This window comes from Winogradskyella aurantiaca, from assembly GCF_003362725.1.
GTDB classification, from domain to species: Bacteria; Bacteroidota; Bacteroidia; order Flavobacteriales; family Flavobacteriaceae; genus Winogradskyella_A; species Winogradskyella_A aurantiaca.
In genome coordinates this window covers 115,344-173,014 of record NZ_QKTV01000008.1, presented here as the reverse complement: position 1 = coordinate 173,014, position 57,671 = coordinate 115,344, and the positions used below count along the sequence as shown (strand labels likewise).

At 37.4% G+C, this 57,671-nt stretch carries 61 protein-coding genes and 2 tRNA genes (2 of these 63 cut by a window edge); 19 read left to right on the top strand and 44 right to left on the bottom strand.

From position 1 onward, the window contains the following. Positions 1-676, bottom strand: the beginning of a protein-coding gene (locus DN064_RS13215; RefSeq protein ID WP_115463140.1) for a RecQ family ATP-dependent DNA helicase. 1,220 nt of this gene lie to the left of the window's left edge; the window shows 676 of its 1,896 coding nt (coding positions 1-676); the start codon lies at positions 674-676; its stop codon lies off the left edge, out of view. Between the two features lies 1 nt (position 677). Then, complete coding sequence (locus tag DN064_RS13210; protein ID WP_115463139.1) at positions 678-1,214, bottom strand: AAA family ATPase; 537 nt, start codon at positions 1,212-1,214, stop codon at positions 678-680. A gap of 89 nt (positions 1,215-1,303) precedes the next feature. Between DN064_RS13210 and DN064_RS13205 the strand changes: the two genes are divergently transcribed. From DN064_RS13205 to murA, 3 genes are all read left to right on the top strand, one after another. Beyond that, on the top strand, positions 1,304-1,597 hold the full coding sequence (locus tag DN064_RS13205) for a DUF493 family protein (RefSeq protein ID WP_115463138.1): 294 nt from the start codon (positions 1,304-1,306) through the stop codon (positions 1,595-1,597). 81 nt (positions 1,598-1,678) lie between these two features. Continuing rightward, positions 1,679-2,329: a DUF4290 domain-containing protein gene (locus tag DN064_RS13200; protein WP_115463137.1), complete on the top strand. Its 651-nt coding sequence runs from the start codon at positions 1,679-1,681 to the stop codon at positions 2,327-2,329. 5 nt (positions 2,330-2,334) lie between these two features. Continuing rightward, complete coding sequence (murA, locus tag DN064_RS13195) at positions 2,335-3,651, top strand: UDP-N-acetylglucosamine 1-carboxyvinyltransferase (RefSeq protein ID WP_115463136.1); 1,317 nt, start codon at positions 2,335-2,337, stop codon at positions 3,649-3,651. 334 nt (positions 3,652-3,985) lie between these two features. On the opposite strand, the gene DN064_RS13190 is transcribed toward murA, so the two are convergent. The 18 genes from DN064_RS13190 to DN064_RS13105 all read right to left on the bottom strand — a co-directional run bounded on the left by DN064_RS13190 (position 3,986) and on the right by DN064_RS13105 (position 17,839). Further along, entirely contained in the window at positions 3,986-5,287 is a 1,302-nt protein-coding gene (locus DN064_RS13190; RefSeq protein WP_115463135.1) for a cryptochrome/photolyase family protein, read from the bottom strand. A gap of 9 nt (positions 5,288-5,296) precedes the next feature. Further along, complete coding sequence (locus DN064_RS13185) at positions 5,297-5,758, bottom strand: SRPBCC family protein (RefSeq protein ID WP_115463134.1); 462 nt, start codon at positions 5,756-5,758, stop codon at positions 5,297-5,299. 1 nt (position 5,759) lies between these two features. Next, on the bottom strand, positions 5,760-6,224 hold the full coding sequence (locus DN064_RS13180; RefSeq protein ID WP_115463133.1) for a TspO/MBR family protein: 465 nt from the start codon (positions 6,222-6,224) through the stop codon (positions 5,760-5,762). Positions 6,225-6,227: 3 nt separating this feature from the next. Further along, on the bottom strand, positions 6,228-6,395 hold the full coding sequence (locus DN064_RS13175) for a Lacal_2735 family protein (protein WP_115463132.1): 168 nt from the start codon (positions 6,393-6,395) through the stop codon (positions 6,228-6,230). 4 nt (positions 6,396-6,399) lie between these two features. Further along, positions 6,400-6,939 (bottom strand): glutathione peroxidase, encoded by a 540-nt coding sequence (locus DN064_RS13170; protein ID WP_115463131.1) that lies wholly within the window; start codon positions 6,937-6,939, stop codon positions 6,400-6,402. Positions 6,940-6,942: 3 nt separating this feature from the next. Further along, on the bottom strand, positions 6,943-7,626 hold the full coding sequence (locus tag DN064_RS13165) for an SDR family NAD(P)-dependent oxidoreductase (RefSeq protein WP_115463130.1): 684 nt from the start codon (positions 7,624-7,626) through the stop codon (positions 6,943-6,945). Positions 7,627-7,629: 3 nt separating this feature from the next. Next, positions 7,630-7,857 carry a hypothetical protein gene (locus DN064_RS13160; RefSeq protein WP_115463129.1) on the bottom strand — a complete coding sequence of 76 codons (228 nt, stop codon included), beginning with the start codon at positions 7,855-7,857 and terminating at the stop codon, positions 7,630-7,632. A 3-nt stretch (positions 7,858-7,860) separates the two neighbouring features. After that, complete coding sequence (gene folE, locus DN064_RS13155) at positions 7,861-8,553, bottom strand: GTP cyclohydrolase I FolE (RefSeq protein ID WP_115463128.1); 693 nt, start codon at positions 8,551-8,553, stop codon at positions 7,861-7,863. A 56-nt stretch (positions 8,554-8,609) separates the two neighbouring features. Continuing rightward, a complete protein-coding gene (locus DN064_RS13150) occupies positions 8,610-8,876 on the bottom strand; it encodes a TIGR03643 family protein (protein ID WP_198659448.1) in 267 nt (88 codons plus the stop codon). 2 nt (positions 8,877-8,878) lie between these two features. Then, entirely contained in the window at positions 8,879-9,310 is a 432-nt protein-coding gene (locus DN064_RS13145) for a hypothetical protein (RefSeq protein WP_115463126.1), read from the bottom strand. A 101-nt stretch (positions 9,311-9,411) separates the two neighbouring features. After that, a complete protein-coding gene (locus tag DN064_RS13140; protein WP_115463125.1) occupies positions 9,412-10,902 on the bottom strand; it encodes a cryptochrome/deoxyribodipyrimidine photo-lyase family protein in 1,491 nt (496 codons plus the stop codon). After that, on the bottom strand, positions 10,899-12,374 hold the full coding sequence (locus DN064_RS13135) for a cryptochrome/photolyase family protein (protein WP_115463124.1): 1,476 nt from the start codon (positions 12,372-12,374) through the stop codon (positions 10,899-10,901). The genes DN064_RS13140 and DN064_RS13135 overlap by 4 nt, the downstream gene beginning before the upstream one ends. Before the next feature lie 8 nt (positions 12,375-12,382). Beyond that, positions 12,383-13,693: a DASH family cryptochrome gene (locus DN064_RS13130; RefSeq protein ID WP_115463123.1), complete on the bottom strand. Its 1,311-nt coding sequence runs from the start codon at positions 13,691-13,693 to the stop codon at positions 12,383-12,385. After that, entirely contained in the window at positions 13,675-13,812 is a 138-nt protein-coding gene (locus tag DN064_RS13125) for a DUF2256 domain-containing protein (protein WP_115463122.1), read from the bottom strand. Before DN064_RS13125 ends, DN064_RS13130 begins: the two co-directional genes overlap by 19 nt. After that, a complete protein-coding gene (locus tag DN064_RS13120; protein WP_115463121.1) occupies positions 13,809-15,230 on the bottom strand; it encodes an SDR family oxidoreductase in 1,422 nt (473 codons plus the stop codon). The genes DN064_RS13125 and DN064_RS13120 overlap by 4 nt, the downstream gene beginning before the upstream one ends. Beyond that, complete coding sequence (locus tag DN064_RS13115; RefSeq protein ID WP_115463120.1) at positions 15,230-15,868, bottom strand: flavin reductase family protein; 639 nt, start codon at positions 15,866-15,868, stop codon at positions 15,230-15,232. Before DN064_RS13115 ends, DN064_RS13120 begins: the two co-directional genes overlap by 1 nt. Then, the gene (locus DN064_RS13110; protein ID WP_115463119.1) at positions 15,868-17,178 is read right to left on the bottom strand and encodes an ABC1 kinase family protein; all 1,311 of its coding nucleotides are present in this window, start codon (positions 17,176-17,178) and stop codon (positions 15,868-15,870) included. The genes DN064_RS13115 and DN064_RS13110 overlap by 1 nt, the downstream gene beginning before the upstream one ends. Before the next feature lie 4 nt (positions 17,179-17,182). Beyond that, entirely contained in the window at positions 17,183-17,839 is a 657-nt protein-coding gene (locus DN064_RS13105) for a TetR family transcriptional regulator C-terminal domain-containing protein (protein WP_115463118.1), read from the bottom strand. 207 nt (positions 17,840-18,046) lie between these two features. Here DN064_RS13105 and DN064_RS13100 point away from each other — a divergent pair, with 207 nt between their 5' ends. Beyond that, on the top strand, positions 18,047-18,364 hold the full coding sequence (locus DN064_RS13100) for a hypothetical protein (RefSeq protein ID WP_115463117.1): 318 nt from the start codon (positions 18,047-18,049) through the stop codon (positions 18,362-18,364). 29 nt (positions 18,365-18,393) lie between these two features. Here the strand turns inward: DN064_RS13100 and DN064_RS13095 are convergent, their stop codons facing one another. Genes DN064_RS13095 through DN064_RS13080 form a run of 4 tightly spaced genes read right to left on the bottom strand, consistent with a single transcriptional unit; the run spans position 18,394 to position 20,895 of the window. Further along, entirely contained in the window at positions 18,394-19,002 is a 609-nt protein-coding gene (locus tag DN064_RS13095) for an arsenate-mycothiol transferase ArsC (protein ID WP_115463116.1), read from the bottom strand. A gap of 3 nt (positions 19,003-19,005) precedes the next feature. Further along, positions 19,006-20,064 carry an ACR3 family arsenite efflux transporter gene (gene arsB, locus DN064_RS13090; RefSeq protein WP_115463115.1) on the bottom strand — a complete coding sequence of 353 codons (1,059 nt, stop codon included), beginning with the start codon at positions 20,062-20,064 and terminating at the stop codon, positions 19,006-19,008. An 18-nt stretch (positions 20,065-20,082) separates the two neighbouring features. Next, positions 20,083-20,550, bottom strand: coding sequence for a DUF6428 family protein (locus tag DN064_RS13085; RefSeq protein WP_115463114.1), 468 nt, complete (start codon positions 20,548-20,550; stop codon positions 20,083-20,085). Positions 20,551-20,565: 15 nt separating this feature from the next. Further along, entirely contained in the window at positions 20,566-20,895 is a 330-nt protein-coding gene (locus DN064_RS13080) for an ArsR/SmtB family transcription factor (protein WP_115463113.1), read from the bottom strand. A gap of 182 nt (positions 20,896-21,077) precedes the next feature. Here DN064_RS13080 and DN064_RS13075 point away from each other — a divergent pair, with 182 nt between their 5' ends. After that, positions 21,078-21,926, top strand: coding sequence for a DUF2911 domain-containing protein (locus DN064_RS13075; RefSeq protein WP_115463112.1), 849 nt, complete (start codon positions 21,078-21,080; stop codon positions 21,924-21,926). A gap of 57 nt (positions 21,927-21,983) precedes the next feature. Here the strand turns inward: DN064_RS13075 and DN064_RS13070 are convergent, their stop codons facing one another. The 9 genes from DN064_RS13070 to DN064_RS13030 form a co-directional block, all read right to left on the bottom strand. Further along, positions 21,984-22,949 carry a Gfo/Idh/MocA family protein gene (locus tag DN064_RS13070; RefSeq protein WP_115463111.1) on the bottom strand — a complete coding sequence of 322 codons (966 nt, stop codon included), beginning with the start codon at positions 22,947-22,949 and terminating at the stop codon, positions 21,984-21,986. 5 nt (positions 22,950-22,954) lie between these two features. Beyond that, complete coding sequence (locus DN064_RS13065; protein ID WP_115463110.1) at positions 22,955-24,661, bottom strand: sodium:solute symporter family transporter; 1,707 nt, start codon at positions 24,659-24,661, stop codon at positions 22,955-22,957. Between the two features lie 121 nt (positions 24,662-24,782). Further along, on the bottom strand, positions 24,783-27,311 hold the full coding sequence (locus DN064_RS13060; protein ID WP_115463109.1) for a PIG-L family deacetylase: 2,529 nt from the start codon (positions 27,309-27,311) through the stop codon (positions 24,783-24,785). 106 nt (positions 27,312-27,417) lie between these two features. Next, positions 27,418-28,359 (bottom strand): septum formation inhibitor Maf, encoded by a 942-nt coding sequence (locus DN064_RS13055; RefSeq protein WP_232827497.1) that lies wholly within the window; start codon positions 28,357-28,359, stop codon positions 27,418-27,420. A gap of 32 nt (positions 28,360-28,391) precedes the next feature. Further along, entirely contained in the window at positions 28,392-28,982 is a 591-nt protein-coding gene (locus DN064_RS13050) for a Maf-like protein (RefSeq protein ID WP_115463108.1), read from the bottom strand. A 1-nt stretch (position 28,983) separates the two neighbouring features. Beyond that, the gene (locus DN064_RS13045; RefSeq protein ID WP_115463107.1) at positions 28,984-29,907 is read right to left on the bottom strand and encodes a geranylgeranylglycerol-phosphate geranylgeranyltransferase; all 924 of its coding nucleotides are present in this window, start codon (positions 29,905-29,907) and stop codon (positions 28,984-28,986) included. A gap of 9 nt (positions 29,908-29,916) precedes the next feature. Then, entirely contained in the window at positions 29,917-30,198 is a 282-nt protein-coding gene (locus DN064_RS13040) for a hypothetical protein (RefSeq protein WP_115463106.1), read from the bottom strand. Between the two features lie 45 nt (positions 30,199-30,243). Next, positions 30,244-30,777, bottom strand: a complete 534-nt coding sequence (locus tag DN064_RS13035; protein ID WP_115463105.1) for a KdsC family phosphatase — start codon at positions 30,775-30,777, stop codon at positions 30,244-30,246. Next, positions 30,764-31,525, bottom strand: coding sequence for a Rossmann-like and DUF2520 domain-containing protein (locus DN064_RS13030; RefSeq protein WP_115463104.1), 762 nt, complete (start codon positions 31,523-31,525; stop codon positions 30,764-30,766). Before DN064_RS13030 ends, DN064_RS13035 begins: the two co-directional genes overlap by 14 nt. 207 nt (positions 31,526-31,732) lie before the next feature. On the opposite strand from DN064_RS13030, the gene ccsA reads away from it, so the two are divergent. The 7 genes from ccsA to DN064_RS12995 all read left to right on the top strand — a co-directional run bounded on the left by ccsA (position 31,733) and on the right by DN064_RS12995 (position 39,277). Then, positions 31,733-34,939: a cytochrome c biogenesis protein CcsA gene (gene ccsA / locus DN064_RS13025; RefSeq protein ID WP_115463103.1), complete on the top strand. Its 3,207-nt coding sequence runs from the start codon at positions 31,733-31,735 to the stop codon at positions 34,937-34,939. Positions 34,940-35,004: 65 nt separating this feature from the next. Further along, a complete protein-coding gene (locus DN064_RS13020) occupies positions 35,005-35,193 on the top strand; it encodes a hypothetical protein (RefSeq protein ID WP_115463102.1) in 189 nt (62 codons plus the stop codon). A gap of 173 nt (positions 35,194-35,366) precedes the next feature. Beyond that, complete coding sequence (locus tag DN064_RS13015) at positions 35,367-35,750, top strand: alkyl hydroperoxide reductase (protein WP_115463101.1); 384 nt, start codon at positions 35,367-35,369, stop codon at positions 35,748-35,750. After that, positions 35,735-36,112 carry a DoxX family protein gene (locus DN064_RS13010; protein ID WP_115463100.1) on the top strand — a complete coding sequence of 126 codons (378 nt, stop codon included), beginning with the start codon at positions 35,735-35,737 and terminating at the stop codon, positions 36,110-36,112. Before DN064_RS13015 ends, DN064_RS13010 begins: the two co-directional genes overlap by 16 nt. 4 nt (positions 36,113-36,116) lie before the next feature. Beyond that, the gene (locus tag DN064_RS13005) at positions 36,117-36,527 is read left to right on the top strand and encodes a hypothetical protein (RefSeq protein ID WP_115463099.1); all 411 of its coding nucleotides are present in this window, start codon (positions 36,117-36,119) and stop codon (positions 36,525-36,527) included. Between the two features lie 126 nt (positions 36,528-36,653). Next, the gene (locus tag DN064_RS13000; RefSeq protein ID WP_115463098.1) at positions 36,654-38,054 is read left to right on the top strand and encodes an MATE family efflux transporter; all 1,401 of its coding nucleotides are present in this window, start codon (positions 36,654-36,656) and stop codon (positions 38,052-38,054) included. A 47-nt stretch (positions 38,055-38,101) separates the two neighbouring features. Next, complete coding sequence (locus DN064_RS12995; RefSeq protein ID WP_115463097.1) at positions 38,102-39,277, top strand: trans-sulfuration enzyme family protein; 1,176 nt, start codon at positions 38,102-38,104, stop codon at positions 39,275-39,277. A 46-nt stretch (positions 39,278-39,323) separates the two neighbouring features. Here the strand turns inward: DN064_RS12995 and pckA are convergent, their stop codons facing one another. Together pckA and DN064_RS12985 are read right to left on the bottom strand one after the other, a co-directional pair. Further along, positions 39,324-40,955 (bottom strand): phosphoenolpyruvate carboxykinase (ATP), encoded by a 1,632-nt coding sequence (gene pckA, locus DN064_RS12990; protein ID WP_394347484.1) that lies wholly within the window; start codon positions 40,953-40,955, stop codon positions 39,324-39,326. Positions 40,956-40,982: 27 nt separating this feature from the next. Next, on the bottom strand, positions 40,983-42,812 hold the full coding sequence (locus DN064_RS12985) for an SLC13 family permease (RefSeq protein ID WP_262509180.1): 1,830 nt from the start codon (positions 42,810-42,812) through the stop codon (positions 40,983-40,985). Positions 42,813-43,046: 234 nt separating this feature from the next. Between DN064_RS12985 and bshB1 the strand changes: the two genes are divergently transcribed. Continuing rightward, on the top strand, positions 43,047-43,769 hold the full coding sequence (gene bshB1 / locus DN064_RS12980; protein WP_115463094.1) for a bacillithiol biosynthesis deacetylase BshB1: 723 nt from the start codon (positions 43,047-43,049) through the stop codon (positions 43,767-43,769). Here the strand turns inward: bshB1 and DN064_RS12975 are convergent, their stop codons facing one another. Further along, positions 43,770-44,534 carry a T9SS type A sorting domain-containing protein gene (locus DN064_RS12975; RefSeq protein WP_115463093.1) on the bottom strand — a complete coding sequence of 255 codons (765 nt, stop codon included), beginning with the start codon at positions 44,532-44,534 and terminating at the stop codon, positions 43,770-43,772. 245 nt (positions 44,535-44,779) lie between these two features. Here DN064_RS12975 and DN064_RS12970 point away from each other — a divergent pair. Then, a tRNA-His gene (locus DN064_RS12970) sits at positions 44,780-44,855 on the top strand. A 98-nt stretch (positions 44,856-44,953) separates the two neighbouring features. Here the strand turns inward: DN064_RS12970 and DN064_RS12965 are convergent. The 3 genes from DN064_RS12965 to DN064_RS12955 form a co-directional block, all read right to left on the bottom strand. Then, a complete protein-coding gene (locus DN064_RS12965) occupies positions 44,954-46,552 on the bottom strand; it encodes a M28 family peptidase (protein WP_115463092.1) in 1,599 nt (532 codons plus the stop codon). Positions 46,553-46,648: 96 nt separating this feature from the next. Then, positions 46,649-47,680, bottom strand: a complete 1,032-nt coding sequence (locus DN064_RS12960) for a M28 family metallopeptidase (RefSeq protein ID WP_115463091.1) — start codon at positions 47,678-47,680, stop codon at positions 46,649-46,651. Positions 47,681-47,769: 89 nt separating this feature from the next. Continuing rightward, the gene (locus DN064_RS12955; RefSeq protein ID WP_115463090.1) at positions 47,770-48,075 is read right to left on the bottom strand and encodes a hypothetical protein; all 306 of its coding nucleotides are present in this window, start codon (positions 48,073-48,075) and stop codon (positions 47,770-47,772) included. A gap of 172 nt (positions 48,076-48,247) precedes the next feature. Between DN064_RS12955 and DN064_RS12950 the strand changes: the two genes are divergently transcribed. Further along, positions 48,248-48,332: transfer RNA gene (locus DN064_RS12950), tRNA-Ser, on the top strand. A 175-nt stretch (positions 48,333-48,507) separates the two neighbouring features. Here the strand turns inward: DN064_RS12950 and DN064_RS12945 are convergent. The 3 genes from DN064_RS12945 to DN064_RS12935 form a co-directional block, all read right to left on the bottom strand. After that, positions 48,508-49,362: a T9SS type A sorting domain-containing protein gene (locus DN064_RS12945; protein ID WP_115463089.1), complete on the bottom strand. Its 855-nt coding sequence runs from the start codon at positions 49,360-49,362 to the stop codon at positions 48,508-48,510. A 468-nt stretch (positions 49,363-49,830) separates the two neighbouring features. After that, on the bottom strand, positions 49,831-50,601 hold the full coding sequence (locus tag DN064_RS12940; protein WP_115463088.1) for a LytR/AlgR family response regulator transcription factor: 771 nt from the start codon (positions 50,599-50,601) through the stop codon (positions 49,831-49,833). Positions 50,602-50,909: 308 nt separating this feature from the next. Next, a complete protein-coding gene (locus tag DN064_RS12935; RefSeq protein ID WP_115463087.1) occupies positions 50,910-51,485 on the bottom strand; it encodes a hypothetical protein in 576 nt (191 codons plus the stop codon). 204 nt (positions 51,486-51,689) lie between these two features. Here DN064_RS12935 and DN064_RS12930 point away from each other — a divergent pair, with 204 nt between their 5' ends. From DN064_RS12930 to DN064_RS12915, 4 genes are read left to right on the top strand one after another with little or no spacing between them, the layout of a single operon-like run. After that, positions 51,690-52,319, top strand: coding sequence for an NAD(P)H-dependent oxidoreductase (locus DN064_RS12930; protein ID WP_115463086.1), 630 nt, complete (start codon positions 51,690-51,692; stop codon positions 52,317-52,319). Between the two features lie 41 nt (positions 52,320-52,360). Then, the gene (locus DN064_RS12925; RefSeq protein ID WP_115463085.1) at positions 52,361-52,798 is read left to right on the top strand and encodes a thioredoxin family protein; all 438 of its coding nucleotides are present in this window, start codon (positions 52,361-52,363) and stop codon (positions 52,796-52,798) included. A gap of 5 nt (positions 52,799-52,803) precedes the next feature. After that, entirely contained in the window at positions 52,804-54,000 is a 1,197-nt protein-coding gene (locus tag DN064_RS12920) for a DegT/DnrJ/EryC1/StrS family aminotransferase (RefSeq protein ID WP_115463084.1), read from the top strand. 50 nt (positions 54,001-54,050) lie between these two features. Continuing rightward, the gene (locus tag DN064_RS12915) at positions 54,051-55,610 is read left to right on the top strand and encodes a family 16 glycosylhydrolase (RefSeq protein ID WP_232827495.1); all 1,560 of its coding nucleotides are present in this window, start codon (positions 54,051-54,053) and stop codon (positions 55,608-55,610) included. On the opposite strand, the gene ribB is transcribed toward DN064_RS12915, so the two are convergent. Then, positions 55,607-56,755, bottom strand: a complete 1,149-nt coding sequence (gene ribB, locus DN064_RS12910) for a 3,4-dihydroxy-2-butanone-4-phosphate synthase (protein WP_115463082.1) — start codon at positions 56,753-56,755, stop codon at positions 55,607-55,609. The two genes, DN064_RS12915 and ribB, sit on opposite strands and share 4 nt — an antisense overlap. A gap of 30 nt (positions 56,756-56,785) precedes the next feature. Then, positions 56,786-57,671, bottom strand: partial view of an LptF/LptG family permease gene (locus DN064_RS12905; protein ID WP_115463081.1) — the 3' portion only. Its footprint extends 1,103 nt past the window's final position; the window shows 886 of its 1,989 coding nt (coding positions 1,104-1,989); its start codon lies beyond the right edge, outside the window; it ends in the stop codon at positions 56,786-56,788.

Sequence of the window (57,671 nt, the reverse complement as noted above, 5' to 3'; positions counted from 1 at the left end):
CCAAACTCGCATCAAGAAATTGAGATAGATGGTACCACTTATCTTCTGTTTTTGTAACTAATAGAGCAATGTTATCTCTCTTGAAACTACCTTGAAATACCTTGGGTGATATAAAATCAAGCCTAGTCATTATATCAGTGATGATTTCAGATTTAGCTGTAGCTGTTAATGCAATACAAGTAGCTGTAGGGTGCCAGTTTCTGAGCTTGGCAATATTTAAATAGGCAGGTCTAAAATCGTAACCCCATTGTGAAATACAGTGAGCTTCATCAACCGCAATTAAACTTACCTTCATTTGCTGAATACGTTCTTTAACCAAATGTTGGTCCAGACGTTCAGGTGATAGGTATAAAAACTTGTATTTACCATAAATAGCATTGTCTAAAGCCATATCCAAGTCCTTAAAACTCATACCTGAAGTCAATGCGATGGCTTTAATCCCCTTGCGTTTGAGGTCATTAACTTGGTTTTGCATTAGGGCAATCAATGGGGACACCACAATACACAACCCATCAAAATGTAACGCTGGTATTTGATAGCATAAAGATTTACCTCCACCCGTTGGCAGAAGTGCAAAGGTGTCTTCTTTTTTTATAACCGCGTTGATTATATCTTCTTGAAATGGCTTAAAGGACGTGTAATTCCAATAACGCTCAAGAATCTCGATTGGATGCATGTTATAAATTTAAGGAATCTAGTAAGATTTGGATACGGTTGTTGACGCTATCTTCGGGTAGTTCAGTCAGCGCATAACCATAGTGTTTATACGTGTCAACGAGATGCCTATGAATTTGTAATGCTTGCTCAAAAGTCTCATAGCGCTCTCCGTCTCTAGAATAGATTCGTTTCCATGGATTAAGGATTATTACAGAATCATATCGATGGTTTTGACATTGGTCAATGAACTCTTGAGGATAGGTATCCCCAATATAATCCATATAGGCTAATACGTCGGGAATACCACGGTCATAGAAAACGACGGACTCATCAATGGAATAAGATCTTAGAAACTGTTCTGTACGGCCCTCAAGAAGCTTTTTACTGAATAACAAAGGGTCCTTTAGAAACAGTTGTTCAATGCCTTCTTGTCTCGCTTCAAGTGTGACTTGCCTGGATATCTCATCAAAGCATAAGAAACCTTTTTCCTTTAGACTGTTAATAAGAGTGGTTTTTCCGGTGCTTGGCCCTCCTGTAATTACAACACGCTTGGTCATGAATGATTTTAGTGATAGGGGTAAAAATCGTAATTAAATATCAAATAAAAAACCAATTAGAACTGTATCTTTGTTATACAAATTAAGTTATGGCAAGTCCCGATAAATCAGAAGCATTTTATAAAAAATTAAAGTCTCAACTACAGGATACAGCATTATGGCCTACTGAGTACCTATATAAATTTATTGTAACTACGGATGCTGAAAAGATTGCGAAAATTGAATCTCTTTTCAATAATATGGGGGCAGTAATCAATACCAACCCTTCAAAAAACAATAAGTACACCAGTGTATCCATTAACGTTAGAATGAAGAATCCGGATGCTGTTATCACGAAATACAAAGAAGTTGCTGAAAAAGTTAAAGATGTAATTGCACTCTAGTGTTTTGTGCTGACTTTTTTTCGTAATTTGCGACAAACTTAGTTTTACTACAAGTTGATCATTACCTAGATTTTTTCAATTTTGACAGACGAATTAGAATATAATACGGAACGTGAACATTTGATAATTCCTGAATATGGAAGACACGTTCAAAAAATGGTTAATTATGCTAAGGCTGAACCGTCGCGTGACGAGCGAAATCGTTTAGCAAAGGCCATTATTTCAGTTATGGGGAATCTTCAACCTCACTTAAGAGATGTGCCAGATTTTCAACATAAGTTATGGGATCAATTGTTTATTATGTCCAATTTTGAATTGGATGTGGATTCTCCCTTTGAAAAACCTGAACAAGACGTATTGAATTCCAGGCCAGAACCCTTAAAATATCCTCAGAATCATCCAAAATATCGTTTTTACGGAAATAATATTAAAATTATGATAGATGAGGCCATTAATTGGGAAGATGGTAAAATGAAAGAAGCTCTGGTTTACACCATTGCAAATCATATGAAAAAGTGTTTTTTAAATTGGAACAAGGATACGGTAGAAGACGATGTGATTTTTGAACACCTTTTCGAGCTTTCGGATGGGAAATTAAACCTAAAGGGTAGTACTGAAGATTTAAGTGACTCTAATAGTCTCATGCGTACCAAAAATAAGTACGGAAATAGTAACAAAAACAATAAAAAGAGCAACAAGAAAAAATACGGAGGCAATCGTAAGCGTTACTAGATTATATGGGTACATTTAAAATTGAAGGCGGGCATCAATTAAAGGGATCAATTACCCCGCAAGGCGCTAAGAACGAAGCACTACAAATCTTATGCGCTGTTCTTTTAACACCAGAGGTTGTAACAATTAAGAATATCCCGGATATCGTGGATGTGAATAAATTAATTGTATTGTTGTCGAACCTGGGAGTTAAAATTCGCAAAACCGAACCAAACGCATATCAGTTTCAAGCAGATGATATTAACCTTGAGTATTTAGAATCTGAACGTTTTAAAATTGAAGGTGGTGGATTGCGTGGTTCTATTATGATCGTCGGACCTTTACTTGCTAGATTTGGCAGAGGATACATCCCAAAACCGGGTGGTGATAAAATTGGAAGAAGACGTTTAGACACCCATTTCGAAGGGTTTATTAGGCTCGGCGCCAAATTCAGATACAACAGAGAAGATCATTTCTATGGTGTTGAAGCAAAGGGGCTTAAAGGTTGCTACATGCTTCTAGATGAGGCGTCAGTTACTGGAACAGCAAACATTGTCATGGCAGCCGTTTTAGCTAAAGGGCAAACAACTATTTATAATGCTGCCTGTGAACCTTATCTACAGCAACTATGTAAAATGCTTAACCGAATGGGGGCTAAGATATCGGGTGTTGGTTCTAATATGCTAGTCATTGATGGTGTTGATGAACTTGGAGGAACTGAACATACCATGTTGCCAGATATGATTGAAATTGGTAGCTGGATTGGATTAGCGGCCATGACTAAAAGTGAGTTAACAATTAATAACGTTAGCTGGGATAACTTAGGCCAGATTCCATCGATCTTTAGAAAATTAGGTATTACCGTTGAGCAAAGAGGGGATAATATTTTTATACCAAAGCACGAAGACGGGTACCAAATACAGAAGTATATTGATGGTTCTATACTTACCGTGGCAGACGCGCCATGGCCTGGATTTACTCCTGATTTGTTGAGTATTGTGCTGGTTATTGCTACCCAAGCCAGAGGAGAAGTGTTAATCCATCAAAAGATGTTTGAAAGTCGTTTGTTCTTCGTAGATAAGCTCATTGACATGGGAGCAAAGATTATTTTGTGCGATCCTCATAGAGCAATTGTTATTGGACACGATTTCAAGTCCATTCTTAAGGCTACAACCATGACTTCACCGGATATACGAGCAGGTATTTCCTTGTTAATTGCGGCTCTTTCAGCTAAAGGCACATCAACGATTCATAATATTGAACAGATTGATCGGGGTTATGAAAATATCGATGAACGCTTAAGAGCTATTGGGGCAAGAATAACAAGACTGGAAGGAAACTAGTCTAACCAATCAGCTTTGCTTCATAATAAACCAAACTTCCTATCTAAATAAATTAAATCAACGGGTACAAGCCCGTTGACATAGCACTTGCTCCAAAAATTATCTCCTACACGCTTGGTCATATCTATTCTAATTGCTGTAACTAAATGCAAAAAAAAGTCCTGCACTAAAAGGCAGGACTCAAAATTAAATTGTTAACGAAATAGTTACGTAGAAAATAGAAAAATCTTAGACTAATAGAACATCTATTTATTCCCATAACGTTAAATATACTAACTTATTGTATTATTAGTAAAAAAAATTATAAAAATATAAATATAACTTAGTTAAAATGTTAATTAAGTGCGTTTTTATAAGTGTTTAAGCATCTTTCTCTGGCAAATTTGTGATCCACTATTGGTTCTGGATAAGTTAATTCCTGAAAATCTGGAACCCACTTATTGATATAGTTGAGTTGTTTGTCGAATTTTTGAATCTGAGAAGTGGGATTAAAAATTCTAAAATATGGAGCGGCATCAACACCAGATCCGGCAACCCATTGCCAATTGCCAACATTACTGGCCATTTCATAATCATGAAGTTTTTCTGCAAAATATGCTTCGCCCCAACGCCAATCAATGAGTAAATGTTTGCATAGAAAACTACCAACTAGCATGCGGATTCTATTATGCATAAATCCAGTTTCATTAAGTTGACGCATACCAGCATCAACCAGAGGATAACCGGTTTCTCCTGCGCACCAACGTTTGAACTCATCTTCATTATTGCGCCAATTTATCCGATCGTATTTAGGTTTGAAGGCCTGGTCTTTAGTATGTGGAAAATGCCATAGAATTTGTTGGAAAAATTCACGCCATATGAGTTCTTGCCAGAATACCTCATTGTCTTCCGCAATAGCTCTACGCATCATTTCGCGTGTACTCACAGTTCCAAACCTTAAATGTGGCCCTAATTTGGAGGTAGCATCCTGTGCTGGAAAATTCCTAGTAGCCTCATATTCCTGGATAAGTTTTGGTGTAACCTTGTAAGACGCTATATGCTGTGAAGAAAGCGTAAACCCAACATCTTCAATTGAAAGCGATGGAACATCCAGAATTGTAATTTTATGCAGATAGTTCTCTGATGGGTTGGGATCAATGCATTGTTGTGTAAACTTGGACTTCCATTTCTTCATGTAGGGTGTGTAGACAACGTATGGCTTGCCGTCATCCTTAACCACTTCTGATTCCTCGAAAATTACATGATCTTTGACCAGTTTAAATTCAATATCTCGAGAGGTTAGAAATTGTTCAATGCATGTATCTCGTTCTCTGGCATATGGTTCATAGTCCTTATTGGTGTAAACCGAAGAGACAGAATAGTTTTCTATAAGCGATCTAAATACGTCTAACGGCTTACCCTGATAGAGTCCTATTCGACCAAAGCCTTTATTTGAGAGGTGGGTATTTAATCTGGTTAATTCCTGATGTATAAAATTTACTCTGGCGTCATCCTTAGGAAGTTTATCCAGTATGTGATTATCAAAAATAAAAATGGGCAGAACACTTTTTGAATTCGTAAGGGCATGATAAAGCCCAGCATTATCGGTTAGTCTTAAATCGCGTCTAAACCAAAAGATGGAAAGTTCTTTTTTCATTCCTATATTTTAAAGGATGCAAAAATGTTGTTCTAATTGCTGCCTTCGGTAATCGAAAATAGCCTCTAGTTTTGGTCCTACCAGGATTGGATGTGCTAGTTGGCCTAACCAGCCAAGTGGGACCTTATAGTGTATTAAGTCTTCTAGTTCTACACCATTCTTAATTTCGTTTATAAAATGTTTATGGTGCCAGAGTGCATAGGGACCGTATAGTTGAATATCAACAAAATAATCACCTTCAACGTACTGTGTAATTTCGCTTACCCATTTGGTTTTAAAACCGGGTAGGGGAGATATACTGTATTCCAATAATTGACCAGCGTACATGGGTCTTTCAGCGCCAGATACAATAGTCATTTTCATTTCTGGTGGTGTAATGACCGAGAGATTTTTAGGGTTACTCAAGAAATCCCAAGCCTCCTGTTTTGAAATTGGAAGTTGTTGCTTTTTATGTAAGGTGTAAATTTTCATTTTAGTTATAAATTACCACATAGGCATTTAATGAGGTTGCAATGCATAGCCAAATCATGTAGGGTAGAAGTAAGGTTCTATAGATCTTTATTGGTTTGAATGTAAAAGCAAAAAAGAATGTAAAGATGATTATTGTTAGAATATTAATTACAATAAGTCCAATGCTTGTCCAATGTTGATTAAAAAAGAACCAGTTCCAGCTTACATTTAATAGTACTTGAAAGGTATATAATAAAACCATTCCCGTTGATACCTTCAATGAAAACAAGGTTGTTAGATACCACGAGAAGCAAATCATAATTAATGTCCAGGCAGCACCAAATACCCAACCAGGTGGTGTCCATGGGGCCTGTTGTAGGTTATTATACCAATCTGATGTTGGGCCACCATCCATTAACCAACTGCCTAGTGCTAATCCACCAAAGTTGATGACTAAAAACAGTATGAGGAGGTATGCTTTTTTCAAGAATTAGTTTTGAATTGCTTCAATGCGTTCGAGTACCTTTTGGGCTTCGGCATATTTTTTATCACTCTCTGCTCTATTAGTAGTTGAGAGTTTGTGCCAGTCCGCCATTAGTTTCTCGTATTGCTTTTGAAGCTTTTCAAGTTCCGAAGTCTTTTTAAATAATCCAAACATGACTTTAATTGAAATAAGAAGTAATTCTAGAATTCATGGGTTTTGTAATGGAATAGAAGTAATCAAGAAACTCACCATTTTCATCCACTAGGTATTTTTGAAAATTCCATTTAACTGAGGAATCTTTCTTGCCATTGAGCGCTTTTTTGGTCAACCAGGCATAAAGTGGGTGTTGATGAGGTCCTTTGACATCGAGTTTTTCTGTAATTAAAAAATCAACACCATAGTTAACTTGACAAAATTCTTGGATTTCATCAGAAGTCCCTGGCTCTTGTTTACCAAATTGATTACAAGGAACTCCTACTAAAACTACCTCACCCTCATATTTCTCATGTAATGCCTGAAGTTCTCTGTATTGTGGTGTAAATCCGCATTTAGAAGCAACATTGACAAATAATATCTTTTTGTCTTTAAATTTATTTAAATCAATAGGCTTGTTTTGAAGACTGTTGATTTGAATGTCATACAATGATTCAGGAGCATTTTGAATCACATCTGTATCCGAAGTACCAAGTGTACCAAAAAATGTTTTAAGGGGGTTCATGAGTTATATTTTAAAACTGACTATACCGCAATCCATTTCAAATACCTGTCCAGATAGTGCCAAAGACTTGTCTGAAATTAGATATGAAGCCAGGTCTGCAACTTCTTGTGGGGCTAAATATTTTTTTAAAGGGTGCCGTTCCTTCATGTTCTCGATCATACGATCGTTTCTCAATAACTTTGATGCTAAATCTGTATCTGTTACTGTGGGTGCAATAGCATTGACGCGTATACTTGGAGCAAGCTCAGCTCCGAGAGATTTGGTCAGCCCTTCAACACCTGCTTTGGCGGCCGCAACACTTGCATGAAATGGCATTCCAAGTTTTACAGCAACGGTACTAAACAGAATAATTGACGGGTTTTCACCGGACTTAAGAATTGGCAAGTACTTTTGTACTGCTTTCACAGCTCCAATAACATTTATTTCAAAGTCCGATCTAAAATCTTCCAACTTTAATCTATTGATGGGTTTAAGATTAATACTACCCGGACAATAGATCAGCCCATCAGCGCTTGCAATTTCAGGTAAGTCATCATTAATAACATCACAACTAATGTGCTGTAAATTCTCGTGGGAGTATTCAGGGACGGTTCTGCTAATATTAATTACATTATGAGATGGTAGCAAGGTCTTAGCAATGGCCTTACCAATACCTTTGCTACCCCCAATCAAGATTAAGGTTCTCATTATTTAAGCAGCAGTTAACGGTCTACCTTTAAGACGCTTTTCAATTTTTTGTTTGATGACCGTCAAACGTTTCATCAAATCCATTATGCTAGCATCTTTGGTCGTTTTATAAATCTCGTTGAGACTTAAGATAAGGTCTTTAACCTCTCTTGAAGCCATAATTCTATCACTGGTTGTTTTAAATGTATGTTTTCTGTTTTCAAATTCCAGTGCGCGTTCCATTAAATCCATAGCTTAGTTATTTATATAGTTCAACAGTTCATTTATTTTTTGTGGTGTATTGAAGGCTCCACCGTAATAGGTGGTAACTGTAGCGGAGGTATCATCTTTTACCCCTCTTGAGGAAACACATAAATGCTTGGCATCGATAATCACCGCAATATCTTCAGTTCCTAAAACCTCCTTGAGCTCATTTGCTATTTGATTCGTAAGGCGTTCTTGTACCTGAGGTCGTTTGGCATAATATTGTACTATTCTATTCAGCTTCGATAATCCAATCACCTTACCTGATGAAATATAGGCGACATGGGCTTTTCCCATAATAGGAACGAAATGATGTTCACAATTGCTGTAAAACGTTATGTCTTTTTCAACCAGCATTTGGTTGTACTGATATTTGTTATCGAATAGGGCTACTTTAGGTTTGTTTTTTGGGTCCAAACCTGAAAAGATTTCCTCGATATACATTTTTGCCACTCGATCTGGGGTTCCCTTTAAGGAATCATCGTTTAAATCGAGACCCAACACATCCATGATTTCGGAAAAAAGAATAGATATCCGTTCTTTCTTTTCTGCATCAGACATGTCAAATGCATTGGCTTTCATTGGGGTATCCAATCCAGTGAAGAGATGGTCATCACCAATGTCCTCTATACTTAAGCCGTTAAGGTAATGGCCATTTTTTTTTGTTAAAGTTTCTGTCTTCATAAAATCTTTTTAACGTGCTGTCTTTAGGTTCTCTAAGTCTAAATCAAAGCACAGGTTTATCGTTTTGAAATAGAGTTATTTGAAATTGTCCGCTGGCGTGAACATTTGAACCTGCCAGCTTCAAAGTTTCTTTTTTTACTGTGTTTCGTTGATCTGCCTTGTACTCGAGCTCTCCATAGCTTAAAACTTTTTGGTTTAAGCTCCCTTCTCATTAGGGTAATAACATCCTGCTCTTTTAGATTAAACTGATATAAAATAGCGTCAAACGGAGTGCGATCTTCCCAAGCCATTTCTATGACGCGATCGATTTCTTTTTGTTGCATAATCATACAGTTTGAGGCATACCAAAATCCATATCATACTTCACTTTCTCATCTAGTAGTTTATCGAAGAACTTTTTATTCTCCTTAAACGTTTTGTTATTTCTAAAATGTATGTATTTGCCCTGAGCATGAATACTAGATCCATTTACCTTATAAATAACCAATTGGTAATATGGGATTATCCAAGTAAAGTTTTTAAGACCCTTATTAATCATAATCAAGATTCCTTTTGGTCGTAATTCAATATTTGCATAATTCAAATCAGAAACTATGTTCATTAATGACGTAAGGTTAGGACTAACTTCATCTACAATCATTCTTTTAGACCCAATACCATTCATTCGTAATCGCTGCATAAAAGAGAAAGGCGCTCCCACCAAATCTTCAATTATTTGCTTGTGATCTTTGTTGTAATGTGTCGTGTTTAATACCATATCCTTATCAAATATAAAGAATGTTTAACTTATTTAGGATATGGTTAAACAAAAATTAACAGATAATTATGGATTCACTGAATTGGCCCGATTAAAGGGCATTAGTCACTGCTTAACATACGATTGCGATCCCTTATAGTATGTCGGTTAAGGATGCGTTTACTTTCATTAAGAACCTCTGGATCTCTTTTCATGTTCCAAAGAATATCGCTAGCGCGTTTTCTATTTTCCTTAATATCTACAATAGGGAATGGGTAATCTTTTCCAAGTTTAAAATTAAAAAGCTGTTGTTCAAGTTCTGTCAGGAGGTATGGTTCATGTACAAATGCTGTTGGTAATTCAGCAAGCTCTGGAACCCACTTCCTAATAAAGGTGGCATCTGCGTCGTGTTTTAAACCGTTAACAGTGGGATTGTAAATTCTTAGATTATTAATCCCGGTTTCACCAGCCTGCATTTGCAATTGTGGAAAATGGATACCTGGTTCAAAATCTAAAAACTGTCGCGATAAATGAGCACTAGCATTCTGCCAGGGCTGCCATAGTAGGTGGGTGAAAAAGGATACCAACATAGCACGCATTCTAAAATTCACATAACCTGTTTCAATAAGACAACGCATACTAGCATCTACTAGAGGGAAGCCGGTTTGGCCTTCTTCCCATGCTTTTTGATATTCCAGAGATATTTTTTTCTTAAGTTTATGATAACCCTTGTTAACGCTGGCCTCCTCCATAGTGTGTTCCATCTCAAATTTTTGAATGAAATGTGCCTGCCACCGCAGTCTTGATATAAAGGCACCAAGGTGTTTCTTTTCATTGCTTTGCTCTTTTAATTCCTGAGCTTTTTGGAATACTTGACGGATAGATACGTTTCCCCAAGCAATGTAAGGCGATAAGCGACTGCAACTTGTTCTAGAATCTTCGGGTTTTGAAATGTCAAACATGTAGCTCTTATGCCTTGATTCGAAAAAACTCCGAGCATATTTCCAGGCATAGGTAGTGCCACCGTGTTGAAAACGTTTATCGATTTTAGTACTTAAGTCCATTGGGCTTAACAGTTCATAAATTTGTTGGATTTGCATATTTGATACAAACTGTTCTGCTTTTGGTTTGAATTCAAATTGCGATTGAGACATGTAGTCTTCCCAGTTTTCAAACCAATTGTCTCTATTAACTAATCCTCTTTCTACACCGTTATTTTTGCTCTCAATCCATTGAATAAAGTTATTCCGGCAATAGCGCTTAAATTCCTTGTCTCTATTATAAGTTACCAACAAGCCAGTCTCTACATGCGAATAGACTTTTTCAACTTTAAAAATTGACTGAATTTGATTAAAGGCACTGGATAAGTCAGACACCACTGATAGAACTTGCGTATTGTAAGGTTTCAGGCGTGCGTTTAAATCACTTAGGGATTGCTTGATAAAATTAAAATGACGCTCACTGTAGTGGGTGTCATTGAGTAACAAGTTTTCAAAAACATACAAGAGTAAAACACGCTGCCCTGATTTTAAGGCTCTATAAATGGACTCGTTATCATCCAGTCGTAGATCGCGCTTTAACCAAACTACTGCTATCGATTCTTTTGAATTCATTGGTCCAATTCATTTAAAAACAACTGTGCGTTGGACAGATGCCTTTCCTTTGTTTCTGGATTCATTTTGTCAAAGGTTCTAATCAGCATACCTAAGCGTGGATTACTGAGGAAGAAATCTCGATGTTTGTCCATAAATGCCCAGAATAGTCCGTCCCAAGTGGCTTGCCAATCTCCTTTACCATAATTGCTCATTTTCATAATGTAGTTACTTGAGCTTATATAAGGTTTGGTAGACATTAATCCACCATCTGCATACAAGCTCATGCCATATACATTGGGAACCATTACCCAATCGTAGGCATCTATAAATAACTCCATGAACCATTGATAAACAGCGTTAGGATCAAATTCACATAATACCATGAAATTTCCCAAGATCATTAAACGCTCGATATGATGGGCATATCCGGTTTTTAGAATTTTCTTAATGCAATCATCAATTGGAGCTATACCTGTGGTGCCATTATAGAATGAGGTGGGTATTTTTCTTGTAAACCCCCAGAAGTTTTTGGTGCGTTCTTCGGTTCCCTTGACTTCATAAACTCCTCTTATAAACTCGCGCCATCCTAGAATTTGTCTCACAAACCCTTCTGTGGAATTGATTGGGATGTTATTTGATCTGGCGTACCTAATGGCTTTATCGATCACTTGTCCGGGTAGTAACAATCCAACATTGATAAGTGGTGATAAGAGGCTGTGGTTTAACAGGTGTTCTTCTTTGACGATTGCATCTTCATATGTACCGAATTCGTGAAAACGTTGCTCTAGAAATTGATCTAGCCAATCATTGGCTTCAGCAAAATCAACCGGATAGGCAAGAAAATCATTAAAGTCCCCATAATTCTCTTTAAAATAGGTTTCGACATAAGTTTTAGCCTCCTTGTGGTACTTACTTTGGACTGGGAAACTAACCACAGGTGGAATTTTGTTCTTTGGGTACTTTTTGCGATTATCCGTATCATAGGTCCATCGCCCACCTTCAGGTTCTGAGTTATTCATTAAAATCTGTCTCGATTTTCTCTGTTCCTTGTAGAAAGCTGTCTGAAAGAATTTTTTCTTTTGAGGTTTAAAGAAACCACTTAATTCTTCCTTTGTGTTTAGAAATAAGGGGTTATCGTACCAAACAATGTCAAGTCCTTCAGAACTTCGATAGATGCGTCTTTCTAACCAATAGTCTGTAGGATCAATAAAGTGAAGTTGGTCTAACCCATTTGATTTTAATTGCTGAATTAAAAGTCGTATGTCTGAGGTTCTATCATTAGAATTGATATAGTGTACTTGAAATCCAGACACAATTAAGTGCGCCTCATAGGCTTTCATAGTCGCCCTGTGGAATTGAAGTTTTTGTTTATGGAATGGAAACTGCTTAAAAAATAAAAATTCTTCTACTAGATAGATACTTGTCTTGGTATCTTCAATAGGCAGGTTCTTAAATAATTGGTGCGGAAATAGAATAAGGGCTTGGGACATAATAAGATTTAAAAGAGTGTGGTTTGTAGCCATTGCCTTCTGTACTTTCCAGTGGAATCGTATCGTTCGGCTTGGAGGTCTACATTAAACTTCCGGTCTCTTGGATCATTCCCAACTCCGGCTACATACATCCAATTACCATAATTACTATGAACATCATAATCTAATAGTTGAGACTCAAAATACGCTGCGCCTATTCGCCAATCCAGCTCAAGATCCTTTGCAAAAAATGAGGCGACATTTTGCCTACCTCGATTACTCATCCAACCAGTTTCTTTTAATTCGATCATGTTGGCATTAACAAAATCAGATCGTGTTTCACCATGGATCCATTTCTCAACCAGGTTTGGATTAGAGGACCATTGGTAATCCTTTTTAAGGATGCCTTCTAGTTTAAAAATCTGGTTCCCATGTTTTAGCGAAATGTATTTAAAGTAATCTCTCCAAATTAGTTCAAATACCAACCAGTAAGTCGATTGATTTTTAAAGTTGCTAGTTTCAAAATTTTTAACCTGCCAATAAATAGATTTTGCAGATATACTGCCATTAGCGAGCCAGGGAGAAAATTTAGAACTGTAGTCTTTTCCTAATAAACCGTTACGAGTCTTCTTGTAAACCCCGAGCTTTTTTGATTTGAAGAAATAGTTATTGAGACGCTTGTAAGCTTCGGTCCCACCACCGTTAAAAGGGAAAGCTGTACTTTCGGATATTTTATAATCTGAGAATCCTAAGTCGTTTAATTGTGGGATTTGAGTTTTGACTTTGATCCTGTTTTCTGGTGGCATTTTTGCTGGGACCGCTTCTTGTCGTACATCTACATACTTTTCTAGTTTTTTTCTAAACACTGTATACACTTGTGGAATGTTCGAAACGGGTATGTTGATGTCATCTGGATGGAACAGAAACTGATCAAAAGACTCAACCCATTTAATGGTAGGTTGGATGGAGTTTTTCACCTTGTTTGAAACCACAAGTTCTTCAGAGGTCCATTCTTTCTGAAGATACAAAGCCCCTACTTCATAAGTTTCACAAAAGTCTGCTATGATATTTTCTGGACGGTCATGAAAAACGAATAGATCGATATTTAACTGATTTAATTGAACCTTCAAATCATTGATCGTTTCCAGTAAAAATTTGGCTCGAAATTTTTCAGTTTTTTTGAAACCGAATTCTGTCGTTTCAAAATATCTTGGATCAATGCAGTACAAGGCAATAACCCGATCACATTCATTGGTGGCAAAACTTAGAGACTGTTGATCTCTTGTTCTTAAATCGTTTCTATACCAGATCAAGCCTGTTTTTAGTGTTGTGTTCTGCATTTTTTACTACAATATTTCACATGTTCCCAATTGTTCTCCCATTTTTTGCGCCAAGTGAATGGTCGCTTGCATACGGGGCATATCTTGGTAGGTAGGTTCGCCTTTTTAACCCCTTTCATTTGGTATTGATTAAAGCATTAATCATTCCTTTAAAAACAAATGCGTGAAAGGGGAGTACCATGTACCAATACAAACGTCCCCATACACCTTTAGGTCTAAATACTGCTCTTTGGAACAGTCGGTTTTTAACAATTTTAAACTCCAACCAAGCTTCTCCTGGGAGTTTCATTTCCGCAAATAGGAGGAGTCGTTTTTCTTCCTTATCTGCAAATAATACTCTCCAGAAATCCAAAGGATCACCTGGTTCTAGATAGTCTTCGTGGGTTCTACCGCGTCGTAAACCAACTCCACCAAATAATTTATCTGCATAACCTCGTAATCTCCATAACCAATTAAAACTGTACCAGCCATTGTCACCACCAATACTCCAAATTTTCTCAAGGGTATACCGTTCGTCAACAATCTTTCGCGACCTCACATCTTTAAAGCAGCCAAAATGAGGCAATTCGATATGTTTGGATAATGGATCTCTAAACAACCCACTACTCACTGCATCTTTCCAACTAGATACTACGGCGTTTTGTTGTATTTTTTGAAAAGCTAAATCTACGGCCTGTTTATAGGTCATTGGTTCAATTCCAATAATAGCGTTGATTTTTGATGGCTTTCCAATGACTTCAACTTTCATACTGTCCACCAGTGCACTTGCCAAAGGAAATGAGGTTGAGGTCACAAAATAGAGCCAGTAAGAAGAGAGTTTTGGTGTAAGTACTGGTAAAGTCCAGATGTAGCGTTTAAGTCCTCTGACCTCTCCAAATTGAAGCAGCATTTCTTTATAAGTTAAGACTTCGGGTCCTATGATGTCGTAAGATTTATTGTATAGCGACCTTTTTTTTAATCCACCGGATAAAAATGTTAGAACATCTCTGATGCCAATAGGTTGAGATTTGGTGTTCAACCATTTAGGGGTTACCATCACAGGTAGCTTTTCAACAATATCTCTAATAATTTCAAACGAAGCACTACCACTACCAACAATAATCCCTGCTCTGAAGGTGGTTAGGGCATAGCGTTTTGACCTTAAAGTTTGTTCAACCTCATAGCGGGACTGCAAATGTTTGGAGAGGGATTGGTCATTAACAATACCGCTGAGGTAAATGACCTGCTCGCAATTGGTGTTTTCAACTAAGCTTTTGAAATTATGAGCACAGGTTTGTTCTAATGCATTAAAATCGCCTTCCGCGCTACTCATCGAATGAATGAGATAATAGGCAGCCTCAATATTTTTAGGTAATTCGACACCGGTGATGTCAAGGAAATCAACTTTTATGTATTCGATATTAGGGTGGTTCTCGATTTCATCAGGAATACGTTCGAGATCACGAACACAGCAGACCAATTCATGGTCATCTTCTAGCAAACGTAGCGCTAGCCTTTTGGCAATATAGCCAGTCGTTCCTGTGATAAGAATACGCATTAATCATCAGATATTATAAAAACTGGATTTGGACGTTGATAGCAAAGACGAACATTAGTTTTTGGTACTGCATAAGCATCCAACCCATTCACAGTAGCGGTATTAGCTTTACTTAAGTCTATAAAACCGTCTTTAGATACGAGATGATCATCCACATAAATGGACTTAATTTTACCGAGAACCAAGATCGTGTCATTGGCATCAATAAAGTACTCATCGACATACTCCATTGCTAATTTTACAGGGCTGCTTCCAACAAATGGGGCATAAAAATCATCAATATAAGTCTCTTCCAAACCTGTTACATCAAACTCGGAAATACTGGAATCGTATTTTGCAGAAGTATGATGGGCTTCTTCTATTATGGCTTCATGGATATGATTAATGGTGTATTTGCCAGTAGCTTTTATGTTTTCATAAGTATTTCTAAGAACAGTAGTTGGTCTAAGAAAAAACCCTAAAAGGGGTGGGTTAGATCCAACATGTGTTACTGAGCTAAACACTGCAACATTTGATACGCCATCTGAACCCTTAGATCCAATCAAATTAGCAGATTTGTAACCAGAACAGCTGTTAATAAGATTAATGCGATTCAGGTGATGCATGCCGTTGATGTCCTGTTCTGTAAAGGTGGTCATTATAGATTACTAAAGTTGTTGATCTGTATATTTTCTGCTTTGAGGTCAAACATTAAATTGTAAAGCCCAAAGAATGTGCGATTGATATAAATAAAGTGTTTGGAGCCTCTATTGCCATTCATATTTCTCAGTTCCGTACTTTTTGAATATCGCTGACCCATTTCGCCAACCTTTTCGAAAAACTCAGGATCTGAAAAGTCAAAAGTTTCATTGTGGAATGGTTGAGTGAACAAACTGAGTAACTCATAAAACATGTTGCTAAAGAATTTAACTTCTTCAGGCTTGTCATCCGCTCTTAGAATTTCTAATTCGTATAATTTCTCAAGGAAATACTTATTGTTCTCTAGATTTTCTTTTCTAGCCAGTTCAAAATAAGGGATGTAAAATTCATCCGGAATGATCTTCATACAACCAAAATCAAGAGCTATTAAATTACCCTCCGGAGATATAAGAAAGTTACCAGGATGTGGATCTGCATGTACCTTTTTAAGTTTATGGATTTGAAACATATAGAAGTCCCACAAGGCTTGGCCGAGTTTGTTAGATAGATCTTGATCAGTATTATTGGGTGCAAATTCAGATAAGTGCTGGCCTTTCATGAAGTCCATGGTAATGATGCGCTCAGAAGAGAGTTCTTCATAATAATTAGGAAACTTCAGGTTGGGAATATGTTTACATGCCTCAACAACCGCCTTACTCTGTTTAATTTCCAGCAGATAGTTGGTTTCTTCAACCAATTTATCTTCTACCTCTTTAAAATATTTATCAGAGTCCTTTCCTTTGATATTAAACATTTTAATGGCAATTGGTTTTACCAAAGCCAGGTCTGAGGCGATACTTTCTGCAACTCCAGGGTATTGGATTTTCACAGCAAACTTTTTCCCATCCTTATCCGCGGTATGGACTTGGCCAATACTTGCGGCATTTACTGAAGTTGCATTGAAAGTATCATATAGATCATTGGGGTGCTTCCCAAAATATTTTTTAAACGTTTTAATTACCAATGGTGGTGACAATGGCGGTACTGAAAACTGAGATAATGAAAACTTCTCGACATAGGCCTGAGGTAAAATGCTCTTTTCCATACTTAGCATCTGCGCTACCTTTAAAGCACTGCCTTTTAATTGTTTTAGGCTGTCATAGATGTCTTCAGCATTATTTTGGTTTAAGCGTTCCTTGGCTTCCTCTTGGGGATTAACGAGCTTATCACCATAGTATTTGATGTAATTGACACCAACCTTAGCCCCGGTTGAAACTAATTTTGAGGCTCTCGATATTTTAGTAATGGGGATACTGTCAATCGTCTTCATTGGCCTAGTTCATATGAATTTGTTCTTTGTAAATAAACTTTCCCAAATCAATTAAACTCCGAATTGGAGTTGTGTCGATTAGGTCAAAGCTAGCCTTTACCGATTTTTCGATAAAAAGATCAGTCTTCTCAAATAAAGCAGAACTATCGTCCATCCAAAATCGTAATGTGATTAAAAGTTGAAGCCAGGCCGTTTCTTTTATACCCCGTCTTTGAATTTTCTCTAATTGTTCTTGTTTAAAGTCTATGGTTTCAATGTCAAGTAAACCGATGTAATTAATAAAATGTTTTTTTAGAACCGATAAGGTCTTTAGCAGCTTTAAATGTTCTTTGTGCTCTTTCAATGCATAAAGCACATAGCTTCGGTTAGCTGTAAGTACCTCAAAAAAAGTATAATAAAAACTTAGAAGTTTATTTCTAGCATCAAAATTTTGATAGTCTTCGTTTTTGTCGATCACCGCAATGGTATTGTCAAAAAATGCCTTAAAAATATCACGCTCCAAGGCATCGAAAGAACCAAAAAATTTGTAGAATTTGGATTCTTCAAAATTATTGGTTTTGGCAAATGCATAAACCGATTTGGGTTGATGATTATGTTCTAAAACATAATCCATAAACATATCTATGATTTGGGATTCACTGATTGTTTTATTCTTAGCCATAGTACCTTTGTTATAAAACAAAGATACAAAATGTTTAACAATATGACGATAAGGTTAAACAAAATAAAAAGTTAAAAATCAGTACTTTTACTTAAAGCTATATTCTATGATACCCAGCATTTACATAATAGTGATGTTAGTAGGTTTAGTTGCTCTGTTAATGCTCAAGTCAACAGGCAGCAACAGGTTCAACTCGAAAATCAAAAGGTGACGATTTTTATACCAGAGGAACGGGCCAATTTTCAATTATGGTTTTATGAACAGGCCCAAAAAAAGCGCCTTTCGGAAGAGGTTAATGCGGAGTACGAACGTATTTTTTACGATCACATTTATGAAATGAGTCGGCTCAATGATAAGGACAATGCGCTCAATGATAAGCAAATACGTGGTGGTTTTCACGATATCGTTAAAAAAATGAACATCCAGATGAAAAAACTTGTTACGGAAGAGCAATATGTACAACATCTTGAAAACTTTGGCGAAATAGTGCGAAGTGCCTACCGCAAAATGAACTGGAACGAATAGAAAAGCCGTCTTGATGACGGCTTTTCTATTTACTGTAATTGACTGAAGACATATTTCATTTCAGTAGCGATCTGTAGACTGCGCTCTAAGTATTTCTCATTTTGTTGGGGTGTTCCATCAAAAAGTTTAGGATCTTCATAATTAAGGGCAATTCTGGTATTGGCGCCAGGTATAAAGGGGCAATTCTCATCTGCATGGCTACAAGTCATCACGGCAGCAAAATCTGATTGTGCATTAAAGGCATCATCAAAAGTTTTTGAAAAACCAATAATGGCAGGATCGCTTTCATCATATTTAATAGCATATACTGGATTCGCGCCATCTGATAGCGCATGTATTTGAAATCCTTGAGAACTGAGTGTCTCAATAACTTTTGGAAAAACTGCTGTAGCTTCAGTGCCTCCGGAATAGCAATTAACATTGTTAATTTCATGAACATGTGCCATGGTTTGTGCCCAAACCTGTGACAGATGGCTACGACGAGAATTATGGGTACAAATTAAGTTTAAATTAATCTGACCACCTTCTGTTACCTTGGTTTGTAGGTAATTAATAAATGGTTTAAGAACAACAAGTCGTTCTGCAGGAATAGAATGGATATCTAGTCCGTCTATGGTTGTTTGAAGTTGTGAATTCATTGTTTAATTAGAATTGCTTATTTCGGCTGATGTTTTTTTAAAATATTTATCTCTTAGCCAGAAGGATACGCGCACTAACAATATTAAGGCTGGCACCTCCACTAATGGGCCAATGACTCCTGTAAATGCTTGTCCAGAATTCAATCCAAAAACGGCAATGGCGACTGCAATTGCCAACTCAAAATTATTACCAGCAGCTGTAAAAGCAACTGCCGCTGTTTTGTCATATTCACCGCCCATGGCTTTAGTGAAAAAGAATCCAATAATGAACATAAGTGCAAAGTACACCAGTAGGGGAATGGCAATGATTATAACATCCATTGGAATTTCAACTATCAATTCTCCTTTTAATGAGAACATGACAACAATAGTAAATAACAAAGCTATTAGAGTTAGCGGAGAAATGGTTGGGATAAATTTTTGAGTATACCATTCTTCCCCCTTAAAATTGACTAGAATAACTCTTGAAAGGATTCCTAAAAGGAAAGGTATTCCCAAATAAATTGCCACACTTTCTGCTATGGTCCCAATGGATATATCGACTATCGCTCCTTCAAACCCAAATAACGGTGGGAGTTTAGTGATAAAAAGCCAGGCATAAAAACTGTATGCGAAAACCTGGAAAATGCTATTTAAAGCAACTAGACCTGCTCCATATTCAGAGCTACCCTCAGCAAGATCGTTCCATACCAAAACCATAGCGATACAGCGTGCCAGTCCAATCAGGATTAAACCAACCATGTACTCAGGATAGTCTCGTAAAAAGGTAATGGCCAAAACAAACATCAAGATTGGTCCAATAATCCAGTTGAGAACAAGTGAGATGGATAAAATTTTAGTGTTTTTAAACACTTTAGGAAGTAGTTTATAGTTTACCTTGGCTAAAGGCGGATACATCATAATAATAAGGCCAATAGCAATAGGAATATTGGTGGTTCCAACACTAAAGGAATCAATAACTTCTGAAATACTTGGAATAAAGAAACCCAAGGCGACACCAATTGCCATCGCCAAAAAGATCCATAACGTCAGATAACGGTCTAAAAAACCTAGTCTTTTCATAAATGTGATACTTGAAATTTAGCAACAACCTGATGAAGGCTCACAGCATGTTTGCGCCTGAAGTTGCGATAATCTCACTTTCGGTTTATTTGTAGGAATACCGCAATTGTCTTTTGCCAGACAATCTGTTTGTTTAGTTGTTAATTTAAAAGTGGTTCCATTGAATTCTAGACCGTATTTTCCAATAGTATCTCCTTGATATTCCACTTCGATTGGTAAGTCATCTAAATTCAATACCTCTTCTGAAAGCGCAATAATATCACGCAGTTTTTGCGCACTTAGACGGTGATCAAAATCATCAGCGGTCCACAATTGAAAATTGATAACATCCTCTTTTCTTTCAGTACCTCCACAATCTATAAAATGCTTTGAGATATTTCCAACTTCGGTTACATGGAAGTGTTGTGGAACCACCGAACCATCTGGTAATTCAAACACAATTTTTTCTATCTGCTCAAGAGCAGTCTTAATTTCTGATAATAACATACGTTTATTTTTTACTTAACAACAATTAATATTGGTAGGGTGGTTATCTAAGAATGCGGTTATAGTATTTTTTATGCGCGTCCAGTTTTCTGTATCAATGCAATAGCAAACGCTCGTACCCTCTATATTTCCTTTAATTATTCCAATAGTTTTTAGCTCTTTAAGGTGTTGAGAAATGGTAGCTTGAGCTAAGCCTATTTCATCCACTAAATCTCCACAAATACAGGTGTTGGATTTGAAAAGGTGGTGCAAAATGGCTACTCTGGCTGGATGAGCAAAAGCTTTAGCGAGAGTGGCTATTTCATTCTGAGCCTCGGTAAAAATTTCTGTTTTAGTAACCCCCATAACACTTCTTTATTTATTTATTGCAATATTACGATTAATTAAAACAATTCGGAGATAATTTTCTGTTAATTTTAATTTATAGGGCCTGTCGCCAGATAGATTTTTAGGGATTTGTTAACAACTAAGGTGAGGAGATGTTGTAATTTTAAGCATTCACACAAAAACCAATTAAAAACTTACATATGAAAAAATTAGTGCTTTTAGTTTGTGCATTGACTTTTGTCTTTAATGTTAATGCGCAATTAGAAACCCCACAACCGAGTCCAGCGAGTAAAATTGAACAAAAAGTTGGTCTAACTGATATTACTATTGAGTATTCAAGACCTGGTGTAAAAGGCCGTACTATTTTCGGAAGCTTAGAGCCTTATGGAAAAGTATGGAGAACCGGTGCAAATGCTAACACAACAATTAATTTTTCAACTGATTTTGTTTTCGGTGGCACAGAGGTCAAAGCTGGAAAATATGCGTTGTATGTAGTTCCAAATCCAAAAACTTGGGATGTTATGCTTTACAATGAAACTACCAATTGGGGTACCCCAAGAAACTGGGATGATGCTAAGGTGGTAGCAAAAACTACGGTAGATGTTACCAATTTAGATTGGGTTGTTGAGACTTTCAGTATTGATATTAATAACATCAAACATGATTCTGCTACGCTAGATCTTATTTGGGAAAAAACATATGTAGCAGTACCGTTTAGCGTTCCAACGGATCAAATGGTTTCTGCAGCTATTGAAAAAACAATGGCTGGTCCAAGTCCAGACGATTACTATTCTGCAGCTGTATATAAGTTGGCGGCAAACAAAGATTTAGATCAAGCTATGACTTGGATTGATAAAGCTGTTGATATGACTTCAGACCAGCCTCGCTTCTGGTATTTAAGACAACAATCTTTAATCCACGCTGCTAATGGTGATAAAGATGGTGCTATCAAAGCAGCTAAAGCGTCATTAGAAGGGGCTAAAAAAGCTAAGAATGATGGTTATATTAAAATGAATACAGAGTCGCTCAAAGAGTGGGGCGCCATGTAATATCAATTTTTAAATAGCATTAAATTAAAGCACGATCCTCAGGTCGTGCTTTTTCAATTAATAAACAAGGCCAATCTTGGCTCTAATCCTGTCCAAAATAGACATTAGCTCAGAACTCATTTGGTAACTCATGATTGGACTCTGCGTCTCTTTATTTCTTATAAGTTCATTGAAATGTTCAATTTCATAACTGTAACCTATTCCTCTTGCTGGAAACTTTATTGATTGTTGTTTGGGGTAGGTTATAAGTTCAAGGGAGGTAGGCTCATGGAAACGACTATTTATTTTTAGGTCCCCTTTTTCAAATTTCAAGATCGCTTCAGTTGGGGTGTGCTTAGCAAAAGTTGAAGATAAAATCGCTTCTCGACCATCATTATATTTAAAAGTTATTTCGCAAGATTTATCAACACCGTTTTCAAAAAAATCTGCTCTAGCGTCTATCGATTCTGGTTTGCCCATGCAAGACAATGCCAGGAATACTGGATAAATACCAATATCCAATAAGCTACCACCACCTAATGATTTCTTGTAGAGCCTAGAATGTGGATTTTCTGTTATAGGGAATCCAAAATCAGCTGTTAGACTTTGGAGTTTACCTAATTGCCCCGTTTTAATATGTCTCAAAACAAATTGAAAATGTGGTAGAAAAGCTGTCCATAAACCTTCCATTAACAATAGTTCTTTTTCTTTGGCTTTGTTTGTCATTAAATTGACTTCCTTCAAATTCATTGCTAATGGCTTTTCGCATAATACCGATTTGTCATTTTTCAAGGCGGCAAGGGTATTTTCACAATGCAGACTATGCGGTGTAGCAATATAAATGGCATCAATCTCAGGTTCCTTTAAAAGCTCCTGGTAACAACCAAAGTACGTGTCGATATTATGGTCTCTAGCAAAGGATTTTGCTTTTTCAAGACTTCTAGAAGCAACACTATGAATTTTAGAGTTGGCAATAAATTGAAACTCGGAAGCGAATTTAGACGCTATTTTTCCTGTTCCCAGGATACCCCATTGAACTCTCATTATTTTTAAGTTGTTCTTGAACTAGGGATGAGATGAGCAATTGTTATTACAATAATGCAACCGACAAAATTCAGCCATAAATAGGGGAGATTAATGATATCAAATGCGTCCATTAAGTACAATCCAATAACTATCAACTGCGTAATAATAGCACTTAGGAAGACGGCATTAGCCTTGATTCTTTTGAAGAAAAACCCTAGTAAAAAGATTCCAAGAACGTTTCCATAGAAAATGGAACCAATGATATTGACTAGTTGGATAAGATTGTCTGCCAGATAGGCAACACAGGCAATAATAATTGCCAAAACACCCCATCCAAAGGTAAACCACTTGGTAATGTTGACCATTTGCAAATCATTCAAGTCTTTATCAGTGTTACGTTTATAGAGGTCTAATGCCGTTGTAGAAGCCAATGCATTAAGTTCACTTGCCGTACTAGACATAGCTGCACTTAGGATGACCGCCAATAATAAACCAATAAGACCTTTTGGAAGGTTGTTTAAAATAAAATGGATAAACACATAGTCCTTATCATTAGTTTCAACCTTAACGTCTAATTCTTCTGAAGCCTGAGCAATTAGATCTTGAGCCTTATTTCGTATTTCACGATCTTGCTCATTAACCAAACGTAAATCCGCTTGTAAGTCCTTTGATGCCTTATCTGCATAAGAATTGATTAGTGTTTTTTTGCGTTCAAAAAGAAGCGCCTGATCCTGTTTTAGTTTCTCATAGGAACTGGCAACGGATGAATTGGCAATAACTTCGTCTGCACTAGGATTAAAGTTGATAGGTGAGGCGTTAAACTGATAAAAAACAAAAACCATCACACCTACTAAAAGAATAAAAAACTGCATAGGCACCTTAAGTAAGCCATTGAATAAGAGCCCTAATTGCATCTCTTTAATAGATTTACCCGATAAGTAACGCTGCACCTGACTTTGATCCGTTCCAAAATAAGAAAGTGCTAAAAAGGTTCCACCAATAAGACCACTCCAAACTGTATAGCGATTATTAAAATCAAAAGAAAAGTCAAGAACCTCCATTTTCCCACTGGCACCAGCGATTTCAATCGCTTTACTAAAGGTAATGTCATCAGGTAAATAGCTTAAAATCAGAAAAAATGCGATGAACATTCCTGTGAAGATTACAGCCATTTGGTGCTTTTGCGTCATGCTTACGGCCTTGGTGCCACCTGATACGGTATAAATAATAACCAGGATTCCTATTGCAATATTCAGCAGGGTCAAATCCCAGCCTAAGACAGCAGATAGGATGATAGCAGGAGCAAAAATTGTTATCCCCGCGGCTAGTCCTCTTTGAATCAAAAACAAAATAGCAGTAAGAATACGGGTCTTTTTATCGAATCTGGACTCTAAATATTCGTAAGCTGTAAAGACTTTTAATTTATGGTACAATGGAATAAACACCATACATATGACTACCATGGCAATAGGTACTCCAAAATAAAATTGTACAAATCCCATACCTGAATGAAAAGCCTGGCCAGGAGTTGAAAGAAAAGTTATGGCACTGGCCTGAGTGGCCATAACGGATAAACCTATTGTCCACCATTTAGAAGTGCTCCCGCCCTTAACATAATCCTGTACATTTCGTTGCTTTCTCGTTTTATAGGTGCCGTATAAAACAATCGTCAGCAAGGTTAAAAGGAGAACAGTCCAATCTTCCCAATGAAGTTTATTAAAGCCTTCCATATTAATTATAAACGGAGGTAATTATCCAAAAGAGCAAAACGTAAACAAGGTTGGCTATTAGTACAATACTGTACATTTTTCGCCATTTTTCTTTTGGTTGTGATTGATTTAAATTAGTCATTTAGTCTGAAATAGTATTGGCTTCCAAGCTATCTTCCTTTCCTGCTGATAACATATTTGCAAAAAGGCGATATGCTCCAGGGACACCTGCTGGAAACTCTCTAAAGAAACTCAAGCCGGAATAAATATAATAGCCTTTACCGTACTTAGTTACTAACAAACTACCTTCTTTGGCTGATTCTCCGTTGTCGTTTACAGACAATAGCGGTGTATATTCATCAGACCACTCGTTTGGAAAATAGAGTCCACGTTCCTGCACCCATCCTTCAAAGTCCTTACTCGTTATTTTGTTGGGATAATTTAAAATGGGGTGATTGGTGTCCAGAATACGAACTTCTGCATTCTCATCGGTCACTCTGTCTCTTGAAAGCTTGAGAGGATAGGGGCCTAAGTTTTTAGTTTTGATACCTCGACTTGTGTTGTATTGCAACACAAGGTTTCCGCCGTTTTTTACATAATCTAACAAGTACTTCTGTTTAAACTGAAGATTGTCATCAACGTTGTAAGCCCTAATGCCAACGACGATGGCGTCAAATTCTACTAATTGTTCAGCTGTTATGTTTTCGGTTGGTATGGTGGTTACCTTATATCCTATCTGCCTAAGGCTTTCAGGAACTACATCACCAGCCCCCTGAATGTAGCCAATTGAATTGCCTCGCTTTTCTATTTCTAACCGAACCACTTTGCTTTCGCTTGGCATCTTCACAGTTTGAAAAGGTATGTGTTCATAGTCAATCTCAATGATTTCATCCGTATAGATGGCACCATTATGGCTAACCATTGGGGTGATTAATCCTTCACTTTGATTTTTTGGTGGAATTACTTTAAAACTCACGGCTTTAACGTCTCCCTTATTTTCTATGGAAACAGGAATGAATTCCGGATACACATTCCAGTCGTTAGGGTAGGCCAGGGATACAGAACCTTTAAAATTATTGATATCGGCTTTTATCAACACTTCAATGTCGCGCTCATCTCCTGTTTCAAAAAGATATACTTTTTCGGCAAGTTTGGCAGATACTGGTGGTACAATCTCAAAAGGTCTGTATAGCTCACCTTTATCTGGTTTTGAATACCTGTAAATAACTGGTTTAGAGATGGTAAAGTTTAGCCCATTAGATGATAAGTTAAAGTTGACGAAGTAACTTCTTGGGGTTTCTGGTTTTCCAATCAGTTCTCTATTGTCCACCCGATACATTCCCAGGCTTCCTTTCTTTTCTAACCAGTAAGGGGTGGTATAGGCGGCATCCTTTGGAATCATAATGGTCTCATCAAAGGTCAATCTGGTATTGTTATCCAGCTTTACATTCTTCTGAATAACTGAAGGCATTGATGTGATGCTGTAAGAGGCCAATTCGATATCGGTGTTGCTTCGGTTGATGGCTTCAATTCGCAACGAAATACTCTCTTCTGGGGCAGCAATTGGCGTGCTTGCTGAAACTTCCAGGTACATTCCAGAACAGGCCTCAATTATCTTTAAAAGTTCTTTTGACTTAATAGCTTTCCAGTGCTCATCTTCTATAGTTTGTAATAATTGGTAGGCCTTCAAAAGTTGTGGTAAGTGTGCCTCTGGGTTTGTAAAATTGAAATTATTCTCAATTGGTACCAAAATATCGGCTATCGCACTTCCTCCTTGAACGCGACTCCAGGTCGTATCGATGCCTTCAAAAATGTTCTTATCCTCTGGCAGTGGACGCCCCTTCAATAACTCAATGTATTCCTCCTGAGTACCTCTGGTGGTTAAACGCCCAAATCCCTGGCATAGGTGTTGACTACTCGCTATTGAGGCAATCTCATTATTTGACATTCCTTTAGAAGGATAGTAAACGCCAATATCGAAACTTGTCATTTGAGACTTATCAGCCTTTTCAAAATTTTCTCTGCTACCATAAAACCACCACGATGTATTGAAGAATAACCGTTGAGGTTGCCATAGGTCCGTGTAATCAAGTTGGTCGCTGTAGGAATCTGCATCATTGGCCAATTCAAATGCTACAAAACTTAACATTGCTGAACTAGTATGATGACCATGTGTTGTGCCAGGAGTTCTGTGATCAAATCGATTGATTATGACATCGGGTTTAAAAGTTCTTATCGCCCAAACGACATCCCCTAGGACTTGGTCTCTATCCCATATTTTTAGGGTCTCATTTGGGTGTTTGGAATAACCAAAATCATTAGCTCTTGTGAATCGTTGTTCTCCACCGTCAACGCGTCGGGCAGCTAGAAGTTCCTGAGTACGCATGACGCCTAATAACTCTCTTAGTTCTGGACCAATTAAATTTTGACCACCATCTCCACGTGTTAAGGACAAATATGCGGTTCGTGCCTTTTGTTGATTGGCCATGTAGGCGATCAATCGGGTGTTTTCATCATCAGGATGTGCCGCAACGTATAAAACTGAAGCAAGGACATTTAATTTCTGTATGGCATCGTGAATTTCGGACGCGGAATAGCGTTGAGGAGCCTGCCCTTCTATTCTTAACAATGCACAAAAGCAAAGAAGGGCAATGAGTTTTAGTTTACTCATGAGGTTGTTAGTTTGAAACCTTCCAAATATAGAAAAGTTACGAGGTGAGGGTCGGGCTTTTAGATTTTATTTAACGAATTTGTAAAGCCAACCGGTGCTTGTAAAACTATTGATCCAACATGAGCTCTTGTCTTAAAGGAAGATCAGCATTTTTATTTTTTGACCAATAAGCAGAACGTATTGATTTTAAACGAGTGGCTTTAGAGGTCAATATTCGTTTCTGGGCGCCATATCCAATCGTATTCGATTCTTCCCAACCTTGAATGTCATAGGGAAAGTCAGAATTGTACTTGATAACTAATTTTCGTCCAAGTTCTGGGTATACCAGGGTATATAAGCCATTTTCTAAGGTAGCGTTCGCAGTATAGGCCTTAATATTCTTATGTCTTAAACGGGCAAATTCCAAGGAAGGCACCATCTCAAAAGTACCAGTAGGTAATTTGGTCGGATCAATTCTAATGATGTTCCATATTTCATTTTCCAGCGGAGCTTTCTCTATTTCAAAGGATTGGTCGGCTTCAGTTTCAAAGTAAGAGTGAGATTTGACCTCAAATTTCTCGCGATTATTTATTTGCGAATAGGCTTGACCACACCATTCCTGGACCGAAGCGGATACTTTAAGTGCATGGGACTGCTGACCAACTGGATAGAAACTACTTTCCATAATGGAATAGGGGTAAATACCCGTGTTAAATTTTTTGGTACTGTTGAGTTTTAGAATGGGTGTATTGGATTTACTGTAATTGTCAGCCTTGACTTGTTTTTCTGGCAAAAAATCCTCGGTAACATAAATTAAAACAGCAGACCCTTGTCTAATTTCACCATAGCGTTCCTGGGCCAATTCAAAAGAGGATATTTCCGCCTGACCATTATACCAATAGGATTTAAATTCTTTGGAAAGTGGAATTTTTTTGACTTGGGGTGTCTCCCTGATTTCGGAGTTGTTGGTAATAGCCATGACTTTAGTTGGATGCTCTTGCTTGTTGCCACATCCCTGCACTAAGATCATTAATATAGCGGATGCATAAACAACTAATAATCTGCTCATAAACTGAAATTTAATGCAAAAATACCCTCTAATTAAACGCTTGCAAAGTCCTTTAACGTTTCATATAGCTTTTGTGTTGGTAGTCCAACGACATTGTTATAACTGCCTTCAATTTTTGAAATGGCTATCGAACCTATCCATTCTTGAATACCGTAGGAGCCAGCCTTGTCATAAGGCTTGTAATTATCTACATAATATTCAATTTCATCCTTGGTAAGAGAAATAAATGTTACTAGGGTGGTATCGTTAAATACTACTTGTTTATTAGTTGATGTCAGGCAAACAGAAGTAATGACCTTATGGGTGTCTCCATTAAGTCCCTGGATCATTGATATGGCTTCCTCTCTGTTAAGAGGTTTGCCCAAAGCAAAACCTCTATGCCAAACGATGGTATCGCTGGTCACAAGAATGTCATTAGGCTTAAGAGCTCCATCAAAAGCTTTGGCTTTTAGGGCAGCCAAATAATCACTAATCTCAGCTTCTTTTAAGTGATCTGGAAAAACTTCATCAACTGGTCTTAAATTAACTGTGAAGTCAATCCCTAATTCTCTAAAAAACACTTGTCTTCGAGGGGATCCTGAAGCCAATATGATGCGATGATTTTTAAGGAACTCCTGCAGCATCTTATGATTGGGTGAGATTAAAAACAATCATGGAGCACACCCCCGTAAGCATGATGACTTTTAGCAATGAGCTTATGCGACTATAGTGAATAGTTTCCTTTGCTTGAAGTAATCGAACTGAGATAAACAGTAGGGGTGCTATGATAAGAATTAAAAAATAGATAACTAACGCATTATTCTTATAAAAATACTCAATAAGATATGCTATAATTAAAGCTGTATTTAATAAACTCAATCCTAGACAGATGTATTTTGAGATAGTGACCCCAAACTGGGTTGCTATGGTCCGATAACCGGCGGCTTTGTCACCTTTGGTATCTTCAATATCTTTTACCATCTCCCTTAAAAGGTTAATTAAAAAGGCAAAAAAGGCATAATCCAGAATAATATCAAAAAAGGTTAATTGCATCTCTCGATTGGCACCATTCAAGCCCGGTAGTAAATCGTAAATACCAACAAGTAAAATACTCAATGCAACAAAAGCTGAAATAACAATATTGCCGATAAATAAGTACTGCTTTAGATATGCAGAGTAAAGGTAGAGCATTCCTGATATGATTATGAAAATAGCAAAGAAATCCGATTTGCCTATTTGTGAGGATATCAAGTAACCAAGGCCTACCCCAATTACATTTAGGGCAATGAACCAGCGAGTTGCAACTTTTTCAGAAATACTTATGCCTACAATCAATTTTTCAGGCCTATTGATGCTATCAGCAGTTGTATCATATATATCATTAATGATATACCCGGCAGCTGCAATGCATAATGTGGCAAGAACTAGAGTTATAAAACCAATAGGTTTTAGAGTAGTTGAAAGACCAGTAATTTCAATAAAGGGCTCAAGTAAGGTGTACTTAATTAGGAGTTGAACCAAGGCGATTATGAGCAGGTTTTTCCAACGAATTAGATTTAAGAATGCCATAAATGGGGATTAGCGAGAAACAATTTTAGTAATAAGATGAACAGCGGCGTATGCAACACCGATAAACAACACAACACTTATAATGGAGGTTCTTATAAAAATCCTACGCTCCTGTTTTCGGATATTATTTTTTATTTGCTGTTTCTCTTCTTTCGTAAGATCCACATGTAGAAAATCCATTTGATAGTGCAGGTGTGCTTCTAAATCCAAACGCTCTTTATATTCAGAAAATGGTTTTTTAGCTTTCTGGGTAGCATTGCCTTGATTGGATCCAATTCCAAAATGCCCCATGCCTTGTTTATGTCTTCGTTTTCGTAGGATGATTCTATAATTTAATTAATCATATTTGGCATTGTAGTTTTCCAACCACTTATCCTGGACTTTTAAAGTTTGCTCGATAATATCTCTAACGCATCCTTCACCTCCATTTTTGTGTGAAATATATTTGGATATAGATTTTATTTCTGGCGCTGCATTTTGAGGGCAACATGGTAAACCAACTTGTTGCATCACATAAAAGTCGGGCAGATCATCACCCATATACATCACTTGTTCAGAGTCAATATCGTAAATATCAAAATATTCATTCAACTGCTCAATTTTATCATGTGCTCCGAGATATATGTCAGTTATTCCCAACCCTTGTAATCGCTTACGAACTCCCTCATTGGATCCTCCAGATATAATGCAGACATTAAATCCAGCATCAACTGCCGTTTTTAGTGCATAGCCATCTTTTATATTCATTTTACGAAGTAATTCACCTGATGTCGTAATCGTAACAGAACCATCTGTTAAAACCCCGTCTACATCAAATATAAAGGTTGATATGTCTGGTAGAAGTTCTTTATAGCTTTTATCGTTTTCCATGTGTTCTTTTTATGGATTGAGTCATTAATTCATAAACCAATTTATGAGGACTATTATCCAATTCTTTTAAATGCTGTTTTAGTGTTTTTTTATCACCTCTCACTGCCGGCCCTGTCTGTGCCATATATGGAGACAATTCATTTATTTTATCGGCAGTTTCAACAATTAAAGGTTTTAATATCTCGAAGTTGATGTTTTTAGCATCACTTAATTCGTGTGCGATTCTAAAAAGTTGATTGCCAAAGTTATTTACGAATACTGCTGAAAGATGTAACGTTTTACGTTGTTCGGTATTGATTTTATAACTCTTCGATCCTAAAGCATTTGCCAGTTGTTGCAAAATCACGTAGTGTTGTTTATTTAAAGCTTCCAGACAAATAGGGACCTTTTTAAAGTCAATGGGCTTTCCCTTGGTGAAGCTTTGTAAGGGGTAAAAGACACCTCGATGCAAGGATTTGTCAAGATCATGAATGCTGGTCATTCCCGAGGTATGCACTACAAGACGGTCGTTAAAGGGCAATTGTAGAGCTAGGTTCTTAATAGCATCATCGCTCACAGCAATGATATAAATATCCGCTTCTTTAAGACTTTCAATAGAATCGCAAATATCCGTTTCGTTTTTGAATGGCTGTAGTTTAGCGATATCTCTGTTATACCATTGAACAACCTCAGTATCTGAACTTTTTTTTATCGCTTCAAACAAATGTTGTCCAACATTTCCAGCTCCTAATAACACTACTGCAATCATAGGGTAAAAATAGCCAACTCCATCAATACAAAAAAGAGGAAGCTTTTAACTTTAAACATACTTATTAACTAAAAATGAGGGTTGTTTTTAAAATCTAAAAAAATATATTTTACCTATAACTATTTTAAATAAGACTAAACTTGAATGTCCTTATTGAGAAACCTCCAAATCACCTATCTTTGCACGAGCTTAAAATAGCCTGTTGTTATGCAGAAAAAAATTGCAAATTTCCTCTTTTCTACACGCCTTACAGCGGTTTTATTTATTGTATTTGCTGTAGCAATGGCCGTAGGTACCATATTGGACAGAAATATGGATACCTCACCAACTCCCTACACAAGAAATTTGATATACAATGCCTGGTGGTTCGAGGCTATTATGGTCTTTTTTGTCATCAATTTTGTGGGTAATATTTTCCGCTTTAAACTCTGGAGGGTCGAAAAATGGGCCACACTCACATTACACTTGTCATTCATCTTTATTTTGGTAGGAGCTTTTGTAACCAGATACATTGGTTACGAGGGGATGATGTCTATTAGAGAAGGTGCTACTGAAAATCAATATTTATCTACAGATACCTACATTAGCGGGCGCATTGTTGGGGATTATGAAATTAACGGACAATTACAACAACGTAATTTCAGCGCACTAGTGGATTTCTCTCCCCGTTTAACGAACTCATTTTCAGAGACTTTTGATTACGGGTCCAATAATGTAAGTTTTGAACTCGTCAAATTTGTTCCTGGGGCAGAATTAGATATTGTTCCTTCAGACGACGGTGAAGCCTACTTAAAAATTGTAGAAGCAGGAGATGGGCGTCCACACAATCATTTTCTTAAAGATGGTGAAGTATCAAGTCTTCATAATGTGCTTATATCACTCAATAACCCCGTTGAAGGAGCTATCAATATTACTAATAATGAGGAAGGCCTGTTTATTCAATCCCCATTTGAGGGCCAGTATATGACTATGGCTACTATGGCAACTGGGCAACTTGCTAAAGATAGTATACAGCCTTTGGCACTAAGATCCAGGTACATTATTGCTAACATGCAACTGGTGTTTCCTAAACCTGTAGTTAAAGGAACATTTGAATTAGTTAAAAAATCAACCATTTTAAAAAATGATGAAGACGGTGTACAATTAAAAGTATCTGCCAATGGTGATGAGAAACTGGTGAATTTATTGGGTGGAAAAGGAAACTACAATGGATTTGAGGAGGTTGAAGTCGGCGGTATGCAGGTTTCAGTACAATACGGATCCAAGGTCTTGGAATTACCTTTTGGCATAAAATTGAATGATTTTATTGCCGAGCGTTACCCCGGAACAGAGCAGGGGTATTCCTCATACGAAAGTAAAATCACGGTTTTTGATGAAACAGATGGTAACTTTGATTATCATATTTATATGAACAATGTGCTAGATCATAAAGGCTACAGGTTTTTTCAAGCTAGTTTTGATCCCGATGAAAAAGGAACCATTCTATCTGTGAATAATGATAAATGGGGCACTATTATCACTTACATTGGTTATATGTTACTTTATTTTGGATTGTTGGCCATAATGTTTGCACGTCACACGCGTTTTGATGAGCTGCGAAAGCAACTTGAAAAGCTGAAGAAGAAGAAAGCTAAATTATTTGCCGCCGGACTTGTATTAATGTCTTTAGGGGGCTATGCTCAGGAACATAGCTCGGACGATGGTCATGACCACGGGATGAATCCGATGGCAAGTTTGACTGAAGCACAGATTGATTCCATTCTTGAAAAGAACATCACTCCCAAAGAACACGCTGATAAGTTTGGAGAACTGGTTATTCAAGATTACAGCGGTAGAATGATGCCTGTTAATACCTTTGCTTCTGAGGTTTTAAGAAAACTCACTAAGAGTGATACCTACAGCTCTTATGATGCCACACAGGTTTTAATATCCATACAAGAGAGTCCCCAATTATGGTCTAATGTTCCTATTATCTACATGAAGCCTCGAAAAGCAGATTCTATACGATCCTTAATTGGGCTGCCAAAGGACCAGAAGTACGCACGATTTGTGGACTTTTTTACAGACAGAGGTTTTTACAAATTAGGACCATACCTGGAAGATGCCTATAGAGCCCAAGTACCTAATGGGCATCAGAAGGAATTTATGGAAGCTGATAAGCGTGTGAGTCTTCTATTTAATATTATAGAAGGGGAATCCTTAAAGTTTTACCCTGTACCTGAGGATGAGAACAATAAATGGATATCCTCCTATGATTTTAGAAATGGCGCTTACAGAGAACAAATTAAAGATACCTTGTACGGTAACTTTATCAATAATGCCCAAAGTGCCTATCTCATAACCTTAAATCAGTCTAAGACCACTGGCGATTATTCCAAACCGGAAGAATTAATACGAGCGATCAAAGAAACCCAAGTAAAATATGGGGCAGATGTTATGCTGTCTGATGAGAAAATAAAGACTGAAATTCTTTACAATCGCTACGACATTTTCAAAAAGCTGTTCAGTTGGTATCTCTATGCAGGGACATTACTGTTTATTTTGCTAATCGTTCAGATTTTTAAAGATCACAGTAAACCAATTGACCGGTCTGTTAAAATTTTACAAGGGGTTGTTGTCTTCTTATTTGTTCTGCATACTGGAGGGCTTGCTGTGCGTTGGTATTTATCTGGTCATGCTCCTTGGAGTGATGCCTATGAATCCATGATTTATGTGGCTTGGGCAACTATGTTGTTTGGACTGTTATTTGGTCGTAAAAGTGCACTCACACTGGCCTCAACAACCTTTGTAACTGCTATGATCTTAATGGTAGCACACTGGAATTGGATGGATCCCGCTATTGCTAACTTGCAACCCGTGCTAAATAGTTACTGGTTAATGATCCATGTGGCGGTGATTGTTGGTAGTTATGGACCGTTTGCTTTGGGAATGGTACTGGGTGTTGTCGCCTTATTCCTTATGATTTTTACCACGGCTTCCAATGAGAAGAAAATGAAACTCAATATTAAGGAACTCACCATCATCAATGAATTGTCTTTAACAGTAGGTCTGGTGATGCTTACCATTGGAAATTTCCTTGGTGGTATGTGGGCTAATGAAAGTTGGGGTCGTTATTGGGGATGGGACCCTAAAGAAACCTGGGCTTTAATTAGCATTATGATCTATGCCTTTGTAATACATATGCGTTTAATACCTGGACTGAGAGGAAAATGGTTGTATAACCTTATGTCTGTTTTGGCATTTGGAAGTATTTTAATGACTTATTTTGGGGTGAATTTCTATCTATCTGGCTTGCATTCCTATGCTAGTGGAGATCAAATTCTTAGTTTCCAGTTTATAGCTATTACTTTGGTAATCATTGCGCTAATTGCTTATTTCGCCTTCAGAAAGAATAAAAACTTTAAATTCAATTAATAAGAATTCGTCTACACTCTCAATGGAGTTAATTTTTTATTAAATTTGGACTTACAATAATTAGAATGAACTTCTTCAAAAAATTAGGCACTGGAAATTTATTAATGCTGCTTTTATGTGCCGTTATTATTATTGTAGCTGAGTACTTATTCTTATCAGGAGATCAACTTCACGGTATTTTTGTTGGCCTATGGGCCCCAACATTATTGGGAGTTATGATCTACCTTAAACTTGTAGACGATGGTGGCGAATGATATAGTTTTATGGTTCTCCGTTGTGGTCATCGCCTTAGTTGTTTTATGGGCCGTCTTGATGATTCGTGCTTACGATCGTGTGGATAAGGAATAAGCGCTTTATTTCCTAACATATAGATTATCTTTTTGCCTATTTCATCTCTAATTTAGGACTTATCTTTGCATAAAAAGCAATGCAGATAACTTTAAAATTAGCGGCCGTTTATAACCTGATCTGGGGGGCTTGGGTGGTCTTATTTCCCAATCATTTTTTTAATCTCGTTGGAATGGAGCCTCTAAATCATCCCATGGTTTGGCAGGGCATGGGTATGGTAATTGGAGTTTACGGATTAGGCTACTGGTGGGCTTCTTTTGATCCTATGCGACATTGGCCTATTGTTGCTGTGGGCTTTTTAGGAAAAATTTTTGGTCCATTAGGCTTTTTCTTTAACTACGCGAATGGGGATATCCCATTTGAATTTCTTTATACCCTAATCACAAATGATTTTATTTGGTGGATTCCTTTTTACCTAATTTTACGAAAGGTTCATAAAGACTACAAATGGCAATTACACTAAATAATTCTTTGCGCTATGCATTAATTGGCTTTTATGCCTTTGCAGGGACCTATCATTTTATCAATCCAGATTTTTATTACGAATTGATTCCTCCATACTTGCCTTTTCCAAAAATTATTAATTACGTATCAGGAATAGCTGAGATTATGTTGGCTATTGGAGTTGGTATAGCTCCTCTAAGAGCTCTTGCTGTTAAGGGGCTTATAGTGATGTTGATTGCCTTTATTCCTTCGCATGTATATTTTATTCAGGCAGGATCATGTGTTAATGATTCCTTATGTGTGGATCCCTGGATCGCCTGGGCTCGTCTTCTCGTTATTCACCCCTTGCTCATTTTATGGGCCTGGAAGGTTAAAGATTAATCAAATGTCAATAGATGCTTTGAGATTGCTGGTAGACTTTGGATTTGCGGTGCTTATATGGGCCGTACAACTTGTTATATATCCTAGCTTTCAGTATTACCCAAAAAAAGAGTTAATAACTTGGCATCGGAAGTACACCATCAGGGTGACCTATATTGTCTTGCCTTTAATGTTTACCCAACTGATACTATCTATTTGGCAACTTGTGGCCTTGGTAAACTGGTACACGCTTTTAAGTGTACTTCTAATTGGTATCCTTTGGATTTTGACCTTTATGCTGTTTGTTCCCCTTCACCGTAGGATTGATATGGGTCAACCAGAGGCTAATACTTGTATAAAATTAGTCCGTTATAATTGGGTCCGGACTTTGTTATGGAGCATTGTTTTTCTTATTTCCTTGGTATACAGTCTTTAGAATAAAAAAATAATGTGCATATTTGTGCCATTATGATTGCATAGTCCAACTTCCGGAAAGAAAAATTGCCGCTGAGTATAGCTTGGCGGATAAGTAATTCACTTAACTAACTTTATCAATTTTAGAATGCAATCATATTCAATCAAACGTATATTTCAATTATTTAGAGAAGCAGTTTCAGGCAAAGAACAAAACTTTACCTCAGGAAGCATCAGACGAGCCGTATTTATGCTATCTGTACCCATGATCCTGGAAATGCTCATGGAATCCATTTTTGCTATCGTAGATATTTTCTACGTATCGCAGGTGAGTGTTAATGCTGTAGCTACTATTGGCCTTACTGAATCTGTGATTACCCTCGTGTATGCAGTTGCTATTGGCTTAAGTATGGCAGCAACAGCTGTTGTGGCAAGACGTATTGGAGAAAAGGACAAAAAGGGTGCTAGCCAAGCGGCAGTCCAGATAATAATATTAGGCATACTGGTATCTCTGGGGGTAAGTGCCATAGGTGTTTTTTACCCTAAAGATATTTTAAGCCTTATGGGAGGTGAACCAGATCTTATAGCTGAAGGTTATGGGTACACCCAGGTTCTTATGGCTGGGAATGTTACCATAATGCTCCTATTTCTAGTCAATGCCATTTTTAGAGGAGCGGGTGACGCTAGTGTGGCCATGTGGGCTCTAGTGGTTTCCAATGGACTCAATATTGTTTTAGATCCACTATTTATTTTTGGAATTGGACCCTTTCCTGAATACGGTGTCATGGGTGCTGCTGTAGCAACGACCATTGGTAGAGGTACGGCCGTCATATTTCAATTACTAGTGCTCTTTAATGGTTGGGGTCGTATTAAAATTGGATTTAAAGATCTTGTTTTACGTATTGAAGTTATGCTAAATCTCATTAAAGTATCCCTTGGGGGAATCGGTCAGTTTATTATTGGTACCTCGTCCTGGGTGTTTTTAATGCGTATCATGAGCGAGTTTGGAAGTGAGGTTCTGGCTGGCTATACCATTGCAATAAGAATTATGATGTTTACTTTTTTACCAGCTTGGGGTATGAGTAATGCAGCTGCCACTCTGGTCGGTCAGAATCTTGGTGCACAAAAACCCGATAGGGCAGAGCAGTCTGTTTGGAAGACCGGTAAGTATTCCGCCATCTTTATGGGCTTAGTGTCCATCATATATTTGATTTTTGCACCAGAAATCATGTTCCTTTTTAACCAGGAGCCCGAGGTGGTACGTCAAGGAGCCTTATGTCTTAGAGTTATTTCTTCTGGTTATATTTTTTATGGATATGGTATGGTGGTGATTAACGCCTTCAATGGTTCTGGAGATACCAGAACGCCAACCTATATCAATTTTGTGTGTTTCTGGTTATTTCAACTACCATTTTCCTATCTCATGGCTTTAAATCTCGATTTTGGTCCTATGGGTATTTTTCTTGCTATAACACTTGCTGAAGTATTAATCGCAATTCTTGGAATCATTTGGTTTAAAAAGGGTAAATGGAAATTAGTTAAAGTCTAAAACAAATGACAACTAAGTCGTATTTTTAATTTCTTAAAATTAATGGTATGTCAAAGTTAAAATTAGGTTTAAACTCGATTTGTACCCATGTGGGTGAGGTTAAAGATGAGCAATTTAAAGGAGCAGTGTCACCCATGTATCTCAGTTCATCCTATGAATTTTTAGATGTTGAGGTAAAGCGTTACCCCAGGTACTTTAACACCCCGAATCAGGAATTCCTCTCCAAAAAAATAGCAGCTTTAGAAGGTGCGGAATCTGCCCTTATTTTTGGATCTGGAATGGCGGCAATCAGCACTATGTTCCTAGCTTTTTTGAACAAAGGGGATCATTTGGTGGTTCAAAATACATTATATGGCGGAACGGTTAATTTTATAAAGGAAGAGTTTCCAAAATACGGTATTGAGTATACCTTCACAAATGGTTATTCAGTAAATGACTTTGAAGCGGCTATCCAACCCAATACCAAACTGATTCATTTTGAAACTCCATCAAATCCCTTAATGACGGTTACGGATATCAATGGCTTGACTCAAATGGCAAAATCTAAGGGTATCCTTACGTCCATTGATAATACCTTTGCCTCTCCAGTTAATCAGAATCCTATAGCATTAGGAGTAGATTTGGTAATGCATTCGGCTACTAAATACCTTGGTGGACACTCTGATATTTGTGCAGGTGCTGTGGCTGGTTCTTTTGATCACATGGATAAAATCTGGCATGTGGCCAGGAATTTTGGTGGTAGTTTAAGCGATATGACAGTTTGGATGTTGGAACGCAGTATGAAAACCTTGGGATTACGCGTTAAATCACAAAGTAAGAATGCCATGAAAATAGCCAAATGGTTATCCAAACACCCAGATGTCTCAAGGGTTTACTATCCAGGACTAAAGTCACATCCAGAGCATAAAATAGCGAAGTCGCAGATGCACAGTTTTGGCGCAATGATGTCCTTTGAGTTAAAAGATTACATCAATGCTGAGGATTTTCAAAAATCCTTACAACTAATAAAACCATCTATGAGCTTGGCAGGGGTTGAGAGTACGGTTATTTCTCCGCATTTGACGTCTCATGCTCTTTTAACACAAGAGGAACGTGATGCTATTGGAATTTCTGATGGATTAATTCGTTTTTCAGTAGGAATTGAGGAGCTCAAAGACCTAAAACAAGATATCAAACAAGCCATAAAAAAAGCTCAGAAAACTGAGCCGGTTCTAAATAATTAAATGATAAGAAAGGGCCCGAGGAGGGCCCCTTCAAGTCATGGAATTATTAAACGTGATCTGTTAATTGATGGTGCTCATCAATTAGCGGACCTCCCTCTATTATTTCTTTAGATGCCTCACTGGCAAATTTTTCAAAGTTTAGATGGAATGAATGTGCTAGCTGAATAGCCTTGCTAATGTAACCACCCTTCTGAAGCCAAGTGTTCATTGGGTCTAACATTTCAGTTGGTACATTTGGACAATATTTTGGCATGTATAAACCAAAAATTGGGTGCTGCTCTAATTCTACATTATCCAATTCACCTTCTAGAATGGCGGTAATCATTGCACGGGTATATTTTAATTTAATTCTGGATCCTACACCGTATGGACCACCTGACCATCCAGTATTTATAAGCCAAACATTTACACCGGCTTCCTGCATTTTTTTACTTAACATTTCTGCATATACTGTTGGGTGTAATGGCATAAATGGTTCACCAAAACAAGCTGAGAAGGATGGAACAGGCTCTGTAATTCCAGCCTCAGTACCAGCTACCTTAGCCGTATACCCAGAAATAAAATGATAGGCAGCTTGCCCTGGCGTTAATTTAGATAATGGAGGTAGAACACCAAATGCGTCACAGGTTAAGAAGAATATATTCTTAGGGTTAGTAGCATAAGATGGCATTTGAATATTGTCTATATGATAAATAGGATAACTAACTCTCGTATTCTGAGTAATCGTACTATCCATATAATCAACTTCATTATTGTCTTTGAAGATGACATTTTCAAGAATGGCGCCAGGTTTAATAGCGCGATAGATGTCTGGTTCTTTTTCTTCAGTAAGATCAATGGCCTTAGCATAACAACCACCTTCAAAATTAAAGATGCTGTTCTCAGCGGTCCATCCATGCTCATCGTCACCAATTAACTTACGATCTGGATCAGCAGAGAGCGTCGTTTTCCCAGTTCCTGAAAGACCAAAGAATATAGCCGTATCACCTTTTTCCCCAACATTGGCGGAACAGTGCATTGGTAGTACATTCTTATCTACTGGAAGGATCATATTAAGCGCAGAAAAAATTCCCTTTTTCATTTCACCTGTATAGGCAGAACCACCTACCAGTGCTATTTTTTTGGTGAAATTAAGGATAGAGAAGTTACCCTGGCGTAAGCCATATTTTGCGGGATCTGGACATTCGTATCCAGGAGCACACAGCACTAACCAATCTTCCTGAAAGTTCTCTAATTCGCTCGCTTCAGGACGTAAGAACATGTTAAAAATAAACATGTTCGACCAAGGATATTCTGTAATGGTTCTTACACTCATACGATACTTAGGATCAGCACATACAAATCCATCTCTGGCATAAATTTCTTTACCACTTAAATAATTTTCAATTTCACCCTGGAGAAAATCGAAATTCTCTGGTGAGATGCCTTTATTGGTTTTGCCCCACCAAACACGATCTCTGGTGTAATCATCTTCTACTAAAAAACGATCTTGAGGGGAGCGACCGGTAAATTTACCAGTGTTGATAGCAAGGGTGCCGTTTGCAGTTTCACGGCCCATGCCTAATTCAACAGTCTTAGCTTGTAATTCTTCAGCACTTAGCTGATAGTGAACAGTGGCATTGTTAATGCCATACTTTTCTAACGAAATCGATTTCGTAGCCGGACGGTTTAGTAACATTTCCATGATTTTAAATTTTAAAGGTTTTTAAAACGGCCAGATAACTGGCACTAATAATAATGTTGTTATTAGGAAAAGGATCAGCAAGGGTGCGCCGACCTTTAGATAATCTAAAAATTTATAGCCTCCAGCAGTTATAACCATAGCATTTGTAGTGGTTCCAACGGGTGTTAGAAAAGCTGTGGAAGCACTAATGGCAACAGCTATCATAAAAGGTGCAGCAGAGATTTCAAGCGTGTTCGCTGCTAATATGACAATGGGTGCCATTAAAACGGCCGTAGCCGAATTATTGATGACCTGACTAAAACTTGTTGTTAAAATAAAGACTCCAGCCAATAGGGCCACAGGTCCTATACTTCCGAGCGTATCTACCAAGCCGTTAGCGAGTAATTCGGCAGTTCCCGTCTTTTGAAGTGCTACACCCATAGGTATCATTGCAGCAATCATAACCACGCTAACCCAACTTATGCCTTTATAGGCTTTTGTAATAGGTACACAACCACTTACCAGAACAATTCCTGCCGATAACAATGCGGCAATGGCACCGGGTACCAAATTAAACACTAACAGTACCACCATTAATATTAGTGCAAATAAAGCGATGTAGGATTTAAAAGTGAGGTTGGTAACGGTTTTGGCCATACCCTCAGGGCTACCCACAATCACCAGATTTTCATGGTGTGATTTTAATCGTTCTATATCGCTCCAAATACCTCTAATTAGATAGGCATCACCAGCTTTCACTGTAATTTCTCTATCCGTAAGTGGTTTGTTATTTCTTGAAACAGCCATTAATTGAACTCCCTCCCTTTTAAAGAACTGTCCAATTCGTAATTTCTGACCTAACATCAAGGATTTTGGTGTCACGATAATCTCAGACATCCCTACCTCCTGATTAATCAGATTATTACGCATTTCGTCTGCCATGGGTTCCAAGGGTAAAAGCCCTAGTCGGAATTTGATCATGATGGCGTTAATATCTTTGGTATCTCCTTTAACAGTAAGAATGTCATGATACATAAACTCTGTATCATTTTCGGGAAATTCTATAAAGGCTTCCTTAGGTTTCAGGACTTTAGGGAAACGTCTTTTTATTCTTAGAATGGAAACGTTGTATTTTTCTTCAAATTCCCATTCTCCCAGTTTAGTATTAAGAAGTGGAGATACAGATCTTACTCTTAAACGGTAATAATCATTATCTACTTTATATGCTTCTATCCATTTGTGAAGTGTACTACTAATATCAACTGGCTTATTATTGGTTTTATTATCTGGTAGTAAACGGTGTCCCACAAACTTGAAGTAGAGTAGGGCCAGAATTAATAACGGCAAACCAATAAGTCCAAATTCAAAGAAAGAGAAGCCTTCCATACCACTTTCAATCATGGTATTGTTGACGATGATATTTGGTGGGGTTCCGGTTAAGGTCAGTAATCCCCCTGTATTGGAACCAAAGGCGACTGGCATTAATAGTTTAGACGGTAAGGTACCTATACTCCAGGCAGAACTAATAGTCACAGGTAAAAGCGTCGCCACTGTTCCTGTATTACTCACGAAACCAGACAGGAGACCAGAACCAAAGGTGGTAATAAGTAACAATTTGGTACTACTTTTTCCTGCGAGTTTTATAAACTTTTCACCGGCTAAGGCAGTCCATCCTGTTTGAGATAACCCTTCGCCAATAATAAAAAGAGCGGCAATCATAATAACCGTTGGGTTACTGAAGCCGCTTAATGTTTCCTCTAAGTTTAAGATTCCAAAGAAGAATAAACTTAGCATTGATATTAAGGCAACAATGTCTGGCGTAAATTTCCCCCAAATGAATAGAAGGATCGTAATTATTAAAATGGTTAGCATTAAAGTCATAATGAAACAGAGGGGGTTTTAATTACACAATAAAAGTAGTCCTGAAATTCGCCAATAATCATGATTAATATCATGTTATCGGGGCCTTCGCAATTTTTTTAATAAAGTTAGTCTTTCTATGCATTTATTGAAAGATTCCTAACACTGTTCATAACTGCCTTAAATACTCTCAGTAAATCACTGGCTTTTTAATATTTTTGAAGGTTGTAACTACACCATAAATAAATGAAATTAGACATACTAGCCATTGGTGCACATCCAGATGACGTAGAATTGGGCTGCGGAGGCACCCTTGCTAAGGAAGTTGCTAACGGGAAAAAAGTTGGTATTATTGATTTAACGCGAGGTGAACTAGGAACTCGTGGTACGGCTGAAACTAGAGATGCAGAATCTAAAGATGCTGCTCAGATTTTAGGGGTGGCGGTCAGAACCAATATGGAATTTGCTGATGGGTTTTTTATTAATGATAAGACGCATCAATTGGAGCTTATAAAAATGATCCGTTTGTACCAGCCTGAAATTGTTATTTGTAATGCTATTGAAGACAGGCATATAGACCATGCTAAAGGAAGCCAGTTGGTGAGCGATGCTTGTTTTTTAAGTGGCTTACTCAAAATAGATACCAAGCACGAAGATGAAGATGATTGGCAGGAACCATGGCGACCAAAAGCCGTGTATCACTATATTCAATGGAAGGACTTAGAGCCAGATGTGGCGGTGGATATCACGGATTTTATGGATGCTAAAATGAATGCTGTTTTAGCCTATAAGACTCAGTTTTACGATCCTAACAGTGAGGAACCGGAAACGCCGATTTCCAGCAAGAACTTTACAGATAGTGTCAAATATCGAGCAAGGAATTTGGGCCGGTTGGTTGGCTGTGATTTCGCAGAAGGCTTTACAGTAGAGCGTTGTCTGGCTGTAGGTAGTCTTTTAGATTTATTGTGATCACTTAATGAATCTGTAAGTAAGGGTCTTACCCTCGGCATTATTTAGGGTTAAGAAGAAAGTCCCTTTGGGAAGATGACTCACGTCGATTTGATTATTATTAAGGATGCCATTTAGTACGACTCTACCACTGGTATCAAATACCTTGTAGTCTGCCATTGGAAGATTAAGATTTATTTTAAGGTAGTTGCTTACAGGATTTGGATGAACGGAAGCGCTTTCAAAGTCAGGTTGGTTATTTGATAAAAGATCACAATTTAATGCAGCAGAACCTGAATTTTGAGTGATTGTTACATATCCTGGTTGGTTAGAAAAATTTGTAATCATTAGCAGAAAGTAGTCTCCGTTTTGCGTATCAGTTATTGAAACTGATTCAGAACCACCTGGTGTGTAACTACAAACAACAATATTATCAAATGTTAGCTGAGACTCACAAACATTTTCTATCTCTGAAAACGGGCCATAAGCAATAAAATCAATATCAAGGTTGGGGGTTCCACCTGGCTCTGTGCTTTGCGTCATATCAAATAAGATATCTCCCCCTTGAGCTACCTGAAGTACGAACCAAGCAGGATTTAGTTGGATTCCCAAACAGCCATAATTAGGCCCTGCTTCTGCACTAGAGGAATTACTGGTGTTTTGGTAAGTAAAATCATCTTCAAGACATAGTGCTTGAGCATTTGCGCAGGTATCAGAGCTGTTTTGACCAAATAAAAAACTGCATCCAAATACTAAAATTGCGGTTATCCAATAGGTTCTAATCATCTCGCTTCTTTTTAATATTAAGAAATAAAGAAAAAAATAAGATATTAAAAAATTTCTTACAAATGTTTTGTTTTAGTACAGACTAATGCTTTGTCGGGAGTAGGTATGGGGTTTAACATTTAGTTTGTTTGTAACTGAAGTCAGCTTATTATGTTGTTAGAGGCAAAGCCACTGATTTGAAATAAGTCTTTAAAAGACTTTGAAGAATATGGTAAAACATTTACATTTGCAGTCCAATTTTAAATGGTGGTTGTAGCTCAGTTGGTTAGAGCGCCTGATTGTGGTTCAGGAGGTCGTCGGTTCGAGACCGATCTTCCACCCAAAAAGACCAAGCCTTTCAGAAATGAAGGGCTTTTTTTGTGCCATAAAAAAATCCATCTGCAAAACCAGATGGATTTTTAAATTTAATAGTAGCTGTATTACTCAACCGCTTTATCAACAACAATACGATCGTCTCGATTGGCGAGCTCCCATGCCGTATAGAATACTAGGCGTGCACGGTTTTCTAATAGGTCATATTCAATTTTATCAGGAGTATCACTAGGTCTGTGATAATCCGCATGAGTACCGTTAAAATAGAAGATGACAGGAATATTATTTTTAGCGAAGTTATAATGATCAGATCGGTAGTAAAAACGATTAGGGTCGTTCTCATCATTATAGGTATAATCCAATTCAACATTACAATATTTGCTGTTTACCTCCTCAGAAATGGTATGCAATTCAGTACTTAATTTGTCACTTCCAATTAAATAGACATAATTGCGGTCACCCTCTCGTTTGGGATCTACACGCCCAATCATATCAATATTTAAATTGGCAACAGTATTTTCTAGAGGGAATAATGGCTCAATATCAGTATAGTATCTGGATCCTAATAAGCCCTTTTCCTCACCAGTTACGTGTAAAAACAACAACGATCGTTTAGGTCCGTTTCCTGCTAATTGGGCAACTTTAAACGCTTCAGCTATTTCTACCACAGCTACCGTACCGGAACCGTCATCGTCGGCACCGTTATTTACTTGCCCTTCTGCAGATACTCCAATATGATCTAGGTGGGATGACACTACGATTATCTCATCTGGTTTCTCACTTCCTTTAATAAAAGCCACCACATTTTCAGATACAACTTTAGAAGATTTGTTTTCTGCTTTCACACTGATTTCAGTATTTATGACTTTAGAACTATCGTCCGTATCAATATCAGGATGAAGTGCTTTTGCTAATTTAGAATTGGTCATTAACATTAACATTGAATCATCTGAATCATTAAGCGATAAACGTCCAGCAGCTCCAGACTCGTATTGACCTCTAAAGTAGGCTGAATATCTAGGAAACAGATTGTCGTCCGTATAGATGAAAATAGCAGCCCCATTGTCTAATGCAGCATTGCGTTTACTGGAGATAGCCTGCCTTCCAGAAGTCCATTTAGATGGATCGGTGGTTCCTGTCGTTACATAGTTTCCATTGGCATCTACTGGTTCCCCTGGCTTAGCCAAAACTATTTTTCCTTTAACATCTACACCTTTATAGTTGGAATAATTTTCAGCATCTATACCATAGCCTACGTAAACCACTTCATTAGCATTAATATCCACACTCTCGTTAATAAGTGCTACTATATGATCATCAAAGGCCTCATAGGATTGTCCATTAATAGTCACCATGGCAACAGAAGTCTTTTGCTCGGCTAAAGGAACTTCCTGAAAGTAGTTATCCCCCTTTAAAGGTGATTCCATATCCATGGCAATGTATTGCTGTTTCAAATACTCGATGGCTTTTTTCTGTCCTGGTTTTCCAGTTTCTCTACCCTCAAATTCATCAGAGGCATAGGTATACAGCAGTTCCTTTAACTCGTTGGATGTAATAGTGGCGGCATAAGTTTGTGGTGAGCTAGCTACTGCATCGCTAACAATTGTAGTTTTGGTTGTGGTTTCTGTTTGGGAAGTGGTTGTTTTTCCTGAACCACAAGCAGTGATTATGGCCAAGGTACTGGCCAGTAAAAAAAATCGTTTCATTTATGTAATGTTAGTGTTAGTAATGCCCTTACGAGCAAGGATTCCAAAAATAAGAGACTTTAGGGGGACTTGAAATGCCTTTAAACAAATTTAACATTAAAGTACCTCTTTGGTTACTGGCTGTTCAGCATTGACCAAATACCAAGCTGTGGCAAAAATGAGATCAGTACGTTTTTTAAGAAGGGGATAATTAACCTTTTCAGGAGTATCTGTTGGCTTCGTGTAATCTTCATGTTCGCCGTTAAAAAAGAATATAACAGGCACACCCTTATCTGCAAAATTGTAGTGATCCGATCTAAAGAAATAGCTGTTAGGATCTTTAGGGTCGTTAAAAGTGTAATCTAATTCCAAATTGGTAAACGTTTCATTAGCTTCCTGAGCTATAAAGTCCAGCTCAGTACTAAGGCGGTCAGATCCAATGAGGTATATATAGTTTTCGTTTTCCTGGTGCTTTGGGTCCACACGTCCTATCATATCTGTATTTAGAACTGTTGTAGTTTGTTCTATTGGAAAAATGGGATTTTCCGAGTAATATTTAGAACCATATAGACCAATTTCTTCTGCTGTGACATGTAAAAATACTAGTGAGCGCTTAGGTCCATGACCATTGTTTTCAGCCATTTTAAAAGCTTCAGCTATTTCCATAAGCGCTGCTGTACCTGAGCCATTGTCATCCGCACCTGGATAAATTAACCCTTCAACAACACCTTCATGATCTGAATGCCCTGTAATATACACATACTCATTAGGATACTCTGACCCTTCAATAAATGCAATAACATTCAACGATGAATTGACTCCTGGAGGAAGTGCTTCCTTTGGTACAATCTGTTTATAATCGGGATATCCTTTTGGAGACTGGTATTCTAGAGTTTTGTAGTAGTTAATTAAATAATTACATAAACTGTCGTGTCCGGGTTGACCAGTCATTCTACCCATATACTTATCGGAAGCCACCTGATATACAAATTCCTTTAGCTCTTCCTGGCTTATAGTAGCCATATACTGGGATACTAGCTCTCTATCAGAAAATTGAATACTGTTCCTAAGTTTTTCTACCTTTTCACTATGCCGTAACGTTGCACAGGAACCTACAAGAAATAAAAACGAAGCAAAAAAAGATTTCAAGGCTTAAGATTTGGGCAATAAAAGTACAATATTTTCATTTTTCAATGGTGCATCGTAAACATCTTGTTATTGGAATTTTTTTTAGATGCTTATTTGGTTTTTGTAGAATCTAATTCTGGAAAATCAAAATTAGGTAATTCTTGCGGTGGAATTGGTTTTTGAGTGCCAACAAAATGTTGATATACAGACATAATTATGGTCATAAAAATCAATAAACTAATGTATTGTACTGGTTTTGTATCTGCCCCCGCTTTCTTGGTCGAATAAAAGTACACACCCCCGATAATAACAGCTAAAATTGCGGGTATCAATGATAAACTATAGAACTTTGTAGTGCTCATTATAATTGCTACCAGCGCAAATATGAGGCCAGTTATCTTAAGTATTTCCTTCATACAGGGTTGTCTTGTTGAAGCTCAAAATTAAGAATCTTTTGGATTAAGTTCTATTTGAAGAGGGATTGATGATTCTAAAATTTGGATTGGCAAGAACAGTTGTTTCAAAATTAAAAAACGACATAAATGTTTTGGAAGCAACAAAAAGGGTTTTATATTTGCACCCGCTTAAGGAGGAATGGCAGAGTGGTCGAATGCGGCAGTCTTGAAAACTGTTGAGGGTCACACCTCCGGGGGTTCGAATCCCTCTTCCTCCGCAAAAAAACCCGCAACATTTGTTGCGGGTTTTTTGTTGGATATAGAGATAATGTTGTATTACGAATTAAGTCTAGTAAAATCAATAATAAAAACCCCATTAACAAAATTAGTTAAGGGGTTTTTAAGGGATTAAAAATAAGAACGTAGCTTAATTGTAGTTAACAATTAATTTTTTTAATTCAGTAATAGTTTTGTTGTTTTTTCTTGGTGTCCATTAGATAGTTTTACTAAGTAAAGTCCAGAGTCCAAATTATTTGTTTCTAAACTTAGACCATTGTCTTGAGGATTAATATCGAACGTTTTAATCAATTGACCTTGTATATTATACAATCTAACCGCAGTTTCAAAGTCGAACGAGCCAGATATTTCAATTGTTTCTTGAATTGAGTTCGAGTAGATTTTGATCTCATTAAAATTGGCTTCCTGTGTTGATAAAGAGGTGCTTTCTACTTGCTGGAATCTTACAAAAAAGCGTCCAGGTCCGTTCAAGCTTTCCTGAGGCGTTAAAGTATAATTTTCTTCGGTTAGATCAGTTCTTACATCTGCTACCGTATCATCTATAAATGCTTTAATACCTTCTGGCATGTCCATTTGTGCTATACTAAAGGTGAGTTCTTGATTGGCAGGGGCATTAACACCTATAGATATGGTAATATCTTCGCAATCAGTATCGCTTAAGGACTGAATGGCCAAAGGAACCGTTTGGTCACCTTCTACCAAATATGAATAAATGGAAAACGCAGGTGGGTTTCCCATTGGGTACATAGCATCATAACCAGGATCCAACGACGTGCTGGCCCCTTGAGTAAAATAGAAGTCGGTACCTTCTTGATTTATACCATTATTTATAAGCAAGCGTGTATTATAAAGAACGGGTTGAAAAGAATTAGTTTTTGCCAGTTCAGCATCAGTTTGTGTAATGGAGTTTTCGCTACTCCATGTGAATGCTAGTGAGCTTGATTTTTGATCTTTGTTGGCTATCCCAAAATACAGAATAGATAAGATCATGAGGTGTAATTGAAGTTTCATGATTTGAGGTGATTTGAGGTTTGTCTTTCATAAGACGTTAATTAATTTAATACCAACTTAGTACAACTTTAGCAATTAATGAAGTACAATGTAATAAACGGTCGATTAAACGTATGGACGGTATTTTTATAGGTTAAAATGTTAAATTTTATCGATTAAACATTCTATTAAGTAGGAAATATTTTATAAAATAATATCAAGGCAAAGATATCTTCACTTGTAAAACTTTAAGAATCAATTCGATAACTTACATGTATTTTATTGATGAGTAGTAATGTTGTATAGATGACCTGAATTATTTAACTCGCTGGATTATTTATAGCAGATTCTTATTATGTATGATAACCTAATAAAATGCAATCTTTGATGAGATGTAATTAGAAAGTATTCCTAGTCTTATGTAATATTTCCATTTAAATATAGCTTCTACTTACTATTAATCAGATCTGACATGAAAAATTTTCGGCTCTATTTCAATTTTAAATGGGACTCCAAATCTGATATTCGACGTTTTGCAATGGGTAAAGCTTTACCATTTTGTAAAATACAATAATTACCATCGGCACGGTAAATATTATCCACATGAAGTAGATTGATTATATAACTGTTATGTATCCTAAAGAACGATGGGTTATCGAGAAGTTTTTCGTATTCCCCTAAGTTTTTTACAGAGGTTAAGACTTTATTATCCAAAGTCAAATGGAAATGGGTATATCTACCATCGGACTCCAGGTAAATGATGTTCTCTAATTTTATGAGCTCGATTTTTTTACGGTTTGGAATGGCTACAAAGTTTAATACTTTACTACTCGAAGAAATTGATGCTGAACCATTTTTGTTGTTGTCAATTTTGGACAATTCTTTTTCAAGTTCTTTGCAAGCCTCTTTAACTCGTTCTTCAATCTCATCAAATGAGTCGGGTTTAATTATATAATCCAATGGTTTATATCGTATGGCTTTTAAAGCACTTTGGTCATTTTCTGAAAGAAATACAACTTCAGGTAAACTTGAGGTTGCCTTTTTGGCAAGGTCCAATAACTTGAAACCTGAACCGTCTTTTAAATCAGTGCCCAAAAACACCAAATCTAATTTTTGGTTCTTAATTATTTCAAGACCATCTTTTGTATTCTCGGCAATTCCAAGAATTTCTGCACCAGAACAAAATTTTCTAAGTGCAGATCTGAAGTAGTCGATGAAAAGTGGATCGGCATCAACTATTGCCGTTTTTACGTTTATCATAGCACAAATTATTGTATCTCGCTAGTAGCAACCTTTGACTAGTTAGATAATTTTTATTTTTTGCGCTATTAATTAAATCCCCTTGTAGGGATCTTGAAATTTAAACATTTAGAAATCAATTATTTACATTAAGTCGTTAAAATTTACAATTTTAATTAATTCTAAATTAAGATTAAGGGTTTGAGCTGGTCATAATTTTGACTAATGTATCACGGCTGTTTTACTCTATTCATAGAATAATTGAATGACCCAGGAGTTTAAAATCAAATAGTATGTAGAAGGGTTAATTTTTTATTGGCTTCCTCTGTTCAGTCAACCTCATAATAAGTTTTCTCTGACTGGTCCTCAAAGACTGCATATACCTTTAACCAGTTTTCATAGCCTGTTTTTGTGAATTTATCAGTTTCAAACTTTAGGATGAGTTCGTCCATTCGCTTTTTGGTTAGTGCCTTTATTTCGCCAGTATAACCACTAAAGCCGCTAACAATTCCATACTCTGCCCTATAACATCTAATATTAGGATTTAAAGACATATCGTAGGGGATGTGCTTTACTCTAAACATTTTAAAGGGATAGATGTGTGGCTTAAAATGTACTTCTACCGTATAGGCTCCAATTCTGTATTGGTGCAGAGGGATTTTATAAGTATTGGTGCTATTTGCGGTTAGTGGCGAGGTTCTAATACTGCGGTCCCAACTGACACGCTGAATGATGCTTACTTTACTTATATCTCCAGAATCTGCTTTAATAATTAAGGTATCCTGTGTAGAATTAAGAGCTACTGTAACATCTTCCTCAGCCAATTTAGTATTGGGGATTATCGATGTCACCTGAGCTTGCAATGCTAAAGAAAACAGCATTAGGATTTGGACTAATGTTCTCATTATTTTGGTCACCTGTTGGGTGTAATTTACTAAAAACCAGTAATATTCAAATATTTTTGTAGTATTTATTTGTCAAATTTGGGTATTAAAATGAAGCTAATAGCCAACTAAATCAGTCTCCATCTTGGTGTCAAGGGTTGCAATTTGAATCGATAGTTATCCTATAAATCAATCTGTTAATCCTTATTTTTGCAAAAAAAAGCTATGTCCGTTTTACAACAATTAAAATGGCGCTATGCCACCAAGTCTTTTGATAAAGACCGTCTTCTATCAGATAACCAGATTCAAACTCTTAAAGAAGCCTTTAATCTAACCGCTACGTCTTATGGTTTACAAACTTTAAAGTTAGTGGTAGTAACGGATAAATCTCTTAGGCAGGAGTTGGTAAAGCACGCCTATAATCAAGCCCAGGTGGTAGATGCCAGTCATTTATTGGTAATATGTGTTCAGAATCAAATTGATGCCTCGGATGTGGAGTCCCATTTTGCCAATTTGCAACGTATCAGACAGACCCCGGATGAGGTGATTTCTCCATTTAAATCACATTTGACTGAGACTATTTCTCAAATGCCTGAAGACAAGAAATTATCATGGGCGATCAACCAAGCTTATATTGCTCTCGGTAATCTTATGACGGTCTGTGCTATGGAAGAAATCGATTCTTGTCCAATGGAAGGGTTTATAACTGAAGCCTTTGATGATGAACTAGGATTACATGAAATAGGTCTAAAATCTGTTTTATTGTTACCCGTGGGTTTCCGTTCTGAAACCGATTTTTTCTCTGATCTGAAGAAAGTTAGAAAAGACCTATCTCAGACGGTGATTGAGATGTAATTGTTATGATTATTGAGTTATCTTTGGGGATATTCTAGAATATGAAAAAACTACTGATTGTTATTTTAATATGGATTGGGTTTGGACTTCATGATACTGAAGCTCAAGTGTTTGAAACAGATTATATTCAGGCCTTGGATAAATCAACGAAGGAGCAGAAACCAATGTTAATACTCTTTATTGACGCAGACATTGAGGCATCTCAAAATCGAAGATTGAAAGATAATTTTCTTAACAATCCTGATCTTAAATCCTTATCAGACGATTATGTTCTTCTTGAGATTAACTGTGATTCTGGTAATAATTCCTCAGATGTCGCCATGATGTATTGCAATCGATTGATACGGGTCTACAATGAGGATCGTCAATTCCCAGCAGTAATAGCTACAGATAAGCATAAAGAAGTTAAGGGAGGTCTTCAAACGGATTTTTCTAAAACTAAAATGTCTACATATTTTAATTTTCTTCAAACGCAATAATACTTATGCCCGGATTTGAAATGTTTGGCGATGCCGAACGGAAAGAGGTTAATGATGTGTTGGATAATGGTGTGCTAATGCGTTATGGATTTGATCCCATGCGCAATGGTCATTGGAAGGCCAAATCGCTCGAAAAGGAGCTAAGCAGAGTTCTTAAAGTGGAACATGCGCAATTGGTTTCAAGTGGTACGGCAGCCGTATCTGTTGCACTAGCCTCGGCTGGCGTGGGTTATGGTGATGAGGTAATTATGCCTACGTTTACATTTGTGGCTAGTTTTGAAGCTATACTAATGCTCGGTGCTACGCCGGTTCTTGTGGATATTGATGATACCCTGACCTTGGATCCAAAAGCTGTGGAAAATGCTATAACGGAACGGACCAAGGCTGTTATGGTTGTTCAAATGTGTGGTAGTATGGGGCATATGGATGCATTAAGGTCCGTTTGTGAGCAACACGATCTCGTTTTTGTTGAGGATGCTTGTCAAGCTATAGGGGGCTCATATAAAGGGAAACCATTAGGCAGTATCGCTGACTTGGGATGCTTTTCATTCGATTTTGTTAAAACCATGACTTGTGGTGAGGGTGGGGCAGTGGTGACCAATAATCAGGACTACTACATTAAATCAGATCATTATTCAGACCATGGACATGATCATGTGGGCGATAACCGTGGTTTGGAAACCCATCCATTTCTAGGCTATAATTTTAGAATTTCAGAATTACATGCAGCTGTAGGATTGGCTCAGGTGAGACGACTTAAGGAATTTGTGGCACGTCAGCAATCCTATCATCAGATTATCGAGGAAGCCATTTCGGGGATTCCAGGTGTTACGATGCGAAAAGTTCCTGAAGGTGGGGAATTGAGTGGCGCGTTTATTAATTTCTTTTTACCCGACCTTGAGTCGGCAAGAGCAGTAGCAAAAGCCTTTTCTGAACAAGGAATCGATGCATGTTTTCACTATTTTGATAACAACTGGCACTATGTTAGGAAGTGGGACCACTTAAAACAGTCCCTTTCTTTAAACAGATTGGCACCAGAGGTTCAAAAAGCCTTATCTACTCTGGCTACTAATGATTACAGTCAGTCAGACCATTTCATTGCCAGAAACCTGTCTTGTCTTATTAAATTATCTTGGACTGAAGCGGAAGTTCAGGCCAGAGCTGCAAAAATGGCAAGCATTGTACAGGCGGTGTTAAGGTAAAATGTTTTGACCCAGGGTCTCGCTCCACTATCTTTATCAAAAAATAAATGATGAAGAAGAATATTCTAGTACTAGTTGTTTCTCTAACACTATCACATTTTGTATCAGGGCAAAGTATGCCAGTTGATTTTACCGATAATGCAGATGTATTTACTGCTTTTGATGGTAGTGGCTTTTCTGCGAATACTGATCCTGAGGACGGAAGCAATCAAGTGGGGCAGTTCTTCAATGATGGGGCTGTGGCTTGGCAGGGTTTCTATTTAGATTTGAACCAACCAGTGAATTTCGACAGTGATAAAATTATTACACTGTCCTTTTACCAGTTTGATCCCAATGCCCATAATATTGTGGTGAAGTTTGAGAATGGTGATAATGATGATGTAGAAGTTGTGGTCAACACTTCTGGGGCCGGGTGGAAGAATGATTTAGAGTTCGATTTTTCCAATGCCACCCTCAGTGGCACAGTCAATACCACTAATGCGACTGGAAACTATTCAAGATTAGTCATCTTTGTAGATGGCGGTTTGACGGTGCCTGGAACCTATCTAATTGATGATATAAACGACGGATCCGAACCTACGGACCCTAACGAAATAGATGTGGTTTATGATCTTCTGGTTTGGGCAGATGAGTTTGATGGGCCTAATGGATCCATAGATTCCAACAATTGGTTTCACCAGACGCAATTACCAGCGGGTGGAAGCTGGTTTAATGGTGAAGTACAGCATTATACCAATAGAGAGCAAAATTCGTCGGTAGAGGATGGTTTTCTTAATATTACAGCCATTAAAGAGAATTTTACCGATCAAGGTGAGACGAAAGAATATACTTCGGCACGATTAAATTCAAAATTTGCCTTCACCTATGGTCGTGTAGACGTTAGAGCTAAACTACCCTTTGGTAATGGAACATGGCCCGCCATCTGGACCCTAGGGAAGAATATTAATGAGGCAGGCGCCTATTGGGAAACTCAGGGCTTTGGAGAAGTTGGATGGCCAGCTTGCGGAGAAATTGATATTATGGAACATGGGTTGCATGGGGTAAATGAAGTGAGTGTGGCACTTCATACTCCTTCTAGTTCGGGTAATACCGTTAATACTGCAGTTATGCCATTACCGGATGTTGCTAACGAGTTTCACGTGTACTCAATGAACTGGTCACCAAATCAAATTACATTTCTCATAGACGGTGTTGGTTTTTATACTTATAATCCAGCAATTAAAGACGATGCCACCTGGCCATTCGATAAAGACCAGTATCTCATCTTAAATATTGCAATGGGTGGATTTGCCGGAACCATTGATCCTTCGTTTAGTCAAAGCAGTATGGTTATAGACTATGTAAGGGTTTATCAAAATGCTGAGTTAAGTACGGAGGAGTATCAGAGACCGGAATTAAGAGTTTTTCCTAATCCAGTAAATGATATTCTAACGATTAACACTAGCTATCAAATTGACAAAGTTGAAGTACATAATACACTTGGACAATTAGTACATTCTAAGCGTCCTTCTGCAAATGAAGTTCAAGTTTCGGAGTTGGCCAAAGGCGTGTACCTTTTATCTGTTTACTCTAATGGCAATAGAGATACCCTAAGATTTGTTAAGAACTAATAACCGACGTATTCGGTGATTTCCAAACCATAACCAATAATTCCAACACGTTTGGTTTGTTCACTGTTGGACACTAAACGAATCTTACTAATACCGAGATCGTGCAGAATCTGTGCACCAATTCCAAAGTCCTTAGAGTCCATAGTAATCCTTGGTGCTTTAACGATTTTACCTTGTTTTTGATTGGCCTTTAAAACACTTAAGCGATTTAAGAGATTAATTGCTTTTGGTTGCTGATTTATAAACAAAATGGCCCCTTTTCCTTCTTTATTAATGGTGTTGAACATACCATCTAATTTCTGATCAGCATTATTGGTAAGTGTGCCAAGAATATCATTATTAACCAAAGTTGAATTAACTCTTGTTAGTACTGGTTCATCAGCAGACCAACTGCCTTTGGTTAAGGCTAAATGCATTTGACTATTGGTTGTTTGTTGATACGCTCTTAGCCTGAACTGACCAAAACGGGTCTCGATGTCAAAGTCTTCCTTTTTCTCAATTAAGGAATCGTGCTCCATCCTGTAAGCAACTAGATCCTCAATTGAAACAATTTTGAGATCAAAACGTTTAGCCACCTCTATTAGTTGTGGTATCCTTGCCATGGTTCCATCTTCATTCATGATTTCAACGATGACTCCAGCAGGTTTAAATCCTGCCAAACGTGCAAAATCAATAGCGGCTTCAGTATGTCCGGTGCGCCTTAAAACACCACCTTCTTTAGCAATTAAAGGGAAAATGTGTCCGGGTCTTGCCAAATCAAAAGTACGTGTCTCAGGATTCATTAAGGCTTGAACCGTCTTGGCTCGATCACTGGCTGATATTCCTGTGGTCACACCATTACCTTTGAGATCAACCGAAACGGTAAATGCGGTTTCCATAGGATCAGTATTGTTGCTTACCATCATATGAAGGTCCAGTTCCTTACAACGCTGTTCTGTTAATGGAGCACAAATAAGGCCTCTTCCATGCGTGGCCATAAAGTTGATCATCTCTGGTGTCACGGTCTCTGCCGCCGCCAGAAAATCTCCTTCATTTTCACGATTTTCATCATCTACCACAATAATGACCTTCCCTTGTTTAATATCTTCAATTGCTTCTTGAATGGTGTTCAGCATAATCTGTGGATCTTTCACTTCTGTTGGCATGGTGTTTTCTTTAATCGTGCAAAGATACGGCTAATTTATAGTATCAAGGCAGGCATAATGGTAGTCACTGCGCATTTTTCTATTGAGAAATAAGTACTTAAGTGGATAGATAGGTAAAGCTAGGAGAATTAAGATTGGCTTAAGACGTTTTTGCTTCATTCCAAGAATGCTATAAAACCTCCTGTAAACTATAGTAGATACAACGCTATAAATAATAAAGAATACTAAAGCCACAGCAGCTAGATTCTTTGCAGAAATAGCCACTTCCATGAGCTTATTATTTTTAAGAATAAAAAATAAACCTATGAGTATGCCCCCGATTAGATAGCTAATAAATGTGGTTTTTGAATAGTCTTTATAATCTTTAAGTAATTTTTTTGCTTTTTTCAGTTGATCTGGGATTTGCAGACCTTTCTCTTCAAGTACTTCCAGACTAACAAACCGATCTGACAGGTGTTGTAATGCAATTTGTTTAGGGCGTTTATCCAAATCAAATTCATTCTGCTCCTTAACAATATCTATCAATTGGTCATCGCTGTATTTAGCATAATAACTATAGGATTGGGTGTTCTGCAGACCCTCCAGATCCGATTTAGATTTGAACTTAAAAAATTTCTTAAGAGGAACCGTGATAAAATCAAGCTCAAATAAACCACGATCTTTAGTGGCTCTAGATGTCAAATAAATACTCAATGGCAACATAATTAGCGTAGATAACCAAGCGCCTATTACAGGATTAATGGTGCCGTTGCGCGCACTATTTTTTGCGAATACTCCGATAAAATGATAAGATAAAAACAACAAAATGGCAATAACCAGAGGAAGACCTATACCTCCTTTACGAATTAAAGCACCTAAAGGCGCCCCAACAAAAAACAAAATAATACAGGCAAGACCCAATACATATTTCTCGTGA

Bases quoted from the DNA above. Each gene is read 5' to 3' on its own strand.
- DN064_RS13210 (WP_115463139.1), bottom strand. From the start codon at position 1,214: ATGACCAAGCGTGTTGTAATTACAGGAGGGCCAAGCACCGGAAAAACC.
- DN064_RS13205 (WP_115463138.1), top strand. From the start codon at position 1,304: ATGGCAAGTCCCGATAAATCAGAAGCATTTTATAAAAAATTAAAGTCT.
- murA (WP_115463136.1), top strand. From the start codon at position 2,335: ATGGGTACATTTAAAATTGAAGGCGGGCATCAATTAAAGGGATCAATT.
- DN064_RS13190 (WP_115463135.1), bottom strand. From the start codon at position 5,287: ATGAAAAAAGAACTTTCCATCTTTTGGTTTAGACGCGATTTAAGACTA.
- DN064_RS13185 (WP_115463134.1), bottom strand. From the start codon at position 5,758: ATGAAAATTTACACCTTACATAAAAAGCAACAACTTCCAATTTCAAAA.
- DN064_RS13175 (WP_115463132.1), bottom strand. From the start codon at position 6,395: ATGTTTGGATTATTTAAAAAGACTTCGGAACTTGAAAAGCTTCAAAAG.
- DN064_RS13170 (WP_115463131.1), bottom strand. From the start codon at position 6,939: ATGAACCCCCTTAAAACATTTTTTGGTACACTTGGTACTTCGGATACA.
- DN064_RS13165 (WP_115463130.1), bottom strand. From the start codon at position 7,626: ATGAGAACCTTAATCTTGATTGGGGGTAGCAAAGGTATTGGTAAGGCC.
- DN064_RS13160 (WP_115463129.1), bottom strand. From the start codon at position 7,857: ATGGATTTAATGGAACGCGCACTGGAATTTGAAAACAGAAAACATACA.
- folE (WP_115463128.1), bottom strand. From the start codon at position 8,553: ATGAAGACAGAAACTTTAACAAAAAAAAATGGCCATTACCTTAACGGC.
- DN064_RS13150 (WP_198659448.1), bottom strand. From the start codon at position 8,876: ATGCAACAAAAAGAAATCGATCGCGTCATAGAAATGGCTTGGGAAGAT.
- DN064_RS13145 (WP_115463126.1), bottom strand. From the start codon at position 9,310: ATGGTATTAAACACGACACATTACAACAAAGATCACAAGCAAATAATT.
- DN064_RS13140 (WP_115463125.1), bottom strand. From the start codon at position 10,902: ATGAATTCAAAAGAATCGATAGCAGTAGTTTGGTTAAAGCGCGATCTA.
- DN064_RS13135 (WP_115463124.1), bottom strand. From the start codon at position 12,374: ATGTCCCAAGCCCTTATTCTATTTCCGCACCAATTATTTAAGAACCTG.
- DN064_RS13130 (WP_115463123.1), bottom strand. From the start codon at position 13,693: ATGCAGAACACAACACTAAAAACAGGCTTGATCTGGTATAGAAACGAT.
- DN064_RS13125 (WP_115463122.1), bottom strand. From the start codon at position 13,812: ATGAAAGGGGTTAAAAAGGCGAACCTACCTACCAAGATATGCCCCGTA.
- DN064_RS13120 (WP_115463121.1), bottom strand. From the start codon at position 15,230: ATGCGTATTCTTATCACAGGAACGACTGGCTATATTGCCAAAAGGCTA.
- DN064_RS13115 (WP_115463120.1), bottom strand. From the start codon at position 15,868: ATGACCACCTTTACAGAACAGGACATCAACGGCATGCATCACCTGAAT.
- DN064_RS13110 (WP_115463119.1), bottom strand. From the start codon at position 17,178: ATGAAGACGATTGACAGTATCCCCATTACTAAAATATCGAGAGCCTCA.
- DN064_RS13105 (WP_115463118.1), bottom strand. From the start codon at position 17,839: ATGGCTAAGAATAAAACAATCAGTGAATCCCAAATCATAGATATGTTT.
- DN064_RS13095 (WP_115463116.1), bottom strand. From the start codon at position 19,002: ATGAATTCACAACTTCAAACAACCATAGACGGACTAGATATCCATTCT.
- arsB (WP_115463115.1), bottom strand. From the start codon at position 20,064: ATGAAAAGACTAGGTTTTTTAGACCGTTATCTGACGTTATGGATCTTT.
- DN064_RS13085 (WP_115463114.1), bottom strand. From the start codon at position 20,550: ATGTTATTATCAGAAATTAAGACTGCTCTTGAGCAGATAGAAAAAATT.
- DN064_RS13080 (WP_115463113.1), bottom strand. From the start codon at position 20,895: ATGGGGGTTACTAAAACAGAAATTTTTACCGAGGCTCAGAATGAAATA.
- DN064_RS13075 (WP_115463112.1), top strand. From the start codon at position 21,078: ATGAAAAAATTAGTGCTTTTAGTTTGTGCATTGACTTTTGTCTTTAAT.
- DN064_RS13070 (WP_115463111.1), bottom strand. From the start codon at position 22,949: ATGAGAGTTCAATGGGGTATCCTGGGAACAGGAAAAATAGCGTCTAAA.
- DN064_RS13065 (WP_115463110.1), bottom strand. From the start codon at position 24,661: ATGGAAGGCTTTAATAAACTTCATTGGGAAGATTGGACTGTTCTCCTT.
- DN064_RS13060 (WP_115463109.1), bottom strand. From the start codon at position 27,311: ATGAGTAAACTAAAACTCATTGCCCTTCTTTGCTTTTGTGCATTGTTA.
- DN064_RS13055 (WP_232827497.1), bottom strand. From the start codon at position 28,359: ATGAGCAGATTATTAGTTGTTTATGCATCCGCTATATTAATGATCTTA.
- DN064_RS13050 (WP_115463108.1), bottom strand. From the start codon at position 28,982: ATGCTGCAGGAGTTCCTTAAAAATCATCGCATCATATTGGCTTCAGGA.
- DN064_RS13045 (WP_115463107.1), bottom strand. From the start codon at position 29,907: ATGGCATTCTTAAATCTAATTCGTTGGAAAAACCTGCTCATAATCGCC.
- DN064_RS13040 (WP_115463106.1), bottom strand. From the start codon at position 30,198: ATGGGGCATTTTGGAATTGGATCCAATCAAGGCAATGCTACCCAGAAA.
- DN064_RS13035 (WP_115463105.1), bottom strand. From the start codon at position 30,777: ATGGAAAACGATAAAAGCTATAAAGAACTTCTACCAGACATATCAACC.
- DN064_RS13030 (WP_115463104.1), bottom strand. From the start codon at position 31,525: ATGATTGCAGTAGTGTTATTAGGAGCTGGAAATGTTGGACAACATTTG.
- ccsA (WP_115463103.1), top strand. From the start codon at position 31,733: ATGCAGAAAAAAATTGCAAATTTCCTCTTTTCTACACGCCTTACAGCG.
- DN064_RS13020 (WP_115463102.1), top strand. From the start codon at position 35,005: ATGAACTTCTTCAAAAAATTAGGCACTGGAAATTTATTAATGCTGCTT.
- DN064_RS13015 (WP_115463101.1), top strand. From the start codon at position 35,367: ATGCAGATAACTTTAAAATTAGCGGCCGTTTATAACCTGATCTGGGGG.
- DN064_RS13010 (WP_115463100.1), top strand. From the start codon at position 35,735: ATGGCAATTACACTAAATAATTCTTTGCGCTATGCATTAATTGGCTTT.
- DN064_RS13005 (WP_115463099.1), top strand. From the start codon at position 36,117: ATGTCAATAGATGCTTTGAGATTGCTGGTAGACTTTGGATTTGCGGTG.
- DN064_RS13000 (WP_115463098.1), top strand. From the start codon at position 36,654: ATGCAATCATATTCAATCAAACGTATATTTCAATTATTTAGAGAAGCA.
- DN064_RS12995 (WP_115463097.1), top strand. From the start codon at position 38,102: ATGTCAAAGTTAAAATTAGGTTTAAACTCGATTTGTACCCATGTGGGT.
- pckA (WP_394347484.1), bottom strand. From the start codon at position 40,955: ATGTTACTAAACCGTCCGGCTACGAAATCGATTTCGTTAGAAAAGTAT.
- DN064_RS12985 (WP_262509180.1), bottom strand. From the start codon at position 42,812: ATGCTAACCATTTTAATAATTACGATCCTTCTATTCATTTGGGGGAAA.
- bshB1 (WP_115463094.1), top strand. From the start codon at position 43,047: ATGAAATTAGACATACTAGCCATTGGTGCACATCCAGATGACGTAGAA.
- DN064_RS12975 (WP_115463093.1), bottom strand. From the start codon at position 44,534: ATGATTAGAACCTATTGGATAACCGCAATTTTAGTATTTGGATGCAGT.
- DN064_RS12965 (WP_115463092.1), bottom strand. From the start codon at position 46,552: ATGAAACGATTTTTTTTACTGGCCAGTACCTTGGCCATAATCACTGCT.
- DN064_RS12955 (WP_115463090.1), bottom strand. From the start codon at position 48,075: ATGAAGGAAATACTTAAGATAACTGGCCTCATATTTGCGCTGGTAGCA.
- DN064_RS12945 (WP_115463089.1), bottom strand. From the start codon at position 49,362: ATGAAACTTCAATTACACCTCATGATCTTATCTATTCTGTATTTTGGG.
- DN064_RS12940 (WP_115463088.1), bottom strand. From the start codon at position 50,601: ATGATAAACGTAAAAACGGCAATAGTTGATGCCGATCCACTTTTCATC.
- DN064_RS12935 (WP_115463087.1), bottom strand. From the start codon at position 51,485: ATGAGAACATTAGTCCAAATCCTAATGCTGTTTTCTTTAGCATTGCAA.
- DN064_RS12930 (WP_115463086.1), top strand. From the start codon at position 51,690: ATGTCCGTTTTACAACAATTAAAATGGCGCTATGCCACCAAGTCTTTT.
- DN064_RS12925 (WP_115463085.1), top strand. From the start codon at position 52,361: ATGAAAAAACTACTGATTGTTATTTTAATATGGATTGGGTTTGGACTT.
- DN064_RS12920 (WP_115463084.1), top strand. From the start codon at position 52,804: ATGCCCGGATTTGAAATGTTTGGCGATGCCGAACGGAAAGAGGTTAAT.
- DN064_RS12915 (WP_232827495.1), top strand. From the start codon at position 54,051: ATGAAGAAGAATATTCTAGTACTAGTTGTTTCTCTAACACTATCACAT.
- ribB (WP_115463082.1), bottom strand. From the start codon at position 56,755: ATGCCAACAGAAGTGAAAGATCCACAGATTATGCTGAACACCATTCAA.